The sequence below is a fragment of the Vibrio sp. 10N.247.311.12 genome, from assembly GCF_041467515.1.
Classification (GTDB): Bacteria; Pseudomonadota; Gammaproteobacteria; order Enterobacterales; family Vibrionaceae; genus Vibrio; species Vibrio crassostreae_C.
In genome coordinates this window covers 1-44886 of sequence record NZ_JBFSUV010000047.1, presented here as the reverse complement: position 1 = coordinate 44886, position 44886 = coordinate 1, and the positions used below count along the sequence as shown (strand labels likewise).

General features: G+C 43.1%; 35 protein-coding genes and 2 pseudogenes. 14 read left to right on the top strand and 23 right to left on the bottom strand.

Translation table 11 applies throughout. From position 1 onward, the window contains the following. Positions 1–117: 117 nt before the first annotated feature. On the bottom strand, positions 118–753 hold the full coding sequence (locus tag AB6E30_RS18555; protein WP_017058961.1) for a LysE family translocator: 636 nt from the start codon (positions 751–753) through the stop codon (positions 118–120). 298 nt (positions 754–1051) lie between these two features. On the opposite strand from AB6E30_RS18555, the gene AB6E30_RS18550 reads away from it, so the two are divergent. Then, entirely contained in the window at positions 1052–2524 is a 1473-nt protein-coding gene (locus AB6E30_RS18550) for a carboxypeptidase M32 (RefSeq protein ID WP_372104801.1), read from the top strand. A 29-nt stretch (positions 2525–2553) separates the two neighbouring features. Here AB6E30_RS18550 and AB6E30_RS18545 read toward each other — a convergent pair whose 3' ends face one another. The 3 genes from AB6E30_RS18545 to AB6E30_RS18535 form a co-directional block, all read right to left on the bottom strand. Continuing rightward, on the bottom strand, positions 2554–4212 hold the full coding sequence (locus tag AB6E30_RS18545) for a hypothetical protein (protein WP_372104799.1): 1659 nt from the start codon (positions 4210–4212) through the stop codon (positions 2554–2556). Positions 4213–4347: 135 nt separating this feature from the next. Further along, positions 4348–5349, bottom strand: coding sequence for a metal-dependent hydrolase (locus AB6E30_RS18540; protein ID WP_372104797.1), 1002 nt, complete (start codon positions 5347–5349; stop codon positions 4348–4350). Between the two features lie 226 nt (positions 5350–5575). Then, the gene (locus tag AB6E30_RS18535) at positions 5576–6385 is read right to left on the bottom strand and encodes a sulfite exporter TauE/SafE family protein (protein WP_029235341.1); all 810 of its coding nucleotides are present in this window, start codon (positions 6383–6385) and stop codon (positions 5576–5578) included. Positions 6386–6727: 342 nt separating this feature from the next. Between AB6E30_RS18535 and AB6E30_RS18530 the strand changes: the two genes are divergently transcribed. Further along, positions 6728–7705 (top strand): DUF1852 domain-containing protein, encoded by a 978-nt coding sequence (locus AB6E30_RS18530; protein ID WP_136978032.1) that lies wholly within the window; start codon positions 6728–6730, stop codon positions 7703–7705. A gap of 45 nt (positions 7706–7750) precedes the next feature. Further along, complete coding sequence (locus AB6E30_RS18525) at positions 7751–8779, top strand: methionine synthase (RefSeq protein ID WP_372104794.1); 1029 nt, start codon at positions 7751–7753, stop codon at positions 8777–8779. A gap of 211 nt (positions 8780–8990) precedes the next feature. Here the strand turns inward: AB6E30_RS18525 and AB6E30_RS18520 are convergent, their stop codons facing one another. The 8 genes from AB6E30_RS18520 to AB6E30_RS18485 all read right to left on the bottom strand — a co-directional run bounded on the left by AB6E30_RS18520 (position 8991) and on the right by AB6E30_RS18485 (position 15320). Next, positions 8991–9392: a hypothetical protein gene (locus AB6E30_RS18520; protein WP_017062409.1), complete on the bottom strand. Its 402-nt coding sequence runs from the start codon at positions 9390–9392 to the stop codon at positions 8991–8993. Beyond that, entirely contained in the window at positions 9385–9834 is a 450-nt protein-coding gene (locus AB6E30_RS18515) for an N-acetyltransferase (RefSeq protein WP_136973884.1), read from the bottom strand. The genes AB6E30_RS18520 and AB6E30_RS18515 overlap by 8 nt, the downstream gene beginning before the upstream one ends. A 69-nt stretch (positions 9835–9903) precedes the next feature. Further along, entirely contained in the window at positions 9904–10404 is a 501-nt protein-coding gene (locus tag AB6E30_RS18510; RefSeq protein WP_017064207.1) for a hypothetical protein, read from the bottom strand. Positions 10405–10465: 61 nt separating this feature from the next. Next, positions 10466–10906: a hypothetical protein gene (locus tag AB6E30_RS18505; RefSeq protein ID WP_017062406.1), complete on the bottom strand. Its 441-nt coding sequence runs from the start codon at positions 10904–10906 to the stop codon at positions 10466–10468. Positions 10907–11105: 199 nt separating this feature from the next. Continuing rightward, positions 11106–11606, bottom strand: a complete 501-nt coding sequence (locus AB6E30_RS18500; RefSeq protein WP_017062405.1) for an opioid growth factor receptor-related protein — start codon at positions 11604–11606, stop codon at positions 11106–11108. Positions 11607–12079: 473 nt separating this feature from the next. After that, positions 12080–12553 carry a response regulator gene (locus tag AB6E30_RS18495; RefSeq protein ID WP_010438444.1) on the bottom strand — a complete coding sequence of 158 codons (474 nt, stop codon included), beginning with the start codon at positions 12551–12553 and terminating at the stop codon, positions 12080–12082. Beyond that, positions 12540–13895 (bottom strand): ATP-binding protein, encoded by a 1356-nt coding sequence (locus tag AB6E30_RS18490; RefSeq protein WP_372104791.1) that lies wholly within the window; start codon positions 13893–13895, stop codon positions 12540–12542. Before AB6E30_RS18490 ends, AB6E30_RS18495 begins: the two co-directional genes overlap by 14 nt. A 6-nt stretch (positions 13896–13901) precedes the next feature. Further along, on the bottom strand, positions 13902–15320 hold the full coding sequence (locus AB6E30_RS18485) for a DASS family sodium-coupled anion symporter (RefSeq protein ID WP_372104788.1): 1419 nt from the start codon (positions 15318–15320) through the stop codon (positions 13902–13904). A gap of 484 nt (positions 15321–15804) precedes the next feature. On the opposite strand from AB6E30_RS18485, the gene AB6E30_RS18480 reads away from it, so the two are divergent. Next, positions 15805–18822: an EAL domain-containing protein gene (locus AB6E30_RS18480; protein WP_372104786.1), complete on the top strand. Its 3018-nt coding sequence runs from the start codon at positions 15805–15807 to the stop codon at positions 18820–18822. Between the two features lie 122 nt (positions 18823–18944). Further along, positions 18945–19055, top strand: a pseudogene (locus AB6E30_RS18475) (DUF3103 family protein); the annotation flags it as partial. A gap of 146 nt (positions 19056–19201) precedes the next feature. On the opposite strand, the gene AB6E30_RS18470 reads toward AB6E30_RS18475, so the two are convergent. Both AB6E30_RS18470 and AB6E30_RS18465 read right to left on the bottom strand, forming a co-directional pair. Further along, positions 19202–19519: a Dabb family protein gene (locus tag AB6E30_RS18470; RefSeq protein ID WP_372084301.1), complete on the bottom strand. Its 318-nt coding sequence runs from the start codon at positions 19517–19519 to the stop codon at positions 19202–19204. 214 nt (positions 19520–19733) lie between these two features. Further along, a complete protein-coding gene (locus AB6E30_RS18465) occupies positions 19734–19973 on the bottom strand; it encodes a hypothetical protein (protein WP_017069969.1) in 240 nt (79 codons plus the stop codon). A gap of 81 nt (positions 19974–20054) precedes the next feature. On the opposite strand from AB6E30_RS18465, the pseudogene AB6E30_RS18460 reads away from it, so the two are divergent. Next, positions 20055–20165: pseudogene (locus tag AB6E30_RS18460) on the top strand (LysR family transcriptional regulator); the annotation flags it as partial. 127 nt (positions 20166–20292) lie between these two features. Here the strand turns inward: AB6E30_RS18460 and tnaA are convergent. From tnaA to AB6E30_RS18445, 3 genes are all read right to left on the bottom strand, one after another. Beyond that, positions 20293–21765 carry a tryptophanase gene (gene tnaA / locus AB6E30_RS18455; protein WP_372104783.1) on the bottom strand — a complete coding sequence of 491 codons (1473 nt, stop codon included), beginning with the start codon at positions 21763–21765 and terminating at the stop codon, positions 20293–20295. Between the two features lie 776 nt (positions 21766–22541). Next, on the bottom strand, positions 22542–24218 hold the full coding sequence (locus AB6E30_RS18450) for a GTPase family protein (protein WP_372104780.1): 1677 nt from the start codon (positions 24216–24218) through the stop codon (positions 22542–22544). Then, positions 24205–25320 (bottom strand): YcjF family protein, encoded by a 1116-nt coding sequence (locus tag AB6E30_RS18445; protein WP_017063633.1) that lies wholly within the window; start codon positions 25318–25320, stop codon positions 24205–24207. The genes AB6E30_RS18450 and AB6E30_RS18445 overlap by 14 nt, the downstream gene beginning before the upstream one ends. Positions 25321–25559: 239 nt before the next feature. Here AB6E30_RS18445 and AB6E30_RS18440 point away from each other — a divergent pair, with 239 nt between their 5' ends. Continuing rightward, a complete protein-coding gene (locus tag AB6E30_RS18440) occupies positions 25560–26072 on the top strand; it encodes a peptide-methionine (S)-S-oxide reductase (RefSeq protein ID WP_017063632.1) in 513 nt (170 codons plus the stop codon). 166 nt (positions 26073–26238) lie between these two features. On the opposite strand, the gene AB6E30_RS18435 is transcribed toward AB6E30_RS18440, so the two are convergent. Next, positions 26239–27855 (bottom strand): polysaccharide lyase 6 family protein, encoded by a 1617-nt coding sequence (locus tag AB6E30_RS18435; protein ID WP_372104778.1) that lies wholly within the window; start codon positions 27853–27855, stop codon positions 26239–26241. Between the two features lie 85 nt (positions 27856–27940). Beyond that, a complete protein-coding gene (locus AB6E30_RS18430; protein ID WP_017067389.1) occupies positions 27941–29713 on the bottom strand; it encodes a sodium:solute symporter family transporter in 1773 nt (590 codons plus the stop codon). Between the two features lie 509 nt (positions 29714–30222). Here AB6E30_RS18430 and AB6E30_RS18425 point away from each other — a divergent pair. Together AB6E30_RS18425 and AB6E30_RS18420 are read left to right on the top strand one after the other, a co-directional pair. Continuing rightward, positions 30223–30834, top strand: coding sequence for a toxin-antitoxin system YwqK family antitoxin (locus tag AB6E30_RS18425; protein WP_017061462.1), 612 nt, complete (start codon positions 30223–30225; stop codon positions 30832–30834). 1042 nt (positions 30835–31876) lie between these two features. Then, positions 31877–32626 (top strand): oligogalacturonate-specific porin KdgM family protein, encoded by a 750-nt coding sequence (locus AB6E30_RS18420; protein ID WP_017069963.1) that lies wholly within the window; start codon positions 31877–31879, stop codon positions 32624–32626. 134 nt (positions 32627–32760) lie between these two features. Here the strand turns inward: AB6E30_RS18420 and AB6E30_RS18415 are convergent, their stop codons facing one another. The 3 genes from AB6E30_RS18415 to AB6E30_RS18405 form a co-directional block, all read right to left on the bottom strand. Further along, entirely contained in the window at positions 32761–33477 is a 717-nt protein-coding gene (locus tag AB6E30_RS18415) for a 3'-5' exonuclease (RefSeq protein ID WP_086969655.1), read from the bottom strand. Further along, positions 33477–35339 carry a DUF294 nucleotidyltransferase-like domain-containing protein gene (locus AB6E30_RS18410; protein WP_372104775.1) on the bottom strand — a complete coding sequence of 621 codons (1863 nt, stop codon included), beginning with the start codon at positions 35337–35339 and terminating at the stop codon, positions 33477–33479. The genes AB6E30_RS18415 and AB6E30_RS18410 overlap by 1 nt, the downstream gene beginning before the upstream one ends. Positions 35340–35622: 283 nt before the next feature. After that, positions 35623–36342, bottom strand: a complete 720-nt coding sequence (locus tag AB6E30_RS18405) for a FadR/GntR family transcriptional regulator (RefSeq protein ID WP_136981708.1) — start codon at positions 36340–36342, stop codon at positions 35623–35625. A gap of 342 nt (positions 36343–36684) precedes the next feature. Here AB6E30_RS18405 and AB6E30_RS18400 point away from each other — a divergent pair, with 342 nt between their 5' ends. The 3 genes from AB6E30_RS18400 to AB6E30_RS18390 all read left to right on the top strand — a co-directional run bounded on the left by AB6E30_RS18400 (position 36685) and on the right by AB6E30_RS18390 (position 39874). Then, entirely contained in the window at positions 36685–37461 is a 777-nt protein-coding gene (locus AB6E30_RS18400; RefSeq protein WP_372104772.1) for an SDR family NAD(P)-dependent oxidoreductase, read from the top strand. Positions 37462–37635: 174 nt separating this feature from the next. After that, positions 37636–38358 (top strand): FadR/GntR family transcriptional regulator, encoded by a 723-nt coding sequence (locus AB6E30_RS18395; RefSeq protein ID WP_017063624.1) that lies wholly within the window; start codon positions 37636–37638, stop codon positions 38356–38358. 148 nt (positions 38359–38506) lie between these two features. Beyond that, positions 38507–39874 (top strand): MATE family efflux transporter, encoded by a 1368-nt coding sequence (locus tag AB6E30_RS18390; protein ID WP_080582237.1) that lies wholly within the window; start codon positions 38507–38509, stop codon positions 39872–39874. Positions 39875–40104: 230 nt separating this feature from the next. Here AB6E30_RS18390 and AB6E30_RS18385 read toward each other — a convergent pair whose 3' ends face one another. Beyond that, complete coding sequence (locus tag AB6E30_RS18385) at positions 40105–41142, bottom strand: polysaccharide lyase family 7 protein (protein WP_017061470.1); 1038 nt, start codon at positions 41140–41142, stop codon at positions 40105–40107. A 538-nt stretch (positions 41143–41680) separates the two neighbouring features. Here AB6E30_RS18385 and AB6E30_RS18380 point away from each other — a divergent pair. Then, positions 41681–42541 (top strand): oligogalacturonate-specific porin KdgM family protein, encoded by an 861-nt coding sequence (locus AB6E30_RS18380; RefSeq protein ID WP_017072468.1) that lies wholly within the window; start codon positions 41681–41683, stop codon positions 42539–42541. Positions 42542–42731: 190 nt separating this feature from the next. Then, complete coding sequence (locus AB6E30_RS18375; protein ID WP_372104769.1) at positions 42732–44543, top strand: hypothetical protein; 1812 nt, start codon at positions 42732–42734, stop codon at positions 44541–44543. Positions 44544–44886 lie beyond the last annotated feature (343 nt).

Genomic DNA, 44886 nt, shown 5'->3' with positions numbered 1-44886 from the left:
ACTGAGCCCGTAGAGGACTTTCACCTCCTAGATCAACGCCATGCTCGGCGCACAAGCACAAAGCCCACGACACATCGTGGGCTTTCATATATTCATGTTCAACTGGAAAACGGTGAACTACACAGGCTCTTCCATCAGAAGCTTAACACCCAGCCCAACCAGCACCATGCCCGTCACGCCTTCCATCCACTTCATAAAACTCGCGTTCTTGAGCAAGTTTTTAGCGGAATTAAGTGCACCAGCCAAACCACACTGCCACACCATCGCAATCATAAAGTGTACCGAAGCCATCAACATAGATTGCAATAAAGGCGAACCTTCAGGGTTTACAAATTGAGGTAAAAAGGCCAGATAGAAAACTGCTGTTTTTGGGTTAAGAACGTTAGACAGAAAGCCTTCACGCAAAGAACGCTTTGCACTGTAAGCCTGCTGAGCTTGTTCACCTACCTTCAAACCGCCACCGTTTTTCATCAAAGCTCGCAAACTGCTTAAGCCAAGCCAGATGAGGTAAACCGCACCCACCATCTTAACGGCTTGAAAGAGTTCAGCGGACTGGGCGAGGATTGCAGATATACCCACAGCAGAGAAAAACGCGTGTACATACAAGCCGCTACAAATACCAAAGCTCGTCATACAACCGTCAGCTAAGCCAGAGCGGCTGGTGTTGCGAATCACCAAAGCCGTATCTAAGCCCGGCGTTAGCGTTAAAATAGTGATGGCAATTAGAAATGCCTCAAAGTTCAAAATATCCATATCATTGTCATTCTTGTTCAGCAATCTATCATCAATACCGTGTATCTGAACAATTCGCAAGCAACAATTACCACCAGCTATACAACTCACTGATTTTGTGCACAATAGAACAGTTTAATTTGTTAAGAAATAGTAAATTCAAGGCATCGTACCGCCTCATGCTTTTCTCGCTATATCTTCGACTCCGCAAGTCAGCGTCTTTGAAAAGCAGAGCCATAATCAAAGTACACGAGAGATGAACCTTAACGCTGACACAGCCCTAAGGATCTTTTAAAGAAACCAAATTAAGAGTAGTCAAATGAGCGCATTCAAAAAACTAGTCGAACACTCTCAAAAATGTTCACGCTTTCAACACCTAGCTTCTATTTGTGGTTGGGACCAAGCTTCAATGATGCCAGCAGGTGGTAACCAAGCTCGTAGTGAAGCGATGGCCGAGCTTTCTGTTCATATTCACGGCTTAATGACTCAACCACAGCTTGGCGATTGGATTGCAGACGCTGAAAATGAAGCGCTGAACACTGAGCAACAATCGTCACTCCGTGAAATAAAACGCCAGTGGCAACAAGCAAACCTACTTCCAGAAAAACTGGTTGAAGCGAAATCTCTATCGGGTTCAAAATGTGAACATGCGTGGCGTAGCCAACGCGGTAACAACGACTGGGTTGGATTCGAAAAGAACTGGCGTGAAGTGGTTGAGCTATCTCGTGAAGAAGCGCAGATCCGCGCAGACGCAGCTAATCTAACGCCTTATGATGCTATGCTGGATATCTATGAACCGGGCACTAGCTCTGCTTCGCTTGATATCTTGTTTGCAGACGTTAAAACTTGGCTTCCAAGCTTGATTGATGAAGTGATCGAAAAGCAGTCGAGCGAGCAATTTAACGCACCATCAGGTATCTATTCGACCGAGAAACAGAAAGCACTTGGTTTAGAAGTCATGAAGCTGCTTCAGTTCGATTTCGAACACGGCCGATTGGATGAAAGTGTTCACCCATTCTGTGGCGGCGTGCCTTCAGATGTGCGTATCACAACCCGATACGACGAAGCGGAGTTCGTTCAAAGCTTAATGGGCATTGTGCATGAAACAGGACACGCACGTTACGAACAAGGCTTACCAAAACACCTAGCAGGACAACCAGCGGGCGAAGCTCGTTCTATGGGCATTCATGAGTCTCAGTCTCTGTTCTTCGAGATGCAAGTCGGCCGCAGCGACCCGTTCATTGGACACTTAGCGAACTTGGCTGGTCAGCAATTCTCAGGCTCAGAATTTGAGAAAGAGAACTTCCAGAAGATCTACACGCGCGTGAAGAAAGACTTCATCCGTGTTGATGCCGATGAACTGACCTACCCTGCGCACGTTATCTTACGTTACGAAATTGAACGTGACTTGATCAACGGCAAGATCAAACACACCGACGTTCCAGAGTTATGGAATACCAAGATGCAGTCATACCTTGGCTTAAGCACTCAAGGCAATTTCACTAACGGTTGTATGCAAGATATCCACTGGACAGACGGCGCATTCGGTTACTTCCCATCTTACACATTAGGCGCGATGTACGCGGCGCAGTTCATGGCTTCAATGAAGAAAACGGTAGATGTGAACTCTGTGATTGAAAGTGGTGACCTATCACCTATCTTCACTTGGTTAGAATCGAATATTTGGAGCAAAGGCAGCCTGCTGACCACCGATGACTTGGTGAAAGGCGCAACGGGCGAAACCTTAAATGCGCAATACTTCAAAGATCATTTGAGAAGTCGTTATTTATAAGAAAAGGGCACTTAATGTGCCCTTTACCTCTACGGGTAACGTTCTAAGCTTCTCAGAGGCAAGACCCCACATTGATATCGATGTATCGCAGTATCAAGGTAATCTTGCGTAATGAACACTTCTTTGTAGTCTGTTTTTTTATTGCAGACTGGGCAATTTGAATCTACTCGCACCTTATTTTTAGGTGATGTAAATAGACAACTATTACACCTTAGACCATAACCACCGTGGTGGTTGAAAACAAACTCGTCTGCTTCAATCATATCTTGAATCCGCTTCTGCTTCATTTCGGCATTTAATTGCCTATTTCGCTCTGCTATAAGCTCTGTTTCACGTTCTTTGTGTAAGCGTTCTTCTCGAAGTTTTGTTGCTTCTTCCTTTCTCTTTTGCATTCTATGTCTGAAATCTTCGATGCTTTGATCTCTTAGCTGAAAAACAGTTGGGGCAATTGTAGTAGTCACCACATCGTTGATTGCTAAATACTGAAGGTAATCAAGTATTACTTTAAAAGGAGAGATTATCTTATGGTTTTCTTCAATCGTTAAATACCAAGCAATACGCTTGTTAGTCTGTGACCCGTTAGCCTTTGCTTTTTGCCTTGCTTGATATTGAGCCATATTCAATCGCAACATGTTTGAATTCATAGGAGCATTTTTCTGAACAAAGCGCTTTATGTCGAAAGCCTTTATATCTTGATTTACACCAATTCGATACAAATGATCAACGATAAGCGCTTGCCATTGCTCACGCTGACACTCGATAATCCAGTCAACATCGGTTTTAAAATTAACTAAGCCTGAGTATTTATCTACACTCACCCACTTTAAAAAATCAGGGTTAACGTTTTGCTTCTGCTGTTCATTTCGAAAAATCCAACTGCTATCAACAGTACCCAACCAATCTAGTTCGTCTTTGATCTCAGCTCTGAATCGCTGTTTCGCATTTTCAATATTATGCTCTTTTCTCTGCTCACGCTCATATAGCTGTTGTCTTCTAGACTCCTCAGCATCTAAACGATTTTGAATAACACGGTTCCTGTTTTCAGCTTCAAGTTTTAGTTCAGCTAGAGCTTTATTTACTTTTTCCATTGCCTTCGGATGGTGTATCCAATTAGCGTTAATAGGATTGAAAAGAGCCTTTCTGATTTCTTTATCTTGATACAATCTGTCAGAGTTATGCAGGCTAGTTAAAACGACTTCTATAGCGGGCTGATTTTCTTCTTTTATCGCTGCCAACTTTTCTGCCTCACATTCATGAGTAACTGTAATTTCAATAAATAGCGAGCGATGTTTTACCCTTCCATGGCTATCAATTCGATACTTGTGCCAAGAATATTCGTTTTGCACAGAATCAAACCAAACCTTTGCTGTTGGGTACTTTATCTCTTCTCCAATAAGAACCGTGTCGTCGAGTAGAATTATTTCAGGTGTGTATGTGAATTCAGGTAATACAATGCATTGTTCTGATTCTAATAGCTGTTGTGCATATTGATGAAGGTAAGTCATTGCTTCATAGTCAAAGCAATCAGTCTCAATCGCATGAGCGAAATGCGGACGCTTTTTTTGACCTTTGTTTTTAGCAATGAGTTGTTTTCCACAACTGGGGCAAATGCAGTCACAAGCTAAACCATTAAGGACGTTTTTGACGTGGTGTATTTTTCCATTTTTTAGACCAAACGGTATAAGCATGTAAGTTCCCTCGAGAGACTAACCAAATATTATCGTACTTATATCCAATAGCATACAAAACCTAACGCACTACACCTAACTGCTTACCAACATAAATATGAAAGTGGCTCCAATTAAGAAAATTATCGGAATCCATCAATCTCCTTTCAGCATATCGAAGAAGATCTGTCTCGACTCAGGTGTGTTGTCTCTATGAGTTTCGTATTTTACATGCGTGTTTGCATCAACAGTTTTTGATAGCTTGATACTCCAAAGTGCTTTCATTTGGTTCGGTACAATTGAATATCGGACATCGATAATACGCAGCTCGTCTGTTGGGTCCTGAGCAATATAACCATTCGAGAACCAGCGGAAACGTTCAATGTCTTTGGCTTGTTGGGAATCTGGGTCTAGCCAAGGTAAATCCCTGCTAACATTCAGTTTCGCAATCGACTCTCCGAGATATACATTTACCGATGTGCCAACCCGCACTGCGTCTACATGATATTGAGCCTCTGTTTCGTACACCACTTTCCACACCAAGATATTAGCGAAGCTTGGTTTTGCCTCTAATCGAATCGGTGTGTGTTGCCTTTCTTGCGCTAATTGCCACCCAACCGCCTCTGCCCTGTCTCGTTGAATCATCCCTAATGTTGGATAAATTAGCGCCCAAGCAAACGCGACACGCGCGAACCAAGGCGCTCGTTTCAACGTTGCAAACACAAGCAATACTAGGATGGGAAGCGTATAAACAGGATCGATGATTGAGATGGTGTTCCAAGCAAAACGCGCGTTGGTGAAAGGCCAAAATAACTGCGTGCCATAAGTAGTACAAGCGTCTAACAGTGCATGAGTGCCATAACCCAGAGCACAAAACAGCCAGCTTTGTTTGAAAGAAAGCCCACACCTTTTTGCAATCAGGTGATGCAAAACCAAGGCACAGATCAAACTGCCAATGGGGATAAAGAAGAGTGAATGGGTAAATTGTCGATGAAACTCCAAAGCCAACAAAGGGTCACTTTGAGACTTAATCAGTGCATCTAAATCTGGCGCTAACCCGGAGAGCAGCCCTAATAACCCAGCAACAACCAAATGTTGTTTTTTGCTTGTCGATTGTGACAAAGAAGCGCCTAACACGCCCTGCGTTAAAGGATCCATAAACCACTCATTGATAGCATTCCGTTGAATCAAACAAGATACATTTAGCTATAGCAGTGAATTGTTCATAACTAAACGATTTTATCAATATACTCATGTACATAGCTGTATAAGCATAGACCGATAAACAAAAAAGAGCAGTTATGAAACTGCCCTTTTCTAATTATTGGTGGTTGATCAATTTATTCGTTTTTGTTCTATATATTCACACTTGAACGATCTTCAATTAACGAGCAACCATGCTTGCTGCGATAACCACCAGCAGTACTGAGAAGATTTTCTTAATCGTTGGAACCGGTAAATGGTTGGTGGCTTTTGCGCCCAACGGAGCCGTGAACCAAGACGTGCACACAATACCCAGCAGCGCAGGCAGATAAACAAAGCCAGCAAAACCGTCTGATAGAGCAAAGTGGCTGCTGCCTGAACTGATGTAACCTATCGAGCCAAACAACGCGATGACAATGCCACAAGCCGACGCACAACCGATGGCCTTTTTCATATCAACAGAGAAGAACGTTAATAGCGGAACCAACAATGCACCGCCACCAATGCCTATCATGGCAGACAAGCCACCCGTAATGGTTGTCAGCACCGTTAGCACGCCCTTGTTTGGCAGTTTTCGTTCCTTAGGTGCATCATTTTTACTGCTTAAGAACATCTTGATCGCAATAAGAACCACACTCACGGCGAACACAATACGAACGACTTTTTCTGGCAACAGAGCCGCCATAAAGCCACTAACCAGTGCACCCAGAGCAACACCGAGCATGATCCAAGGCGCCAGATCCCAAGGCACGTTGCCATTCTTGTGGTGAGCAAGTGCAGAAGACGTTGAGGTGAACAGTATTGATGCCAACGAGGTAGCGATCGCCGCGACAACAACTTGGTCAGACGGAAGAACTTCTAAATACAGTAAAATGCTGCTTAACACGGGAACAATGATCAGCCCTCCGCCAATACCTAACAAACCGGCTAGAAACCCAACACCACTGCCCAGTAACGCACAGTAGAAAATCAACAACAGCAATTCACTCATTTCATCCATCTCTTAATTAAATTAATTGTCTTAAATAACGCACTATTAATGTGGTTATATTTCCATCAAGCTAATTAATATAACTGACACCGACTTAAATATTCAAACAGAATAGATCATGAATATTCCTCATGTTGAATGTGAAGTAATACCATTGTTAATGGTCAACCTATCAACGTATAAAAACCTTAAGCGATTAACTTTATACGACATTAATTCTACTAAGTATTAATTTCAGACAGCATAGCCTTCGATTCTTAATCCGGTCACAAGCAAAAAATAAAAGCCGTTTTAATACTAAAGACCGAGAGAATCAGAAAAAAATTGGGATACCAAATCAGCATGAATAAAGAATTTAATTTTACGATTAAGAGCATTAGCCTCGACGAAAACTACCAGCCTGCAGACAGCACGCGTATCACTACCAACTTTGCTAACCTGGCTCGCGGTGACAGCCGTCAAGCGAACTTACGCAATGCACTACAAATGATCGATAACAGTTTCAACGCGTTAGCGCACTGGGATAACCCTAAGGGCGACCGCTACTCTGTTGAGCTTGAAATCATTTCTGTTGATATGGATATTGAAAGCAACGGCGAAGCATTCCCTTCAATTGAAGTGCTGAAAACCAATATTGTAGACCGTAAAACTAACGAGCGTATTGAAGGCATTATCGGAAATAACTTCTCTTCTTATGTTCGAGATTATGACTTTAGCGTACGTCTATTGGATCATAATAAAGGCCAAGATAAATTCAGCATTCCAGAAGATTTTGGTGACTTACACGGTAAGCTTTTTAAATATTTCGTTAGCTCTGACGCTTACAAAAAGAACTTTAATAAACGACCTGTTATTTGCTTAAGCGTGTCAGATAATAAAACCTATTACCGCACTGAAAACCAACACCCAGTATTAGGTTTTGAATACCAACCGAATGAGTCTTCTTTAACTGAACAATATTTCAAAAAGATGGGCTTACAGGTTCGTTATTTCATGCCGCCTAACAGTGTTGCACCTTTGGCCTTCTATTTCTTTGGTGATCTGCTGAACGATTACTCTAACCTAGAGCTTATCAGCACCATCAGTACCATGGGTACGTTCCAGAAAATCTACCGACCTGAGATTTACAACGCGAACGCGGTTGCGGGTAACTGTTACCAACCAAACTTGAAAAACTTGGATCACTCGCTGACTCAAATCGTGTACGACCGTGAAGAACGAAGCCAGCTAGCTGTTGAACAAGGTAAATTCGCAGAAGAGAAGTTCATTAAGCCATACCAATCAGTTCTAGAGAACTGGTCGGCAAATTACGCACTTTAATCGTCTATTGCGCTCTCAAACCACCCAAGGATAGGCAATATTATTATGAAAACACTATTACCGACTTCAACAGCGGGCAGCTTGCCGAAACCGTCTTGGCTTGCACAACCAGAGACGCTTTGGTCGCCATGGAAACTTCAAGGCGATGAACTCACAGACGGCAAACAAGATGCGCTGCGTGTCTCTCTGCACGAGCAACAGCAAGCAGGCATTGATATTGTGAGTGACGGCGAACAAACACGTCAACACTTTGTAACGACCTTCATTGAACACCTGAATGGCGTTGATTTTGAAAAGCGTGAAACCGTTAAAATCCGCGACCGTTACGATGCGAGTGTACCGACGGTTGTAGGCCCAGTTTCTCGTCAGAAATCTGTGTTTGTTGAAGATGCGAAGTTCTTACGTCAGCAAACCGACCAACCGATCAAATGGGCTCTGCCGGGGCCTATGACCATGATTGATACACTTTACGATGCGCATTACCAAAGCCGTGAAAAACTGGCGTGGGAATTTGCAAAGATCCTCAACGAAGAAGCCAAAGAACTTGAAGCGGCAGGCGTGGATATTATTCAGTTCGATGAACCTGCGTTTAACGTGTTTTTTGATAAAGTGAACAATTGGGGCATCGCTTGTTTGGAAAGAGCCATTGAAGGGCTTAAGTGCGAAACAGCAGTCCATATTTGTTATGGCTACGGCATTAAAGCGAATACGGATTGGAAAAAGACATTAGGCACCGAGTGGCGCCAATACGAAGAAGTCTTCCCTAAGCTGCAGCAATCGAATATCGACATTATCTCTTTAGAGTGTCACAACTCTCATGTACCTCTTGAGCTGCTTGAGCTCGTACGAGGCAAGAAAGTAATGGTCGGTGCGATTGATGTTGCAACCGATTCGATTGAAACACCGGAAGAAGTGGCTAGCACTCTACGTGAAACACTTAAGTACGTTGATGCCGACAAGCTCTACCCTTGCACCAACTGCGGCATGGCTCCCCTACCTCGCGAGATAGCCTCAGCGAAGCTTAATGCGCTAAGTGCTGGCGCAGAGATCGTTCGTAAAGAGCTTTCAGCGTAACGCTTTCCTAAAGAACAAAAACTATGCCTTTAAGCCTAAGTATCATATTGATGCTTAGGCTTTTTGTTATGTGAGTTAATGAGCTTTACGCGCTGCTTACCAGGTTTTATCTAGGTCTTGAGCATATAAAGAGATCGCTCGTTGGTACTCTTTAATCGCATCGCTATTCGTCGTGGAAACTAAAAGCTCAAGTAACAGCGATGTCGCTTCTTTATGGCGACCTAGTTCGACACGCTAACATACGGCTCCATTCTTCTTTGCTCATTGCGCCTTTAGAAAGGTAAATATTGTGTTTCTGCATTGCACCTTTCGTGTATGAAAGCTTGATGAATGAGCCAATTTCAAACGGAAGAAAGCTACGCTGTAAAGTCACATCACAAGCAACGCCATTTAAACGTACATGACCGTTCGTGATTTCAAACGAGCTATCGCGAAGCTTCCACCACAACATTAGAATTTTTATTAATGGAGGAACACAAATTATCAGCCCTATGGTTAGCAGCGATGAACGATCACCGTCTGATATCCAATAGACAAGACCTAGTGCAATAACAATAAACAGCAACTCTGAAAATAAGTATTTAACAAAATTTAGTTGGATACGGTTATCCATGACACTCTCTCAATGATGACCCTAAAGGCAGCTCCATTTCAACGAGCCCTTTCACTTCAGACAACTGAGTAAAACCTTTTGATTGATAAAGCTTAATGGCGGGGTTCTCACTGAACACGCGCAACACTAACTGAGCCGATGCTTGATTGTTCGCATGTTCAATAGCCAAATCGAGACACTTAGAGCCAAAACCTTGACCTTGACAGTCAGCTAATATCTGCAAGTCCCTAAGAAACGTTGTACCACTAGCGTAACTGAAGCGAACAACACCAATACGGCGATCCCCCACATAAATTTCATAGTTATCCAGCTCATCCCAGCTGCGTAAAAACTGGCTATGACCCCAAGCGATTCCACGAGCTTGATAGTAACTCGCCATATTCGTTTTGGTGATCGATTCAGCGAACTTAGGCTCTGAACCTTTGACCAACCTTACTTCCATATTGTGTCCTTTGTTTTCAAATCACATCTGAATACGGCATAGCAAAATGCCGTATATGTTGAATCATTTTTAGGTACATACTGGTTTCACTTCCTTCCATTGTGTATCCCATTCTTCGCCTAACAAATTAGAAAGTTTTTCACAGTCGTATAGATAGCGAAGACTATCTTTACAGTACGCAGTAAGTATTTCAGTTAACTGACCAGACGCTTTTTCGTTGTCTTTGAGTTTTCCGTACATCATCAAACCAGTCCTAAAGGTGTCTTGATCGAGGTCAGACGCTTGCTTCGATAACATCCCAAAGGAAATAGCGTTAATAGACAGGGCTAATGCAATCGCATCGCCTTCATCTCCCTCTAATTCACAAGCACTATAACGAGCTAACAAGTTCGATGTTTTAATTAATGGGGCAAGGTCTTTTGTATTTGCATATTTATAGGTTTCAAAACCTTGCCGCACCGCAGCTTTATGACTGTCTTCAATGCTCACAACATAGTCTGTCAAAACATGTAAGCTCGCATATGCACCTAGCCCGAAAGCCACAATGAACACGGCGATTAATCTGATCACTTATCTCTCCTAAAAGAACCTTGTGCTGGTTAATTTTAAACGGCGTCTTGTAGTAACAACCCTACTTGCCATCGACCTTTTCTAGAAACCAACTTCCTTGGCACGGCCCATTGGTTAAGTGCCATCGGCCGTCAAATCTACTGCCACTGCCACGTGCGGAAAAACGATAATCCCATTGGCGATGTTTAGCATATAAACGTAAGTCGCCGTTTTCCGTCACCCAACCCTCTAACGGTGTTCCATTGTAGGTAAGCCTTAGAGTAGCCTTACCCTCACGAATAGTTCCGGTGATGGTTGTGCGTTCACACATATTATTGCCAGTGGTGTTAATACGGCGGCCTAGCCACTCACCATCGAAATCGATAGAAGGAACAAATTGGGGACTATCCGGAAGTTTAGGAAACGACTCGGAATTACTGGACCCGAACCACTGAAGCTCACGACCAACAAGGAAGAAGACAACAAAGCCGATTGATATCGCTATCACAAATCCCTTTTTCATTAGCCTCTTCCTAATCCGCTGACCTTAAGAAAAGAACCCTAACATAATGAAAAGTAATAACTTACCATCAGTTTAATTAACTTTGATATATTCCACAAATTGCATTCAAATGTTGAATATAGAGAAAGCGGCATCGTACAAAATACCGCGCATTGAGAATCAATTATGAGCAGTGCCGGAAGCTCTGCACAGAAAAACCCTAACCTTCCAAGGCATTGCGCCAATACTGAACGGTTTTATCCGACACCAACCCTGTCTCGGTCGCCGCTGATACTAAAAAGTCACATAACCGAGCCGCAACCTCTTCATTACCCAACAAGTATAAACTGCGAATGGCTCGCGTTAACCTTAGCTGGTTATGGTCATGATTCTTTAACCATACGTGATTAGCCGGGCTAAGTGGTAACGATGAAGATATTTCACTCCCGTTTCGCTGCATACCCCAAAACTCAAGCATCAGGTCAAGCACTTGTAGATGAGCTGTGCGGAGCGCTTCTGAATTAGCAAAAAGCACCTTATCTTCTTGAGTAACCAACGGGGCATGTTGATTAAACTTAGTCCCCTCATCTATTGGGAAGAACACTTGAATGTACTTATGGTCATGCTCCAACCAAAAATGATTGTAAGCCAATAACTGTTCTATATTTCGACCAAATTTGTCCGGCGCTTCACCAGATATAAAGCGAGCAATCTCACTCATTTTAAAATCCTACTGACTATAAACCCCCACTTGTGGGCGAATGCATTATTACGCAGTAAGCCGTCTAAAGCCTAGTCCTTTACGTTGTAAGTACCGATTTGGCTTAGAACTCCACGTCCCACGCGTTAGGAATCACTTTTGAATAATTTCGACTTACTTTTCTAACAAACGACACGGGAACTCTGCGACACATTTTAGCTCTGCTGTATGTTCAGGGAATCGTTCCTGAAGAAAACACAATGCATCCGTTGGCGTTGGCGTTGGCGTTGGCGTAGCGTATGAGTTTTAGACTAAAGCCAGCAACCAGTGTGTTAATAACTGAGTACCAAAACCTGAACGACTAAAAGAGGTAGGTAAAATAAGCAGCGAAAGATTACATCTTTCAAAGAAAAACCCTTCAGAAAGCGTCCTTCGGTGCATAGAATTTCAAGCGACTTACACTAGTGAATAATGTAAGTCGCTAACATAAGAGACTAACGTAAGCGTCTCAACACAACCTGCTGGTCGAGCTCATTCTGATAGTCCGTGTAATCAAGCCCTTGATCAAATATGTACTCAGTGACAAGAGTGCGAATGCACTCAACTAATGTGCTTGCTTGCCAAGGCTTTTCAAAGTAACGGTCGATGCCTGCTGCATTAATCGCATTGATGGTATCGGTATGAGTGGCCTGCCCTGTAAGAAGAATTTTCTTTGTATTCGGAAAGCGGCTGTCATGGAACACGTCAGTGAGTAACTCCACACCCGTTTTCCCTGGCATCACATGATCAGACACGATGACGGTAATGTGTTCGCCTTCTGCGTCAAGTTCATCAATGAGATCAAGCACTTCTTGTGCTGATTCACAATCTTCAATATTCAGCCAACTCGCCAGCGGCTCTAAATCTTGTACCACTGCGCTCAGTACTTCTCTCTGGTCATCGACACAGATTAAATTAAGCTTCTCCATGTTCACCCTCTACTGGTAACTTGATTCTAAATACAGTTTTAGAAGCATCACTTTTCACAATGATACTTCCGCCATAACCCGCCACAATCCGCTTAACTACTGATAAACCCAAGCCCAATCCAAACGATAAACCACCTTTTTTAGTGGTGAAGTTGGGCTGAAATACCTTTCTACGAGTCGCCTCGTCTATCTCAGGGCCGTTATTCGCGATCGTAACTAATATCCTTTTCTTACTTAATCTGGTTTGAATCTCTATTGCGGCATCGTCTGAATTCGACATTGCATCACAAGCATTCTTTACAATGTTGACCCAAATCTGAACGAGCTCTGTTTTCGAGCCTTTAAAAGACGGTAAATCCGCAGGGCTCAATCGCACAGACACTCTACGTAACTCACTTTGTAGCAACGATAAGGCATGGTTAATGGAGTCGTTAATATCAACCGCTTCTTCGGTGTCGATATCAACTCTGCCAAGTTGTTTAACCGATTTTACGATGCCGACGGTGTGTCTAGATGCCAAACGCAAATCATGTAAATCACAGCCCATCTGCCAAAAACGAATCGCTTCTTCTGGTTTTTTCAGCCAATGCTTTGAAATAACGTCTGTTGCAGATAAAGCATCAATTGGAATCGCCTTTGCAAGAGAGCGAGCAATGTTTTTGTCTAAACCATATTTTCTTTCAAATTGTCGCCCACGTGTTCGTGCTTCTGACGACGACGTTTTCTGACCATGCATTAACCCAAAATCGAAAAATTGACTGGCTTCTGGATGCACTTCTTCAAGCAGATCCATGATGACCGTTTCAAGTCGACCAGATTTACTATTTACGACACCAATAGCGTTGTTAAGCTCATGAGCAATCCCTGCAGCCAATTGACCCAAGGTCGTCATTTGCTCAGCAGTATGTAACTTCTCTAGCGCTTTTTGTTTCGCTATCGCTTCTTGTGTTGCGCGGCGTTGACGACGCGACAACTCATTGACAATTACAGGTGTGAACTGTGCGGTAAGAGGACCAAATTTACGTTCATCTTCTGCAGGCGTGTCTTTATCGATCCACGCTAACTCAACATCGGTTTTAGCAACAACCGTTGAAGATGCTGTCCAATTACCTGAAAAGAAGCTATGAACGCCTATAAAAGCCCCACTACCCGCGCTAAATACTCGCACTTGCGGTGTATTCGCATCGGTATAAAACCCTTCCAGTTCTCCACTAAACACATAATATAAACGAGTGTTTAACGCTGATTGTTCAATAATGGTGTTACCGGCACAGCACGTCACCCGACGTTCTGTTTGGTTAAAATAGCGCTCGATCAGTGCTTCTAGCTTTTGTTGATACACGTATCGTTATCCTATGTGACCAATTGAATGTAGCACCCACACCATAACAAAACTCAGTAGCACACCAACCACACCCAAAATAATACCGATTCTGGCCATTTGATTACTTTGCACATGACCAGTGGCATGAGCCAACGCATTCGGTGGCGTACTGATTGGCAGCGACATACCTAATGAAGCGGCAAAAGTCACAACCAAAATTAACGTTAGCTCACCGCCTAGTGGCGTGAGTGAAGCCATAGACGAACCTAATGCCGCCATAATTGGCATTAACAAGTTAGCCGTTGCGGTATGAGACATAAAGTTTGCCATTACCAAACACAAGAACGCCGCTCCGAACAACACCACATAGGGTGAGTAGCTATCAAACGGAATACTGTGTACCACGAGCTTTGCTAAGCCAGTTTTATCGAGCGCTAAACCAAGCGCAATACCACCTGATACAAGCCACAATACGTCCCAAGAAATTTTCTTCAGGTCTTCTTTATTGATGATCCCTGTGAGTGAGAACACAGCGACAGGAATCAGAGCGACGGTGTAAGAGTTCATGCCATGGCTTGAACCCATTAACCAAAGAATGATGGTCAGCGAAAAAGTGACGTACACCGCAATGGCTTTAGGCGTTTTAAGGAATTTACCTTTGATGCTTAGCTCGATTTTCTTTTGGTCAGCTTTGTACATAAAGCCTATTAAAAACCACGCTAACGCCATCATAATCACAACAAACGGCACACCAAATGCCATCCATTCACCGAACGTAATGAGGTTATCGCCAACTAAATATTTAAGTGCGATAGCGTTCGGAGGGGTACCGATCGGAGTACCAATGCCACCGATGTTAGCGGCAACCGGGATACAAAGCGCAAACGCTACACGACCGGGGTCTTTCGGACCAAACACAGCCAGTACCGGCGTTAAAATAGAGAGCATCATTGCCGTTGTTGCCGTGTTAGACATAAACATCGAAAAGATACCAGTGATCAACATTAAGCCGAGCATCACAAACTTTGGGTCTTGTCCAAATGGCTTCAACAACACGCGAGCTAAGTTTACGTCTAATCGATATTTAGTGGCGGCCATTGCTAAGAAGAAACCACCCAAAAACAGCATGATGATTGGGCTAGCGAATGTCGCCATGATATCGCTGTATTTTAACAGCTCACCAAAATGTTCCTCCCCATGCTCAAACCTTAAAAAGATCAGCCCTTTATCCGACAACATCAATAATTGCAGAACGATAATAACAACAGACGTCGCGTAGATCGGGATGGGCTCGAACACCCAGCACAATGCCGCTAATAAAAAGATCGCGATAACGCGTTGTTGAATAATCGTAAGGCCTTCAAATGGAAACGCTGATAGCGGCATGACGAGGATAATGAAAGGAATTAAAATAGGGATAATGTATTTAATATAGGGGCGCATAGCACAAAAACTCTTCCTGAGATAACAACTACTTAGAAATTAGATTTACAGTTCTAATTTAGATCCGACAACGAATTATCGACCTCTTATCACTATCTCACTATCGGCTAGATCAATGATTACGTAATCGCGATATCCCCTTTTTCGATTTTGTGCGCTACCTCTACGTTTGTATGTCATTTATTGTTGCAATTAAATTCAGGAGAGTGGTTTCTGCGTTTCTAGTCATAATCCGTTCCGGTTATTCTAGGTACTGTCAGAACAGATCAGTCGCTTAAGTCATGTCCATAAATTGAGGACCGCTTCTGAGTAACCTCTCAAATATATGAGTTAGACTTACTCGGATTGTGCGTGGTTTTGCATTTCCTTTTGCCGTAAGTTTATTTTCAAGCTCGCTTAGTAGAGCATGGAAGAAATAATAAAAAGATACCTATTCTCCCCCGAAAACAGTTCTACACAACACAACTTTCGACCGGCTAATAACATGACTATTGTTACATCTAAAAAACGTCCTACCGTTGGCATTGTGCTGCCTATGCTCAGTGGCTTCTACATGGGCGAGCTAAATGCAACCCTTAGAAGGCTTGCGAAAAACCATAAAGTCAATCTGATCTTCATCCGCTCGGGTGAGCGAAGAGATTTTAAACTTCCTATATATTTTAATCATCTCGATGCCCTTGTGGTCGTTCTCCATGCAGCGACAGTAAAGTTGATCGAAGAAGCTATAAACGCAAACATTCCAGTCATTTCTATTGGAGCAAGCTATGCGCCGCTGCCCGTTGAGCAGTATTATAGTGTGCAAAGCGATGGTGTCACTAAGCTCTATGAATGGTTACAAAGTCAAGGACACGAAGAAATCGGCTTTTGTGGCGATCTCACTGTTAATGATATCAGGTCTCGCTTCAAAGCGTATCAACGCACGGTGATTAATCATAAAGGCTCATTCAACCAACGCCATTTCTTCCGCGTGTCGAATTGTTCTCTATCTGGGGGACGAGAAGCCGCAATAGAATTTATACAGCGTAAATCCAAATGCACTGCGGTTATCTGCGCAACTGACCACAATGCTGTAGGTATGATGGAGCAACTGTCTCACAGCAATATCTCGGTACCTGACGATGTCGCCATCGTAGGCATTGATAATATTTTCGTCGGTCAACAATTCAATCCCAAGTTAACAACAGTAGACCAACAGCTTGAGCTTCTAGCGACGCAAGTATTTCACCGCGTGTTGGAACGTATTTCTGGGAAGCCTTTTAATAATGCCAATAATAGTGTCCCGCAAAAGCTCATCGTTCATCAGTCTTGCGGTAACACAAACCCAGATCTCGAACATAAAGAAGATATCAACTCAACTCGCCAAATCCTCTTAAATGTGCAAGGGCGTTCTCCCGCTGAGATATTCGAAAATTTCTATTCACAAGCACAAGGAGGTTTTGACTCAATTAGAGATGCTCAAAGCCTTTACGGAAACAATCTTGACTGGGCCTGTCTCGCTGAGTGTAATTCGGAGCAATACACTATTAGGAAATGGGTAGAAAAAGGCATGACTCAGCCAACTACCCTACCGCAACAAACAGATATTCAAGACGATATTCGCAATTTCCCATTTTTCGAACGCTATGATCATTTCGTTGCTTCCATTCTTCCTATCAACTCAGGGCAAGAAGATCACTGGAAGCTCGTCGCTGTTGTTGATTCATTGCAAGATCACCAAGATATCGGTACACAATCGGTATTCAATAATTATTTAGATATGCTCGCACTGTTCATCGAGCGCGACGAGCTTATCAATACAAGTAACAATCGTCAGAAGAACTCCCAACAGTTGTTGCAACAGCTCAAAGTAGTATCTAACAGCTCAAACGATGGTATCTGGGATTGGGACTTACTAACCAATACTCTTGTCTGGAACAGTCGGTTAACCAAAATGATTGGCTGTCAAGATACCTTTTCTGATCGTAAGTTAGGATGTGACCATCTGTTCCAATATATACACTCAGAAGACTTAGAACTTCTCGAGTCCGCCATTCATAACCACTTAAACGAAGAAGTACCGTTCAAATGTGAATTCAGGATGAAGACGCAACATCGCGGATATATCTGGGTTCATGCCAATGGCTCAGCGGTTCATAATGCAGAAGGGCAGGCTGTGCGCTTCATTGGCTCAATGACGGATGTAACTCAAGAGCGAGAAGATGCGGAAAAGATTCAACACATGGCGTATTATGATGCGCTTACTGGCATCGCTAATCGCCGGAAAATAATGGAAAGCATCGCGCAACACATTGTGAATCGACCTAACCAAAAACGCGCGGTCATGTTGATGGATCTTAACCGTTTTAAGATTATCAACGACTCTTTTGGTCATCACGTCGGTGATGCACTTCTTTGCCACGTGACCAAACATATTCAGAACGTGCTATCAAGTGAACACCTTGTCGCACGTTTGGGAGGTGACGAATTCTTGTTTTTGTGTAATGTCAGTTCCGAAGCAGACATCAACGCACTCGCCACGCAGATTTTAAATGCCGTTCAAAGCCCATTGATCGTTGATGATATTGAGATTATCAGCCAAGGAAGCCTAGGCATCGCTATGTATCCTTATGATGGCGTAAGTGCCGAAGAATTAATTAAGCAGGCCGACATTGCCATGTATCAAGCTAAAAAGCTGGGAGGACAAAGCTATCTCAACTTTCAAAGGTCAATGGCAAAAGAGACGGAAAACATAATCGAAATAGAGCACCAACTCAGTCGTGCCATCGCTCAACAAGAAATAAAGGTGCACTACCAACCTCAATATTGTGGGCAAGATGAAAAGATTACTGCTGTTGAAGCACTAGCAAGATGGGAATCTCCAACATTGGGGGATGTCCCTCCTGACCAGTTTATCGAGGTTGCTGAATCAGCTGGCCTAATCAGCAAGCTTGGTGAATGTATCATTCATCGAGTTTGTAAGGATGTTGAAGGATCTGAATGGCTACAAACCATGAGCCATATTTCCATTAATATCAGTGCAAAACAGCTGATACAGCCTCACTTCGCTCAAGAAATCATTCGAACTATTCGCCAATACCAGCTTCCTTTGACGTTATTCTGTATTGAGATAACCGAGTCAGCAGCAATTGTCGATTACGAGTTATGCATAAACTCACTTAAAGAACTACACGATGTAGGAATTTCTATCTCTCTTGACGATTTTGGCACGGGATTCTCTTCTCTATCTCTACTAAAGCAACTTCCACTAAGTGAAGTAAAGATCGACCGTTCATTTATCTCTGACATAACTCAAGGGCAGACCAACTTAGACTTCGTCAACACTATGATCATGATGGGTAAAAGCTTGGGCTATCGTGTTGTAGCTGAAGGGGTGGAAACTGCTGATCATAACCAACGCCTAAACGGACTGGGGATAGATCTGCTGCAAGGTTATTACTTCAGTAAACCTCGACCATTAAGTGAACTGGAATCAGAAGTGGCTATCAAATTGACTAGAGCTTAACCGTGACACAACGGCATTATTTAAAAGTAATGCCATTCTTATTCACGCTTTGCGTTAACTTTACTGCCTATTGGCAGGTTAACGGAATAAAAATGAGAGTAAACAGTAGATGACATAAAGGTCGTTTAGAACCACAGATAGACCTCGTTGAGATGCCTTATCTGGACTACGACAAACAGACGTACTACCCCAATCAGACAGTTATCTTCTGGCCTCGCTACCGCTGGGGCGCAGGCGGGAATGCTGTCGCATCGTTTGCACCAGTCACTATTTCGCCAACAGAGTAAGTCGTTTCTTATTGAGTTAGGGCTTAATCGCTAGGCCCTAACTCTTCATTATCGAAGGTAAGTAAAACACAAGAGACCTACTCAGAACCTAATTACAGGGAGTAATCAAACACAATGATGTCTTCTAAAAGCGGACGAAACACATCTTTCAGCGCATCATGCTCAGGGTGCAGAAGGTAATTCTGACGGCCTTCTTCATCGGCGAACGTCATTAACACCGAGTGGGTATAACCTTGATTCTTGTTTTCAGGGCTGTCATTTAATCCCCATTCTACTGAAGTGACCCCTTCAACCTTGTTTGGTATCGCTTCAAACAACATCTTTAGTTTTTGAACCTCTGAAGCCTCAGCGTTTTCTTTAAACTTAATCAGTAGAATATGACGAATCATTCCCGTTTCTTTTTGAGTCATTCCTAGTCCTTTCGAGCGTTCGCTTACTGGTTTGTAATGCTTAACCAACACCGAGTCGCGTTCTTAAATTAGAGAACAACAAAATGCCACACGTTACACAACATGCCAAGGCTAGATCGCTAGAGTTTATAAAATACTCCACAACCCAATAACGAAAAATGCTGCACCCGAGGGCCCAGCATTTCTCATGACAATGGTAAGCACATCTTTAACGTTAATCACGACGACCTGTAAGCTGGATCGTTTGGTCTTGATCAACGTTCTTTTGGAATTTTATTCCGCCATTAGCGGCGTCATTTCTTCCTTCAAGCACTGGATCAGATTCAACACGCTCAGCCTTTACTTGATTGCCTTCGCTTCTCATCATATCGAGAGTACTCGCATAAGTACCGTCAGCCGCGAAAGCCGTGTTCATAGATAAAGCCATCAATCCAAGTGCGATTAACTTGTTCATACATCACCTCGTTGTATTTCTAATTCTTTGTTCGTTTGGTATCTGTGTTTTTGTTGGAGTAACTTTAACAATCGAACATGAACCATAGGTGTGAGCTATGTGATGAGCTGCCGCCGCTCGCAAAAAGACGCACCTTTGAATCAGTGGTTATTCCAAATGTTGAAGTCTACCCTGAAAAACAAACAAGCGTAGTTCAGCTTTTAACGGGTTAACTACTTAAAGGCTTAACTGCCTAACTCCCCTACCATCCAAAAAAAGAAAAGGCTCCCGAGGGAGCCTTTGATTATGTTTCTAGTGACTATTCGCTTATGTTTTTATTTTAAAATGCTTCTTCGAGCGTTTGTTCATTCTTTTTTTCTGTCTGTTTTTCAACGGTTTCAACCTCTTTCAAGCGCGCAGTGAAGTGTCTTAACACCGGCGGCTCGTAGGTAAAATCGAGCCCTTTCACTTGTCCTGCATTCTCTTTCACTTTTTCGAATGCTTCGATAATGAAGTCCATGTGTGTTTGTGTGTAGGTCGCGCGAGGAATGGTAAGGCGCAACAACTCAGCAGGACATGGGTGTTGTTCACCTGTTGCTGGGTCGCGTCCTTGCAGCAAAGACCCAATCTCAACCGCTCTGATACCCGCGACTTTATAGAGTTCGCACGCCAAAGCATGTGCGGGAAACTGACCAGCCGGGATATGAGGCAGCAATTTACCCGCATCGACAAACGCAGCATGACCGCCCGCTTGCTGACACACGATACCCATCGCTTCTAAGCCATCAACAAGGTATTGAACCTGACCAATACGGTACTCTAACCAATCTTGGCGCATGCCGTCATAAAGACCAACCGCAAGGCGCTCCATCGCACCACCCTCTAAGCCACCATAGGTTGGGAAACCTTCCTGCACGACACACAAGGTTCGACACTCTGTATACACATCCATGAAAGAGTCGTCTTTAAAGCATAACAAGCCGCCCATTTGTACCATCGCATCTTTCTTGGCAGACATGGCTAAACCATCCGCGTATTTGTATGACTCACGCGTGATTTGTTCGATAGTCCAATCTTGATAACCGGCTTCACGCTGCTGGATGAAGTAGGCATTTTCAGCGTAGCGAGCAGAGTCCATGATCACTGGAATATCGTACTTCTGAGCGATTTCGTATACGGCTTTGAGGTTAGCGACCGAAACCGGTTGTCCACCAGCCGAGTTACAAGTAATAGTGCTCACGATGTAAGGAACGTTGGCCGCGCCCGCTTCTAAGATAGCTTCTTCCAATTTGACGATATCGAAGTTGCCTTTGAAGTCGGAATTCACTGAGGTGTCGAACGCTTCTTTGGTATAAACGTTCTTCGCCACGCAGCAATTTACTTGAGTGTGGCCTTGCGTGGTATCAAAGAAGTAGTTCGACAAGGCGACCATTTTACTACGATCCAACCCCTTCTCCATTTCACGCTTCTTGATCAGAACCGGAATGTAAATCTGCTCTGCGCCACGCCCTTGGTGAGTAGGAATAGTCAGCTCATAGCCGAAGATATCTTTCACCGCATTCGACAGTGCATAGTAACTGCGACTGCCGCTGTAGGCTTCATCACCCATCAACATCGCTGCTTGCATACGTTGTGTGATTGAACCCGTACCGCTGTCGGTCAGCAAATCGATGAACACATCATCACTGTCGAGCAAAAATGGGTTCATGCCCGCGTCGACAATGGCTTGTTCACGATAGGCGCGAGTTGTTCTTTTTACTGGCTCTACAACACGAATACGAAACGGTTCTGGTAGATGTTTGAAGTTTTCCATAATAATACCTTTCAATACATTCCGATCAGGTCGAAATCTATTTTATTTAGATGTCACGAATCCTCACCATTAAATTATTAGTTCCGTATAAATACACACAGAAAATTAACAGTGAAAATAAAAAATTAAATAATGACTTATTAATCAAACCTAAACTGAGGCTGAGATAATTAGCGAGAACGACAAAACAACGAATATTCTGCACGAAATAATAAGTGCGATATTCATGAGTTCAAAGGTTATCAAAGCTGCTGATAGGTAAACAAAGCATGCTGCTTTGCTGGCGCGTGACGCCTAGAGGGTACTACTCTGAAGAAAGGCGGAACGAGAGCTGGTGATCTAAGGTATACCAAGCTAACAAGGTTAGCCATGTTGTTGATTGCCATTTCAGATACATGTTCACAATATATCCCTACGTTGAAATCAAGATGATCCGAAATTTAAATATAGTGCAATTGTTTTATAAATACAGCTTAGAAAAGTATAAATGTGATCAACATTTAGAATGATAATTAAATACGATAGCATCGTTATATAAACTGTGAATCACATCCGTTTATATACTATTAAACTAGTTCAGCGAGTTACTTAATAATATCGAATCTCTTTTAAACTCAATACATCTCTAATAAGGGGCGAAGATGGCTGTTTTCTAAAAAGCTGTCTTCTAGAGAGCTACTGAGCTTAAAAATCCAAGCTCTAAAACTCGCCGATCTAGAAAAGATAAATTCTGATGAGGCTCAAACCTCACCAGAATCGTATTCGCAGTGAATGACTTACTTCTTCTTCACGGCTTGCTTGATGGCCATTTCAGCCAGTTTTGGTGTCGCCGCTTTCAATACGCTGGGTGCCACCTTCTTACCCACTTTGACTGCTTTATTCAGTTGGCCTTTAACCGACGAGCCTCTTTTCATGGCTTCTAAACGTTGGCGGTTTCTCTGAACGTTATTTGCGTCAGCGATACGCTCTATCAACGTCTGCCTTAAAGTATCTAAACCAAACTGTACCTTTTCTGGCGCAATCGCCAGCGGTAACACGATATCGGTTTGCAGTAATATATGATTGTATTCGAGCGCTTGAGCAATGATCTTCGCTTTGGTCGATGTTGGATTCTCTAAGTCATACGGTGGCTGCCAATCGTCTACAGGCTTTAATCTGTCTACCTGATTCACAACCGACACCACAATCGGTTTCTTGCGTGAGATGTTCTTAGGATCGTCATAGAAAGCATCAAATCTATCTTTCAATTGCTTATCCAAATCACGTGCAGACTGATTGGCTTTAAGCACCCATAGCACCACATCCGCTTGGGTCATCTCTTTCAGCATTAAGGCTTCGGTTTTAGGATTGCCATCAAGCCCCTGAAGATCAACAACGCGAACATCATTGTCGTCGACAAACGCGTTATACACCGTTGAAGTGTCGGTTGATGGCAGCACATCCACTTCTGCAACCAACTCTTGCTTGAGTGCATTGATAAGTGAAGATTTACCCGAACTGGTTTGTCCCACCAGCACGATTCGCACAGGCTCTAGCTCTGGAGCAAAGCGTTGTTCGTCGAGTTCAGAAACATCAGACACTTTAAGTGCCTCATCTTCAATGCTGAAACGTCCGCTGTAGAGGTCAATCGCCACCGCCGCAACTTCATCTAACAAGGCTTGTTTGGCGGCGTATTGCATGTCATCAACCACACCCCTTGTCATCGTTGCTGTCGCTTGTTCTCGTCCTAAATCAGAAATCACCTTGAGTGGATTCAAATACAAGTTTTTAAGGTGGTTACCCCAAATAGCCGCTTTGAAGATCTTCTGTCCTAGCTCACCGTATTTATCGTAGGCTTCGTAGCCCGCTTTGATGTAAGAAACCTTGAGATACTCAATGCCGGGGATATGCTCTCGCACTACCAATTTGTAGCGTCGGCTGACCTCTTCGAACAGCTTTAGCCCTTCAGGAATCGAAAAATCGAGTGATTTCTTATCAAACTTTTTCGCAACAAATTCAAGTACCTCTAAACCGGTTTGGTCTAAGTTACCCCACTCTATGTCGACCATTAATTGTTGGCGTACATGGTGTTTTGAATCATTCCAGATCGACAGTTCTTTTTGAGACCAATCAGCCGAAGCCTTAACCAATGCATCGTTGATATCAGCTTTTTTATGCTGTGATTCAGCTTCAGCACTATCCTCGCCAAGGCCGCCACTCTCTTTATTCGAGAAAGACTCTTTATTTGAAGAGCGGCTTGAAGAACGGCTAGAAATGAATAAAGGAATGGTGAACACCAAGGTACTCACGGCAATGGCAATCGACATTTCGAGTAGATAACCGTATTTGATCGCCAAGAAGACACCAAAACCCATCATGATAATGCTTGGGAAGATCGCCGAAATCAGGGCAATGCCCCAGCGTCCGCTCGATAGCACCGCCAGTAATCGAAATAGGTTTCTAATTTTCTTCATAACCCGACGCCGCCTTTCCTTTTTTCAGAGATTCTTTGTAGATCTTCTGCATCTCTTGTTCAGACACTTCTTCACCTTTGTTCTTATGATAGAAGTAAAAACAAGCCGCGCGACCTAAACCATAAGAGGTGCCGAAACTCATTGCCGCTGCAGCCACCGCACCTACCGTTTGACCATAAACTGGAATCAGCTTTATCAACTGTCGAGTGCCCAGCTTCATTCCGTATTGCAAAGCAAAGCTGCTTCCCAGAGTGCCTATCAACTCACTAAAGACTCTCTTATTCCATTCGACCCCATATTGATTGGCCAAGCTGTGAAGCATTTTGGCTTGAATCGCAGGTACCGACACCAAACCAACACCCGGAATCAGGTCACTCGCTGCGGCACTTCCTGCATACCAAAGCACTTCGTTTTCTACTTGATCAAAGTTGGCTTCTTCTTGCGTGGAATGTTCTTTGTCTTGCACCATCATTCCTATCACCGGAAGAATACTGCTCAGCTTTTCTAACAAGATGTCATAGTTGTAAACCGCTTCGCTGTTAGACATAGCGTTGTCATCCGTTTCGAAATCGACCGCTACCGATTCAAACTCTTTACCCCAAGCCTTCTCTACTTGGTTGGTGTTGAACTGAATTTGCCTTGCTCGATCTGGTTCACTGGAAGACAACACCGCCGTATGAACCAGCAACAAGTGTTTAATCTTCTTCTGTTTCTTAATCTGTTTTAGAGCCGTAAGCACAGCGGATTGTTCAGGTTCGTCGGCTTTCATTACAACGACTAACGCATTACCTGCCTGACCAATCTCTTCCAAATCCTCTTTCGCATCGTAATTCGCTTCGCTGAGTCCTCTGGTATCAAGAAACCTCATCACGGGTTTGTCTTGCGGAAACTCATACGACATCGCCGTCATGGTACAAGGCGCAAAACCATTGCCCACTTCTACAGAAGAGTCGCCCGTGACCGCTTGAATAAACGATGACTTGCCCGCCCCCGTTTTGCCCAACAGCCACAATGTAGGAAGATGCTTGCGCTGATATTCATGAGCCTGAGTCAAGTCTGGGTTCTTGCTCGGATTAATGAAGTCTTTTATTTGATCAAACATGTTTAGAGTAACGCTCACTTGATGTTGAGATTCGAGTTGATGACAAAGCAATACTGACTTATATAATCACAAATCATATTAAACTTATGTTTGTTCAGTCGCACAGGTTTACAATGCCTAAACGCTTGTTTTTATTTGCGCGCTCATTTTTATAGACGCTTTTTTATACGTACGGGTATCATCGTATTGATTCGGGTACCTAACGAACATCAACAAACACAGAGAGCTCAAAGAGAAGTATGGAACAAATTTATTTAGCTGGCGGCTGCTTGTGGGGTGTACAAGAATTTATTAAGTACGTTCCTGGTGTTATCAGCACAGAAGCAGGCCGTGCTAATGGAAGCGCCCAGCCAACAGAGAACAAAACGACACAAAGCGACGGCACACAAAGCGATTACAATGGCTACGCGGAGTGCGTACAAATTGAATTTGATCCAAACATCACGTCAGTCACGATTTTGATGGAACACTTGTTTGAGATTATCGACCCTTACAGCTTGAATAAACAAGGTGTCGATGTCGGAGAGAAATACCGCACAGGTGTATACAGCACTAATGCAGAACACTTAACCGAAGCTAAGCACTATATTTCTTCAAGAGATGATGCCGACCGTATCGCTGTTGAGGTGTTGCCGTTGACCAATTATGTTGCCAGCGACGACATCCACCAGCATCACTTAAGTCACTTCCCTGAAGATCACCACTTATGTCATATCCCTTGGGATCTACTGCATAAGTATAAATCACAGTAGTCTCGACGTAAGATTGAGATGATCACGACCTAAGATCGATAAAGCCTCAACAGACATTATCTGTTGAGGCTTTTTAAGTGTTATGGTCAGGACAGCTATCGTGAATTGATTTGGTAGCTCAAACCATTAAGCATTAGCCATTAAGTAATGACCCATAGCCAATAACTTACTTAGTCGTATTCTCAAGCACGTAGTCCGGACCCGCTGTTTCAGCCGTCACGACCGCAAGTTTAGACACGTCTGCACCTTCGCCTTGATAAGCGTTGATACCGTTCTCAACCGTCATTTTTGGCAGTTCAACCGAATAGCTTTCAATCAACCCAGAATCCGTTACTTGACCTACGTAAGTTTCGTCTGTGTAGGTTGCGCCGACTAATGGGTAATCTTGCGTTGCACGCACACTTACAAACTCAGGAGATTGCGAGTTATCAACCACGTTGTGTTTGAACGCCACATCAACGCCCGCATAAATGCCTTCCACTTCTGCGTTGTCAAACAAACTTACACGGTGACTTTGGTTGCCGTAAACAATGCCCCACTCAGTATCAACTAGAGAGTTGTTCTCGATAGTGATGTTTTTCGGTGTCCACTGCTTGTTAAGCTCTTTGCCTTTCACCGATTGATCTAACTGCTCACCATTCGCTACGTCGATGATACCTGTGTTGATAACAATGCCGCCACGTAGGTCAGCGTTGCCTTCAATCAAGCCATCGCGGCCTCGAGTATTTGCAATGTAGTTATTGCGGATCACATGGTCTTCATCGTAGATACGGACGCCGCCCGTTAGGCGCTTTCCATTACCAAGAATCATGTTGTTCTCAACTGTGTTGCCTTTTCCGTGACGCAGTGAAATAAGCGCAGTGCTTTGGAAAATAGTATTACCTGAGATCGTGTTGTCGCCCGACTTAATCGAGATAAGCTCACGCTCACCATCCATATCGATCATTAGGTTGTTCACGAACTTAGAACTTGAATCCCACTGTGAAGCTTTAGAATCACCAATACGGATCGCTTCCCAGCTGTTGCCGTTGTAACGAATCGCTTCTTTAATGTCGAATTCGTTGAACTGGTTAGGCTTTTGGTCCATGAAGATGTTGTTTGCGATCAGGTGGTTGTCTGCTGTGTCATCTTTTTGCACACCAATCAAAGTGCCGCGTTTTTGCTTACCTTCGAAACGGTTGTTGATGACTTTGCCGTCTTTACCCCATAGAGAAACCCAAAGGTACTTTGGATACTCAGAACGACGCTCGTCTGGCTCGTACGTGTAATCGTGGTTGAAGTAGTAGAATGTTGAGTTTTGAAGCGTATTGCCATTACCCATCATACGAACTGCGCCAAAGCGTTCGTTAGGACCGCCCTCAGTAAATACCAAGCCATCAAGCGTGATGTCATCACCTTTCAGTTCAAACTGAATCAAACCAGTGATCCACGCAGATCCTGCTTGCTCAGCCTTGATAGTGATGTCATTCGCCGTGATCGTCACTTGACCTAAGTTCGCGTATTTACCGGCAGGGATAACCACTTCGTCGCCATCTTTTAGGTTTTCAAATTGTGCTTTAAGCGCAGCCACTTGCTCTTCCGAAGCAACGGCTAAAGTGTCGCCATCTACCTCTGTTAAGCGGTCACTGCTCAATAGGTAACTACGGTCAATTTCGCTAACAGCAGGCGTAGCTTGTTCAGCGACACTGACTACGGGTGCTGTTTTTTCTTGTGTTGTACAGCCTGTTGCAAAAGCGAGTGCGAACGCGCTAATAATGCTTACCGATAATAGTTTTTTGTTCATCGTACATCTCACATTAAAGTTTGGATTATAAAAATGACGACCACCCGTTCAGGTGGCCGTGATGTTATTTAGGATGCGTATTAAATTAGCCTTCGGCTGGAGTCACTTCGTCTTGTTGCTCGACTTTGTCATCGACTGCTTTAACAAGTAACAGACCAACAGAGAACACAATCAAGCCACACAGAACGAATACCATGCGTCCCCACATTGGGTTTGGCAGTACGAACATAGTCATTACGCCCACACCCGCTACCGCGATAAGTGAACCCAACATACGACGTTGCTTGTTATCCAGTTTCTTCTGTTCATTACTTTCAGCAACTAGTGGCGTCGCTAGGTTGTTGAAGAACTTGTCTACGTCTTTCTCACGGTGCTCAGCAAGAGGCTTGTAGAACAGTGTTGAAAGAACAAAGAAGCCAGCAGTAAATATGATGTGACCGATAAGGCCGATAGCCACTTTCAGGTCAGCCCACTCACGGCCAGTTAGTTCATTTAGACCGAACCAGTTTTGAATCATGTCCGCAGTGATAACGAAACCAACGAAGTAAGAAACCACACCACCTACAACTAGCGTGCCCCAACCTGCCCAATCCGGTGTTTTACGGATGAAGAAGCCACAGAATGCTGGAATTGTCATTGGGAAGCCGATCAATGCGCCCACGTACATCATGGTGTCGAAAAGGCTCAGACCTTTAAGAGAGTTGATGAACAGAGCAACCAAGATGATCGCGATACCGAAGAAGGTAGACGTTAGTTTAGAAACAACCATTAGCTCTTTCTCTGTCGCTTTAGGACGAAGAATCGGCTCGTAGAAGTTCTTAACGAAGATACCTGAGTTACGGTTTAGACCTGAGTCCATTGAAGACATTGTTGCTGCGAACATAGCGGCAATCAGAAGGCCAACCATACCTGCAGGCATGTATTCTTGAACGAAGTAAAGGTAAGCGAAGTCAGCGGCTTTGCTGCCAGCTTCTGGGTAAGCAGCTGCTAAATCAACACCTTGACCAGCCATGAACCAAGAAGGCATGAACCAGATGATTGGACCAAGCGTCATTAGTACACAAGCAAGCAGTGCTGCTTTACGTGCGTTGTTTGAATCTTTTGCAGCAAGGTAACGGTAAGAGTTAAGCATGTTGTTGGTAATGCTGAACTGCTTTAAGAAGATGAACACAGCCCAGATGCTGAAGATGCTCATGTAGTTAAGGTTGTCACCCGTGATGAACGAATCCGTTGGGAAGTCGCTAATGATCTGCGTAACACCGCCACCGTGGTAAATAGCAACGACTGCACATGTCACCGTTACTGCCATGATGATAACCATCTGCATAAAGTCAGATGCGATTACCGCCCAAGAGCCGCCCGTCACTGACATCACCAGTACAACCAGACCCGTTAGGACAATCGTCGTTGTCATATCAAAGCCGAAGATACCCGATGCGATGATTGCTAGACCATTCAACCAAATACCTGCAGAGATAACGCTGTTTGGCATACCAGACCAAGTAAATACTTGCTCATTCACCTTACCAAAACGCATACGAATCGCTTCAATTACCGTCACAACACGCAGTTGACGGAACTTCGGAGCGAAGTAAAGGTAGTTCATTAGGTAACCGAATGCGTTCGCGATGAAGATAATCGCTACGGCAAAGCCATCGGTAAAGGCTTTACCTGCTGCACCAGTAAATGTCCAAGCACTGAACTGGGTCATAAATGCGGTTGCACCTACCATCCACCACAGCATATTACCTCCCCCACGGAAGTAATCACTTGTCGTACTTGTAAACGTTCGAAACATCCACCCTATCGCAATTAAGAATAGGAAGTAGATGCCAACTATCAGGGTATTGAGTTCCATCGTTAGACCTTTTATTTATGTTTTTTTGTTGAGGTCACTATAAATAAATGGCAAGCATATTTGTACTACAATAATCCAAATGCGTGACAATGATCTTACAGTCTGACACTCAATTAATCATACAAGTGATCGAGTTCAAAGTTGCACCACCTAGGAGCGCAATTCCTCAAGTCAGTGCAGTTATCCGCACTAAATTTCGACCAAAACCCCGAAAAACATGAACAAAGTCTCTAAAAATCGAAGATTCATCGTTAAAAACTATTATTCTTGACGATCAAAGCTTAAAGAAGAGCAGCAAAAATATCGTTAGATATAATTTATAAAAATGAATTAAACCAATGCATTTGTAGTACAAATAAGATCGATAATTTGCTTTTAAAAGTTCCCTATATTAGGCAGCCAATAATGAAAACTTGAAAACCACTATTAGATACTGACAGGGATACACGGAAGTGAAATGCTTTTAACACACCCGTTACACTTTCCCCGTCCAATAAAAAGGTGTCATTATGAAGAAATACGTTCCAATCTTAATTGCTCTTAGTACGGTATCTTCTATGAGCTATGCAGCAACACCGCGTGAAGATGCTGTTGACTACTTACAGATGCGTAAAGGCGTGGCTTACCAAGTAAACCATTCAAAACCTTTCACTGGTCAATTTGAAGAGAAGTTCGATAACGGCCAAGTCGCGACCCAAGCTCAGTTTGCCGATGGCTTAGAACTTGGGCTAGAAACTAACTGGTATCCGAATGGCCAAGTCGCTTCTAAAGTGAATTACGTAAAAGGTGAACTGCAAGGCAAAGCTGAAACCTGGTATCCAAACGGACAGAAAAAAGCAGAACTCAATTATAAAGACAATGAACTATCAGGCACCGCCTCTCGCTGGTATCCCAATGGGGAACAAAGCTTGACAGCTGAATACAGCGACGGACAAAAAGATGGATTGGTAACGGACTACTACCCGAACGGAAATAAGGCCAGCCAAGCGAAGTTTGATGAAGGTGAAGTCGCGAACGGAAAACTTACTCGCTGGAATACTAACGGTGACAAAGTTGAAGAACTGACCTTTAAAGATCACAAAGTCACCTCTAAACAGGTGTGGATGCCTACAGAAAGCTAAGCCTCAAGAACAGCTCTCACGGAGCTCTTTGATATAACTAAACGCCTGCTGTTAAAGTTTGCAGCTACACGTCTGCAACTAAGAGACAAGAGAAGAGAAACGAACATTCATGTGATTAAGCGTGAATGTTCGTGGCTTTGATGCTGTAACAGACTCACTTAAGCGTGTTGTCATCAACCTAAAAGCCTATTCTTAAGCCGCGGTTTACACGCTTATTGAGCCGCACACGACTCTCTACTCAAATTTGAAATAAAAAAACGCTCATGTTGCCTGTATCAACATGAGCGCAAGGGTAGATCTTCGACTACCATCTCCTACCTTTCTAGATGAAAGCAGAAGTTATAATTAGAATAGTTGGGAGCAATAATCAAAATGCTTTCGCAAGCACTTCAACGATTTCTTCTTTGTCGCTGATGAGAACAACGGGTAACGATTCGAACCCAGTTCATTCCTATCAAGTTCATACTTATATAGCAGGCTATGTCACTACCTTGCCTACTACATTTCAAACCTTCTCTGATTGAGTTTTAAATCACCTCAAGTAAATGTCTCATGTTCTTAAAGCGGTGGATTTAATCCATTTAGCTTCAAGACCACTCTTACTTATTCGGCTTCACACCGTCTGTTCATGCAATCAACACAGCAAAGTTATGTGTTGCTACAGAAAGTTAGTAAATAATAATGTATTACAAATAAAAATGATATCTAAAGGTTCAATTTTTTGCTGTAGCGCACATTTATTGATGAACAAAACTCTTCAAAACCATTATCAACAGCCAAACAAATCACTAAAAAACATCAACTTAACGAAACAACTCGATTTTGTAACCCTTTGTAAATAGTGGTTTTGTCCTAACAACACGATCAAGTTCACAGATCATCACGCCTCGGATCGCTACCATATTTGTATTATTTAAATGCAAAACAAATTTGAAATAACCAAGAAATAATTTCAAAAACAAAATGCATTTAAGACAAGAACTACTCTATTTGGCTTGTAATTATGGCCAATACTCAACCATATAAATATGGAATTAATACCATGAATAAAACTAAAATCGTGATTGCTGTGGCATCTGTACTCGCTGCTGGCTCTGTATCTGCTGCGTCTTTCGATATGAGACACGAATACAAGAGTCATACAGATCAACACGCTACTCGTGTAAAACTTGGCGATAGCATTGGCAACTTCCTTGTAGATATCGAAGCGAAATTCAAGGGAGAAGACGGTAAATTCATGGAAGATTTGAAGAACAATGGTTGGGAGCTTGGTCTAAACTACCGTCATGTACTAAACGATAACTGGACAATGACTTACGGTATGCCAATTGAAGCTCGTGAATCTGGCGTTACATACAAGCCTCAAGTTCGTGCAACATACAAAGTGGATAGCGTTGATGGCCTAAGCCTAAGTGCTCGTTACCGTTACGATATGAGACAGAACACTAGCAGCTCAGAGTATCAATTCGATGACAATGGTGATGTTATTGTTGATAGTGACGGTGTTCCAATCACGGTTGATAAAAACGTTTCTAATCAACGTCGTCACCGTCTAACGGCAAACGTTAACTACTCAATGGAAAACTGGCGCTTTGGTCTAGAAGGTAACTACTACAAAGCGGATGGCTATGACATCTACGACAACGACGATACCAACTACGAGTTGAACGCAAGCATTCGCCATATTATGGGTCAATGGGCACCATATGTAGAGTTTGGTGATGTGAGCACTTCATCAACTAAAGCGACTCGTGAACTGCGTAGCCGTGTTGGTCTAACTTACAGCTTCTAATCGATAGCTACATGAATAATCTAAGATAATTACTGTCCTAATTTTCTAAGACCTAAACAAAAGCCAGCTTAATCGCTGGCTTTTTTTCCTTTAAAATCAGTAAAATAAGAGCCGCGCACTTGCAGCTCTTTTTCCTAGTGACTAATCCGATAGAGAAAGGCAACGGTCACATTATCGTTAGGCACAACTCGCTTCTGCTGAGCCAAAAACAATTCCGCTGTCGAAACGGCATCGGCTAATGCATTGTGGCTGTTGTACTCAGGAAGCCCGTACCTTTCGCGAGTCCCTGCCAAGGTTAAATCGACTTCTTCATGATTGCTGATCGCTTTCTCCATGCTTTTCTCAATACACAAGGTATCAAGCCAAAGCAGAGGAATCGCTCTTAAACCGTAGCAGCGAAGAAGGTATTGGCTAATGAACTTCTCTTCGACCACACAAGCGTGTGCGACAATGATCTTGCCTTTTGCTGCTTCGAAAAACGTCAGCATCGCATCATGAATAGAGGCGCCCTCTTCTAACATTTGCGGCGTAATATGGTTGATAACAGCGGTTTCAGCGTTGATCTGCGAATCGTTATTCAGATAAATATGCTTGGCTGACGCTAAATCGATTCTCCCTTTAACCACATCGACCCACCCCATAGATAAGATAAGGTCTTGCTCGCTGTCTAAGCCCGTGGTTTCGAGATCTAAAATGATGTATTCGCTGTCTTTGGCCAAGTCCGTCATTTCAGGACAAGGCTGCTCTACGAGATCATGTAACGCCTCTGGCAACTTAACCGTTCCCAAATATTGCTTACGTTTACGTTTAATTCGCTCAAGCGGGTGAAAATAGTTTAACAAGGCTTTCATTAACGTGCTCCGAAACGAATTTTCGCCGCTTCTTGAAGGTCAGCAATGATCCTAAAGGCATCTTTCAAATGTTTACGCTCAAAGCTACCAAAGCTATCTGGGTTGATGTTGTTGTCAGGCACATCCCCGTTCTTCAGCGCTTCAAGTTGATGACCAAAACGGAAAGAGAGAATGAACTGGTAAGCACCCAGAATGTTCTTGAATGCATCGTCGCTCAGCATGCCTTTTTCATTAGCAGCAGCGAAACGTTCGTCAGTCGCCGACAAGTCGCACTCCACAGCAAGGCCATAAATACGCGCTAAGTCGATAATCAAGTTGATCGCGTACTTCTTCACGTTCAGCGTTTTCTTATTCTCACCTGACTTCTCTAGCACTAAGCTATTGAAGATGCCAAGTGGCGGGTTGGTATTGACCGCGTCTTTCACTAGCGTGCTTAAAAACTCACGGTTACCGCGAATATTGCTATGCAGCTCATCGCGCAGAATACCTTCGAACTCACTGTTGCCGTAGATAGTACGAATTTCTAGGAACACACTGATATTAAGCAAGCGTTCGTACTCTGGGTTAGCCACCCACTTCTTGTAGTAGTGCTTCCATACACTGAGTGGCTGACACCATTTTGGCGTCGCAGCCATGAAATTACCTGGACATAATGGGTAGTGACAGCTTGCTAAGCCGTTGGTCACCATCATCGCTAAGTGTTTGAAGTAAATACGGTCACTGTCGGTTGCATCGTCAGCAAGAACAATCGCGCTGTCTTGGTCCGACAACATGTGCACTTCATTACGTGCGTGCGATCCGGCTACGATCCAAGAGAAATCACACGGTGGTGGGCCTAACTTATCAATCGCTATTTGAATCAATCGACGGGTGTAGGCGTCCATAATCATGGTCATTACCTTGCCGACGGTTTCAGGCGCCACTTTACCTTCCACCAGCGCTTCAAAAATAGCTTGTCGCTCTGAGGTGAACGAAGACATGGTTTTCACGCTGCCCGCGTATTTGATTTTCTCGATCAAGAATATCGCTTGAACACGGTGGTTTTGAACCAAATGAGACGTAGTAAGAAGACCAACGACCTTATTCTCTTTCACAACGGGCAAGTTACGGATATTAAATTGCATCATGATAGAGGCCGCATGCAGCACCAGATCATCCGGTTTTACAGTAAGTGGAGAGTGCGTCATTACCTCTGAGATCAGGCTATCAGTACTCACGCCGTGGGCAATCACTCGCTTAGTCATGTCTCGGTCGGTGATCAAACCAACAATGGTTTCACCTTCATAGATCACGGCACACGGTGAGCGTTGATGAAGCATTTCAACCGCAACCGACTGGATGGTTTGCTCAGACTTAACAATTGCCACCTGCCCGCTTGCCACTTCCTCAACTTTACGAATGAACAGGCCTTTCTCTTTATTCGACCAGACCACATCCAGTGCCGACTTCAAGCGAACCTGCGCCTGTGAAGCAAAGTGTTCTGCGCAACTTGGAAAGGCTTTGAAAAGCGTTTGAAGTGCCGAGTGTGGAATCACATAAAGTAAGGTGTTTTCGATTGCGACAGCTCTATAGCCTTTTTCGTCGTTGACTTCAGAATCTAAGAACGTAAAGCCAAACAAATCTTCACTGCCTAGACGAGCACGAAGCACACCATCCGATTTTCGTTGCTCCATAGAGCCCGTTCGAATGATATAGAGCGATTTTTCCTTCCCAGACTCACACAAATCGACCACATCTCCCTTACCGAGATAAGTAATTTGCACGTTAGAGGCAAGTTCGCGAAGTGCTTGTTTAGGGATCTTATCGAATGGGTCGATTTGACCTATGAATTGAAGAATATTTGGCAGTAGAGACTGGGGCATAATCACACTCACAATAATTTAATTAGTATTATTATATAACTTAAAATACTGGTTACTAGTGCTTTTAACGAAACAGCAAATAATAGATTAAATATTGGACACCAGTCAGGTTTTCATCAAATTTGGATGCAAAAAAAGCACGTATGGAACGTGCTTTTTAGAGGTCACTGCTGAAGTTAGCTTTTGTACAACCGTAATTTTAACTTTGACTACCCTAGTTTTGCGAGAATGACCTCTCGTCGATAATGCAAAACGATCAAAGCTAAAATAACAGTGAAAACAATTAACTAACGGCTGGTAATCTGTGATTTGTTTCTAACAGGTGACTTGCTGACGCGTGGCGTGCTTTGTCACTATTACCTGCCATGATTGCTTCATAAATCTGGCGGTGTTCGTTAATACAAGTACTTCCCTCTTCAGAAGAGTGAGAAATAAAGTTAACAAACATGGTCGTCAAGATGTTACCAAATGGAAGGTAGAAGTCGTTACCTGTTGCATTGAAGATCAGGCTATGGAATTTCATATCAATATCTAGCCAACGCTCTTGATCAAGCGTTTCTTCGCTAGAGATTTCTACCATTTGTTGGAAAATACTAGACAGCTCAATACGTTGTTCTGCACTCGCGAACTGAGCAGCTAAAGCACACGCTTCTGGCTCAATTGCACGGCGTAAACCCAAAAACTGATGACAGAATTGGTCTGTATCGGCCAAACCGTCCATCCATTCGATCAATTGTGGATCTAAGAAGTTCCAGAACGCGCGGTTAACAACGCGAGTACCAATCTTAGGACGAGATTCTAATAGACCTTTTGAAGTCAGAAGCTTAACCGCTTCTCTTAATGCTGTTCTACTGATACCAAATTGCTCACACAGAGCCATTTCACCAGGGATAATAGAACCTTGAGGCAAATTGCCCGACAAAATACCACGGGCGATTTCACGTGCAACTTGCACATGAAGGCTTCGCTTAGAGCCTGAAATAGAATTGAAAGAGCCAGCCATGTGTCTACTTACCGATTAGATATGTATTATTTAACTCGGACTATAGCACTGATTTATATCTTCACCAACACAGCATCAGAATAACGTGAGGTCACTACCAGTAAAGGTTGGAGCAATATTTCACAAACCTGCTCATCTTTAGGTTTATAAAACCAATTCAACCTATTAATTCATACAAATAGTTCTCATTTACTATTTCAATGTATGCGTGAACTCACAAAACCACCCTTACTCTCACTATTTATGTCGGTAATAACCCGTTTTTAGATAAACACCCTTGAATATAGCAAGTGTTATTGTATGATTTATTGGCGTGAATAATCTACAATATAGGCGGCTCTGATGTTTAACGATTTAAAAGGCAAACGCATTCTAATTACTGGCTCTACTGCTGGTATGGGTTTAGCTACCGCACGTGTCTTTGCAAAATACGGCGCAAAAATCGGCATCAATAGTCGTGCTTTCAGCCCAAAAGTCGATGACGTTCTATCTGAACTTACCGCACTGGGTGGCGATGTCGCCTTTTTTCCTGCAAACCTAATGGACACATTAGAGTGCGAAAGGTTAGTCAAAGAGTTCACTGATCATTTTGGTGGCATGGACGTGTTGATTAACAACGCCGGTGGCCTTGGTGGTCGCGCCAATCTAGAAAATATCGATGATGAGTTTTATGAGCGCGTAATGAACCTTAATGTTCGCTCTGCGCTGATGACAACCAAGTTCTCTATCCCGCACTTACGCGCCTCTGCTGCTGAGTCCGGGCAAACATCTTGTGTGATTAGCACGGGTTCGATTGCCGCTCGTGAAGGTGGTGGTGTGGGTGCTGGTGTATATGCCGCATCGAAAGCTTGGTTACACGATATCCATCGGAACTGGGTAAAAGAATTTGCTAAAGACAATATCCGTTTCAACATAGTTTCACCAGGCACTATCGATACCGCATTTCATGACGGCAAAAGCGATGAGCTAAAGTCGACCATTGCTAGCAATATCCCTATGGGTCGCTTTGGCAGTATTGAAGAAGTAGCACCTACTTTTGCTTTCTTTGCCTCACATGCTTGCAGCGGTTACATCACAGGTCAAATCCTAGATGTTAACGGCGGACAAATAACGCCCTAGTTAGCTGGTTTATATAAGCTCACTCAGCGATTTAAGTTCGCCACACTATATAAGGTTAACAGACCCGAGTAGATGAGGGAAAACCTCACACTAAATTCGACGTATACACTGACACTAAACACCAGATTCGTCTGGCTTTTAGTGTTTTCAAAGTTTCAATTTCAGGTGGTTTAAATGTCAATATTTACATTGGTGGAAGATTCAAGCCGCCGAATTCATGTTCAAGTGGCGAGACAAATTGCTCGCAAGATCTTGTCAGGCGAGTTAGAAGAAAATCAAAAGTTACCCAGCGAAATGGAGCTGTGCGAAATCTTTGGAGTGAGCAGAACTGCCCTTCGAGAATCAACTAAGCTACTTTCGGCAAAAGGTTTAATCGAGTCGAAGCCAAAAGTGGGCACTCGTATCAAACCGAGAACACAGTGGCACTTCTTGGACCCGCAATTGCTGTACTGGATCCAAGATTTAGAAGATACTAAACCCTTCTTGTCTCAATTCTTAGGCTTAAGAAAAGCGATTGACCCGGAAGCGTGTGCGCTCGCTGCAACCAATGCAACTGTAGAGCAACGCAAAGAGCTTTCGATTCTTTTCCAGAAAATGACCATCGCAGCAAATAGCTTCGATTATGAAGAGTGGACGACCAACGATCACCTGTTTCACCAAACGATTTTCTTATCGACAGGTAATCAATTTTACATTCCATTCGCGAACATTCTGTCGACTATCTTCAAGCAGTTTATCGACCACTCCGCTGAAGGCGGTCGCTTCTGTTTAGAAGAACACAAAGCGATTTACGACGCAATAATGTCTGGCGATGCCAAGCAAGCTCGAATTGCTTCTCAAGTCCTGCTAGACGATGAGAACCAAAAGCTCTCTAGGGTTGAATTAGCCATCGCATAACCGAGATTAACCAAACTGACTTGTTTTTCAAAGACACAAGTCAGTCTTGTTTTAGCACCCATTTTTTAACCATCAACTACCGTAGTGTTTTCTTCTTTAAACGCTCTACTCCGCCACCTCAGAGAAAGCTTACGGTTATACACATAAGGTGTTGTTTGTGTCTTCACAATCGTACGTAAGGAAAAATTTCTCTCTCGCCTGGCCCCTCGCCTTAAACGGTATCTTGATGCAGTCGATGTTGATGATCGACACACTGCTTGTCTCTCCTCTTGGTGAAATCCCTTTAGCTGCAATGGGGATTGCGACGACTATCGTTGCCTTTGTACTGGGAATTCAAATGGCGCTGGCAAACGGTACTCAGTTAGTATTAAGCCGCGCAGTGGGCTCTGGCATCGCCGCATCATTATCTAAAGCATTTTGGGCAGGGTTATTTATCAACCTTGGCGTAGCAACACTATTTTGGCTTCTACTTACTTTTTTCGAACAACCCTTGATTCAAGCTTTAACAGATGACGCTTCCCTTCACTTAGAAATCAGCCGCTATCTAGACATCTCGAAATACATCGTTATTTTTACCGCGTTAACGCAGGTGATCATTGCTTTATTTAATGCGCTAGGCAGAACTAAAGTCCCATTCAAAGGTTACTTAATTGAACTGCCTATCAATGCTGTACTCTCATATGTGCTGATTCATGGTTTTTCTAATTTTGAAGGGATTGGAGTACAAGGCGCTGCATTAGGCAGCATTATTGCAATAACGATCCGCTTGCTGTATTTGGTTTTGTGCGTGCATTTAAGCTCAGCGATTTCACTCAAATTAGACGCTCAGCGCTCTGAATTCTTTACCAACGTTCGCCGTCACTTTATCGAAATATTCCCTGTAGCAGCGAACGTGACCATGCTTTTGATTGGCGCAACGATATATCAATTGTTGTATTCGCAACTTAACATCAACGCTTACGTAGCGATTACTTTGGTGATGCCTTGGATCAGGGCTGTCTCTCAATTTATTACCGCTTGGGCTCACTCTTCCGCAATTACTATCAGCCAAGCGATTGGCTCTAAAAAGATGGATGACCTAGTCAAAAACGTCGATACCAGTATTGATATTGCGGTCGTCATTTCTTTTGTGTGTGCAATCTTGTTCGCAGGATTAAGTCTGGTCATTGGTGACATTTACCCGAACTTGGATGAGTCTACCTATCAAGCATTGGCCGTTATCGCCCCACTCTACATCTTCTTGCCGATTGTCCGTGGCTACAACACGGTTCATGGGAATGTATTAAGAGCCCTAGGAAAAACGACCGCAGTCTTCAAAATCAACTTTACTGGTCAATGGGTAATTTCAATTCCATTGTGTGCATTGATCATCTTTGGATTAGACGGTTCTATCTTTTGGGCATTTGCCATCCAACCATTCGAAGAAGTCGTGAAAGCTTTCCCATTCCGTCACTTGGCTCGAAAGTCTCTTAAAGAGTTTGATGCCGACAAAGCCAAAGAGTTGATGTATGACTAAACTCCGTATCGAGTTGTCGTCCTAAAATCTTCCTACGCTTTCTGATTACAACCTTGTCTTTTGACAAGGTTGTATTGTTTCAGCTGTACCGTTCATTGGTAAGCTTCATTGTACTCTCGCTGATACCCGGCTCATCTTAAATCTCATAGAAAACAAAAAGACCACTCAACATTCGGTTCAGTGGTCTTCGAAAACATTCCTTAAGGCCTGTTTCTAACTAGCCTTATGTACTATTTGCCGTTCAACTTTAGTGCCGAGAAAGTCACACTGTTATAGTCGCCATTCTTTTTATCGACAGCGAAATCGCCAGTACCGCCACAACCTGGCCCCCATACAGGGTGAGAATCGCTCACGCTACATTGGCCGTATGCGCCCGCTTTGTAATAGAAATCATCTTCAGCATAACCCGTTGGTGAATCAAGCTCATCAATACCCTTGCTCAGATCGATTTCATACTTAACCGTATCGTGACGTTCTGTTTCAAACGTTAGGTACATCATGGTGCCTTTCACTTCCACTTTGTAGCTAAACTCTTCACCAAGAGCAATGCCTGCTTCACCCGGTTCCGCTGGGTTTTCCCAAGTGTTACCCCAAACAGGGTAAGCTATATCGGCACGGTTAGGATCTTTCTTCTCTAGGTTACGCTCATAGTTCCAAAATACTGAACCCATTTCTTGGCCAGGAAACTTCTTATAGAAGATCTTTAGTGGTTCATTACCATGCCCGTAACCAGTTCCAGCTTTGATTAACTCATTATGTTTTTTAGCGTGAATCTGACCAACAACCACCGAGTGAGCTGGGTACTTTTCTGGGTACTTAGCGTTAATCGCTACGTGATTCACTTTTAGGGTCGCTTCTAGCGTGCCGCCAACGGCACTGTACTCGCTTGCTGATGGATGGCTAGACAATGCCCATTGGTTTCCTTTGTCCGCCGTATCGATTGAGAAATCAGCACCGCGTGGCATCTGGCGTAACTCAGAGCGTGCGTTTTTCGAGTTCTTCGTGGTAATAGCTTGGTTTTGTACTTCAAAGACGAGATTACCGTCTTTATCAAGGTGGAAGAAATCGCTGTGTGAGTAGCTCATCATTGCCACCCCTTCGATTTCGTCAACACGTCCATCTTCATTGATATCTGAAGGTATAGTTATTTTCCAATTGTGCATATCGAATTTATCGGCAGGTACGGGGTAAGAAACACCGTTATTTGCGAAAGTAACCATTGGTACAGTCGCTAATAGCGCCACTGCTAATATGTTTTTCTTAAACATGACTCATCCTTTATTGTTAACAGATACCGAGTACACACTCAGTACAGAAACCACTTTTGAACACGAATTAGTACTAAATATTTTCTCTTCGACTTAAATAAGCCAACCGATAAATAGAATTTACATTTAGCCATTTTGTAACTTTTATTAAACATCTGGCTATGGTTTATATTTATGCCTCTCAACATGCTCCCTATGTTTAAGCCACGATGGTTAAAATCATCATTATTAACATATAGAAACACTTAATATTTGTATTATTTTAACACATGCAAAAAAGTGAGTTTCTAAGGTTTGTGAATATGAGAAGTACGTCATGATTGATTTAATACACAAGCCCTAAATTGAGATATTCATAACATTTAGCTATATACTTGGGCCATTAGTCAGAACTTTTTGATAGATCTCACAGAAATCTGACTCAATAATAAATACCATATTTGTCATACATTAATTTAATACCATGTAAGGTATTGGTTTGTGAGCCACGGGTACATTGGATGTATCCAGAATTAAAAAATAATAGTGAGACAAAGGTATGAATTCTGTTACAAAAATTGCTGCAGCTGTTGCATGTACTCTTTTAGCGGGCACAGCTACTGGTGCATCTCTTGATTATCGTTACGAGTATCGTGCTGCGACGGATTATACAAAAACAAATGGCGACACGGCTCACGTAGACGCTCGCCATCAACACCGAGTGAAGCTAGGTGAAAGCTTTAAACTGTCAGATAAGTGGAAGCACTCAACGGGCCTTGAAGTTAAATTCCATACTGACGATTCTTACTACGACGCAGATTCTGGCGAAGTTAAATCAGCAAACAGTAGAAGCTTCTATGACGGCAATTGGTATATTTACGGTATGGAAGTAGAAAATACAGCAACTTACAAAGTCGATAACAACTGGTATCTACAAGTTGGTATGCCGATCGCTTGGGACTGGGATGAGCCGAACTACAACGGCGGTGACTGGAAGATGAAAAAAGTCACTTACAAACCTCAATTCCGTGTTGGTTATAATGCGGATATGGGATTAACGACTGCCATTCGTTACCGTCACGAGTATGCTGATTTCCGCAACCATACACAGTTTGGTGATAAGGATTCAGAAACTGGCGAACGTTTAGAATCAGCTCAAAAATCCAAAATAACGCTAACAGGTGCATATAAAATTGAGTCTCTACCGAAGCTTGGTCTTTCTTACGAAGCAAACTATGTAAAATCTTTGGATAACGTACTTCTTTATAATAGTGATGACTGGGAATGGGATGCTGGCTTAAAAGTAAACTACAAGTTCGGTTCTTGGAAACCTTTTGCTGAGATTTGGTCTTCTGATATCAGCTCATCTTCTAAAGATCGCGAAGCAAAATACCGTGTTGGTGTTGCTTACTCATTCTAATTAGAAATAGTCAATTTATAAAATACCCCTCTCCTCTTGTAAATTTTTGGGGCATATTTTAAGCACTTTATTTAAATAATAGGATGTTCTAATTAACGTTAGTTTCATCCTAATAAATATTTAACGACTATTCATTATCTACTTCTTATGTGATTTACATATGGATTTAATATCATAAAGAGAATATTTTATGCAGATTTCTAAAGTCGCTACAGCTGTCGCTCTTTCGACAGGTTTATTATTCGGTTGTAACAGTGATGGTTTACCTATCCCGACCGATGGTTCTACTGATCCAGGTAACCAACCTTCAGCATTAACTACGGGTTACTGGCAAATCAGTGATGGTAACTCCGCTTCAATATCCGCGTCATCAAATGCAGATCTTCCAAATGTGTATGTTTTCCAAGAAGATGGTAATCATAAATACTATGACGACGATGATGACTTAGGTACTTACACGATTAAAGATGCAAGTGCTTCTACTAATAATTATGATGAAGAAGCCGGTACGGTCTCTTTCACATATTATGAAACAGGCACATCAACGATCGAAATTCTAGATGGTGTTTTTTCTTTCGATGACGCTGGTGCTCTGAATATTTCAGATAACACCACTGGCATAGACTACTCTGGTTCAGACCAAACTGCGACTGACGCCGTACAAGAAGCTATCAGTGAAGCCAATAAAGCAAATGGTATCAATGGCTACGTTCAAATCTTGGACACCAACAATGGCGGTGTAAAGAATGATGTGGGTGAACTACGTTTGAAATTATCTGACAGCAGCACAGGGGCAACAGTAGACAGTATCGCATCAGGAAAGGTAACCGTTGACTTAATCTACCAAGTAGATGAAGACACCGAGCAAGAAGCGAATGGTTCAGGTAACAACGCTTATATTAGTCTCTACGCTTCTGGTACTTCTAACACTAATTTACACGGCGAAGTTATTTTTAATGCTGGAGAAATTTTCTACCGTTCCACGGTTACCGATAGTAGCGGTAAACCTCAAATTCCTGATGAGCCTGTAGGCACTTACACTTTAGGTGAAGATCTCGCGGTTGAAATCAGTTGGGCGAGCGGTTACTACACATTCAAAGTCAATGACACTGTATACGACAATAGCGGCAACGGTTTTGAGGCTTTCGACAAAGCTGCCGTTACTATCGTGTCATTGAAGCTTGGTGATACTTCCAACACAACACATTACGAATTGAACGCTGATAACTTTAAAGTTTATTCAAATGACACGACTACTGACGAGTTAGTATTTGAAGATAACTTTAATAACTATCCGAATGGGCAACTTTTGTCAGGCAATCCGTATAACAACAATACTGCGGAAGCGACTGTTGTTGTGGATGGCGGTAGTACTGAGCCAGAACCTGAACCAGATCCAACGGACAACCAGGTGGCGGCTATTACTGATACGGATACTAGCGATACTGGCGAATTACGTTACAAGTTTGATTCAGGCATGACGACGGGTACACATAAAGTTTCGATGTACTATGATGCTGCTGAAACTGAGTCTGCATATGTTTCTTTATTTGATTCAGCTAACTCTACCAGTTCATTAATCGGAGAATTCAAAATTGATGAAGGGAAGATCACACTCCGTGGTGAAAGCACTCAAGTCACGACATTCACTCCAGGTACATGGATTGACCTAGAGATGTCTTGGGACACATCAAGCTTGAGCGCTGCTGGTACTTACACCGTGAAAGTCAATGGTACAGAGTATGGTCCTTATACATCACAAAACACTAATCCAGGTGTGGAAGTCACTGCGACAACCATTAAGTTCTCATCAAACAGTGGAACAGCGGATACGACTTTATACGTCGACGACTACAAGGTTTATTCCGATACAGCAGGCACGACTGAAATTTTTTCTGATGACTACGAGAACTACAGTATTGGCGCAGATTTAAGTGCATCGCCATACAACTCAAGTACATTCTCTGCAGTTGTTGCTGAAGATCCTCTGAATGCTGAGTAGTCAGTTTAGTTAACTTAAAACTCTGTCAAAAATGCCGTCTTAGTGACGGCATTTTTATTTCCATTCAACTTCACTAAATCATTCATTTGGCAAAACTAACTCGCAAATAGCCCACTGACACTCTCCTTTAAGAGACTTGCCAATTCATGACAAATTCAAACCTCGAAAGCTCATCAATCGCCGCGTTGACTTCTCAATGTCATCAAGTATTTATGTTGCTTTGGTACATGTCACTTTTAACCAAGGCTAGAAATGGCTCTGTATAATCCTGTTGCAACTGCAAACTCCCGGTGTTTTTCAAGGTAGTTGTCATCATTTGCTTACTTATTAAGCAGCTTCTCTT

What these genes read in the sequence shown, in the direction of transcription:
- AB6E30_RS18480 (WP_372104786.1), top strand. Translation starts at nt 15,805, where the DNA reads ATGACTATTGTTACATCTAAAAAACGTCCTACCGTTGGCATTGTGCTG.
- AB6E30_RS18430 (WP_017067389.1), bottom strand. Translation starts at nt 29,713, where the DNA reads ATGGAACTCAATACCCTGATAGTTGGCATCTACTTCCTATTCTTAATT.
- AB6E30_RS18395 (WP_017063624.1), top strand. Translation starts at nt 37,636, where the DNA reads ATGTCAATATTTACATTGGTGGAAGATTCAAGCCGCCGAATTCATGTT.
- AB6E30_RS18485 (WP_372104788.1), bottom strand. Translation starts at nt 15,320, where the DNA reads ATGCGCCCCTATATTAAATACATTATCCCTATTTTAATTCCTTTCATT.
- AB6E30_RS18420 (WP_017069963.1), top strand. Translation starts at nt 31,877, where the DNA reads ATGAATAAAACTAAAATCGTGATTGCTGTGGCATCTGTACTCGCTGCT.
- AB6E30_RS18425 (WP_017061462.1), top strand. Translation starts at nt 30,223, where the DNA reads ATGAAGAAATACGTTCCAATCTTAATTGCTCTTAGTACGGTATCTTCT.
- tnaA (WP_372104783.1), bottom strand. Translation starts at nt 21,765, where the DNA reads ATGGAAAACTTCAAACATCTACCAGAACCGTTTCGTATTCGTGTTGTA.
- AB6E30_RS18550 (WP_372104801.1), top strand. Translation starts at nt 1,052, where the DNA reads ATGAGCGCATTCAAAAAACTAGTCGAACACTCTCAAAAATGTTCACGC.
- AB6E30_RS18515 (WP_136973884.1), bottom strand. Translation starts at nt 9,834, where the DNA reads ATGGAAGTAAGGTTGGTCAAAGGTTCAGAGCCTAAGTTCGCTGAATCG.
- AB6E30_RS18400 (WP_372104772.1), top strand. Translation starts at nt 36,685, where the DNA reads ATGTTTAACGATTTAAAAGGCAAACGCATTCTAATTACTGGCTCTACT.
- AB6E30_RS18545 (WP_372104799.1), bottom strand. Translation starts at nt 4,212, where the DNA reads ATGCTTATACCGTTTGGTCTAAAAAATGGAAAAATACACCACGTCAAA.
- AB6E30_RS18450 (WP_372104780.1), bottom strand. Translation starts at nt 24,218, where the DNA reads ATGAAGAAAATTAGAAACCTATTTCGATTACTGGCGGTGCTATCGAGC.
- AB6E30_RS18520 (WP_017062409.1), bottom strand. Translation starts at nt 9,392, where the DNA reads ATGGATAACCGTATCCAACTAAATTTTGTTAAATACTTATTTTCAGAG.
- AB6E30_RS18535 (WP_029235341.1), bottom strand. Translation starts at nt 6,385, where the DNA reads ATGAGTGAATTGCTGTTGTTGATTTTCTACTGTGCGTTACTGGGCAGT.
- AB6E30_RS18445 (WP_017063633.1), bottom strand. Translation starts at nt 25,320, where the DNA reads ATGTTTGATCAAATAAAAGACTTCATTAATCCGAGCAAGAACCCAGAC.
- AB6E30_RS18505 (WP_017062406.1), bottom strand. Translation starts at nt 10,906, where the DNA reads ATGAAAAAGGGATTTGTGATAGCGATATCAATCGGCTTTGTTGTCTTC.
- AB6E30_RS18415 (WP_086969655.1), bottom strand. Translation starts at nt 33,477, where the DNA reads ATGAAAGCCTTGTTAAACTATTTTCACCCGCTTGAGCGAATTAAACGT.
- AB6E30_RS18465 (WP_017069969.1), bottom strand. Translation starts at nt 19,973, where the DNA reads ATGAACAAGTTAATCGCACTTGGATTGATGGCTTTATCTATGAACACG.
- AB6E30_RS18495 (WP_010438444.1), bottom strand. Translation starts at nt 12,553, where the DNA reads ATGGAGAAGCTTAATTTAATCTGTGTCGATGACCAGAGAGAAGTACTG.
- AB6E30_RS18530 (WP_136978032.1), top strand. Translation starts at nt 6,728, where the DNA reads ATGAATAAAGAATTTAATTTTACGATTAAGAGCATTAGCCTCGACGAA.
- AB6E30_RS18525 (WP_372104794.1), top strand. Translation starts at nt 7,751, where the DNA reads ATGAAAACACTATTACCGACTTCAACAGCGGGCAGCTTGCCGAAACCG.
- AB6E30_RS18435 (WP_372104778.1), bottom strand. Translation starts at nt 27,855, where the DNA reads ATGAACAAAAAACTATTATCGGTAAGCATTATTAGCGCGTTCGCACTC.
- AB6E30_RS18555 (WP_017058961.1), bottom strand. Translation starts at nt 753, where the DNA reads ATGGATATTTTGAACTTTGAGGCATTTCTAATTGCCATCACTATTTTA.
- AB6E30_RS18385 (WP_017061470.1), bottom strand. Translation starts at nt 41,142, where the DNA reads ATGTTTAAGAAAAACATATTAGCAGTGGCGCTATTAGCGACTGTACCA.
- AB6E30_RS18405 (WP_136981708.1), bottom strand. Translation starts at nt 36,342, where the DNA reads ATGGCTGGCTCTTTCAATTCTATTTCAGGCTCTAAGCGAAGCCTTCAT.
- AB6E30_RS18470 (WP_372084301.1), bottom strand. Translation starts at nt 19,519, where the DNA reads ATGACTCAAAAAGAAACGGGAATGATTCGTCATATTCTACTGATTAAG.
- AB6E30_RS18410 (WP_372104775.1), bottom strand. Translation starts at nt 35,339, where the DNA reads ATGCCCCAGTCTCTACTGCCAAATATTCTTCAATTCATAGGTCAAATC.
- AB6E30_RS18380 (WP_017072468.1), top strand. Translation starts at nt 41,681, where the DNA reads ATGAATTCTGTTACAAAAATTGCTGCAGCTGTTGCATGTACTCTTTTA.
- AB6E30_RS18540 (WP_372104797.1), bottom strand. Translation starts at nt 5,349, where the DNA reads ATGGATCCTTTAACGCAGGGCGTGTTAGGCGCTTCTTTGTCACAATCG.
- AB6E30_RS18500 (WP_017062405.1), bottom strand. Translation starts at nt 11,606, where the DNA reads ATGAGTGAGATTGCTCGCTTTATATCTGGTGAAGCGCCGGACAAATTT.
- AB6E30_RS18375 (WP_372104769.1), top strand. Translation starts at nt 42,732, where the DNA reads ATGCAGATTTCTAAAGTCGCTACAGCTGTCGCTCTTTCGACAGGTTTA.
- AB6E30_RS18440 (WP_017063632.1), top strand. Translation starts at nt 25,560, where the DNA reads ATGGAACAAATTTATTTAGCTGGCGGCTGCTTGTGGGGTGTACAAGAA.